Origin of the sequence: Sphingomonas abietis, assembly GCF_027625475.1 — a bacterium.
GTDB classification, from domain to species: domain Bacteria; phylum Pseudomonadota; class Alphaproteobacteria; order Sphingomonadales; family Sphingomonadaceae; genus Solisphingomonas; species Solisphingomonas abietis.
Window position 1 is genome coordinate 4126112 of the sequence record NZ_CP115174.1, and the last position, 51389, is coordinate 4177500.

The 51389-nt window shown below is 63.1% G+C and carries 55 protein-coding genes, 3 tRNA genes, 2 rRNA genes and 2 pseudogenes (2 of these 62 running past the window's edge); 28 read left to right on the top strand and 34 right to left on the bottom strand.

The window, feature by feature from the left end; genetic code table 11:
- Positions 1–126, bottom strand: the 5' portion of a protein-coding gene (locus PBT88_RS19415) for a peptidylprolyl isomerase (protein ID WP_270076934.1). It extends 759 nt beyond the left edge of the window; 126 of the gene's 885 nt are visible here — the first part of the coding sequence; the start codon lies at positions 124–126; the stop codon falls past the left edge of the window.
- 66 nt (positions 127–192) lie between these two features.
- Between PBT88_RS19415 and PBT88_RS19420 the strand changes: the two genes are divergently transcribed.
- From PBT88_RS19420 to PBT88_RS19430, 3 genes are all read left to right on the top strand, one after another.
- Positions 193–283: transfer RNA gene (locus tag PBT88_RS19420), tRNA-Ser, on the top strand.
- A 166-nt stretch (positions 284–449) separates the two neighbouring features.
- Entirely contained in the window at positions 450–1781 is a 1332-nt protein-coding gene (locus tag PBT88_RS19425; RefSeq protein ID WP_270076935.1) for a tyrosine-type recombinase/integrase, read from the top strand.
- A gap of 355 nt (positions 1782–2136) precedes the next feature.
- Positions 2137–2820 carry a Fic family protein gene (locus tag PBT88_RS19430; RefSeq protein WP_270076936.1) on the top strand — a complete coding sequence of 228 codons (684 nt, stop codon included), beginning with the start codon at positions 2137–2139 and terminating at the stop codon, positions 2818–2820.
- Here the strand turns inward: PBT88_RS19430 and PBT88_RS19435 are convergent.
- The 13 genes from PBT88_RS19435 to PBT88_RS19495 form a co-directional block, all read right to left on the bottom strand.
- Entirely contained in the window at positions 2817–3014 is a 198-nt protein-coding gene (locus PBT88_RS19435; protein ID WP_270076937.1) for a helix-turn-helix transcriptional regulator, read from the bottom strand. The two genes, PBT88_RS19430 and PBT88_RS19435, sit on opposite strands and share 4 nt — an antisense overlap.
- A gap of 115 nt (positions 3015–3129) precedes the next feature.
- Positions 3130–3426 carry a helix-turn-helix domain-containing protein gene (locus tag PBT88_RS19440; RefSeq protein WP_270076938.1) on the bottom strand — a complete coding sequence of 99 codons (297 nt, stop codon included), beginning with the start codon at positions 3424–3426 and terminating at the stop codon, positions 3130–3132.
- Positions 3423–3581, bottom strand: a complete 159-nt coding sequence (locus PBT88_RS19445; protein ID WP_270076939.1) for a hypothetical protein — start codon at positions 3579–3581, stop codon at positions 3423–3425. Before PBT88_RS19445 ends, PBT88_RS19440 begins: the two co-directional genes overlap by 4 nt.
- The gene (locus PBT88_RS19450) at positions 3578–3874 is read right to left on the bottom strand and encodes a MarR family transcriptional regulator (protein ID WP_270076940.1); all 297 of its coding nucleotides are present in this window, start codon (positions 3872–3874) and stop codon (positions 3578–3580) included. Before PBT88_RS19450 ends, PBT88_RS19445 begins: the two co-directional genes overlap by 4 nt.
- A gap of 23 nt (positions 3875–3897) precedes the next feature.
- Positions 3898–4104, bottom strand: a complete 207-nt coding sequence (locus tag PBT88_RS19455; RefSeq protein ID WP_270076941.1) for a hypothetical protein — start codon at positions 4102–4104, stop codon at positions 3898–3900.
- Positions 4105–4333: 229 nt separating this feature from the next.
- Positions 4334–4714: a hypothetical protein gene (locus PBT88_RS19460; RefSeq protein ID WP_270076942.1), complete on the bottom strand. Its 381-nt coding sequence runs from the start codon at positions 4712–4714 to the stop codon at positions 4334–4336.
- The gene (locus PBT88_RS19465) at positions 4711–5274 is read right to left on the bottom strand and encodes a hypothetical protein (protein ID WP_270076943.1); all 564 of its coding nucleotides are present in this window, start codon (positions 5272–5274) and stop codon (positions 4711–4713) included. Before PBT88_RS19465 ends, PBT88_RS19460 begins: the two co-directional genes overlap by 4 nt.
- Before the next feature lie 5 nt (positions 5275–5279).
- Complete coding sequence (locus tag PBT88_RS19470) at positions 5280–5687, bottom strand: hypothetical protein (protein ID WP_270076944.1); 408 nt, start codon at positions 5685–5687, stop codon at positions 5280–5282.
- Positions 5687–6193 carry a hypothetical protein gene (locus PBT88_RS19475; protein WP_270076945.1) on the bottom strand — a complete coding sequence of 169 codons (507 nt, stop codon included), beginning with the start codon at positions 6191–6193 and terminating at the stop codon, positions 5687–5689. The genes PBT88_RS19470 and PBT88_RS19475 overlap by 1 nt, the downstream gene beginning before the upstream one ends.
- A complete protein-coding gene (locus PBT88_RS19480; RefSeq protein WP_270076946.1) occupies positions 6190–6792 on the bottom strand; it encodes a hypothetical protein in 603 nt (200 codons plus the stop codon). The genes PBT88_RS19475 and PBT88_RS19480 overlap by 4 nt, the downstream gene beginning before the upstream one ends.
- The gene (locus tag PBT88_RS19485; protein WP_270076947.1) at positions 6789–7046 is read right to left on the bottom strand and encodes a hypothetical protein; all 258 of its coding nucleotides are present in this window, start codon (positions 7044–7046) and stop codon (positions 6789–6791) included. The genes PBT88_RS19480 and PBT88_RS19485 overlap by 4 nt, the downstream gene beginning before the upstream one ends.
- The gene (locus tag PBT88_RS19490; protein ID WP_270076948.1) at positions 7043–7237 is read right to left on the bottom strand and encodes a hypothetical protein; all 195 of its coding nucleotides are present in this window, start codon (positions 7235–7237) and stop codon (positions 7043–7045) included. The genes PBT88_RS19485 and PBT88_RS19490 overlap by 4 nt, the downstream gene beginning before the upstream one ends.
- A gap of 180 nt (positions 7238–7417) precedes the next feature.
- Entirely contained in the window at positions 7418–8194 is a 777-nt protein-coding gene (locus PBT88_RS19495) for a helix-turn-helix domain-containing protein (RefSeq protein WP_270076949.1), read from the bottom strand.
- 44 nt (positions 8195–8238) lie between these two features.
- Between PBT88_RS19495 and PBT88_RS19500 the strand changes: the two genes are divergently transcribed.
- From PBT88_RS19500 to PBT88_RS19530, 6 genes and pseudogenes are all read left to right on the top strand, one after another.
- On the top strand, positions 8239–8556 hold the full coding sequence (locus PBT88_RS19500; protein ID WP_270076950.1) for a hypothetical protein: 318 nt from the start codon (positions 8239–8241) through the stop codon (positions 8554–8556).
- A 31-nt stretch (positions 8557–8587) separates the two neighbouring features.
- Positions 8588–9892, top strand: coding sequence for a DEAD/DEAH box helicase (locus PBT88_RS19505; protein ID WP_270076951.1), 1305 nt, complete (start codon positions 8588–8590; stop codon positions 9890–9892).
- 84 nt (positions 9893–9976) lie between these two features.
- Positions 9977–10813 (top strand): annotated as a pseudogene (locus PBT88_RS21300) (primase-helicase zinc-binding domain-containing protein); the annotation flags it as partial.
- 208 nt (positions 10814–11021) lie between these two features.
- Positions 11022–11417: a hypothetical protein gene (locus tag PBT88_RS19520; protein WP_270076954.1), complete on the top strand. Its 396-nt coding sequence runs from the start codon at positions 11022–11024 to the stop codon at positions 11415–11417.
- 291 nt (positions 11418–11708) lie between these two features.
- Entirely contained in the window at positions 11709–12416 is a 708-nt protein-coding gene (locus tag PBT88_RS19525) for a hypothetical protein (RefSeq protein WP_270076955.1), read from the top strand.
- A gap of 93 nt (positions 12417–12509) precedes the next feature.
- Positions 12510–12584, top strand: a tRNA-Thr gene (locus PBT88_RS19530).
- A gap of 39 nt (positions 12585–12623) precedes the next feature.
- Here PBT88_RS19530 and PBT88_RS19535 read toward each other — a convergent pair.
- On the bottom strand, positions 12624–13043 hold the full coding sequence (locus tag PBT88_RS19535) for a PilZ domain-containing protein (protein WP_270076956.1): 420 nt from the start codon (positions 13041–13043) through the stop codon (positions 12624–12626).
- Positions 13044–13638: 595 nt separating this feature from the next.
- Between PBT88_RS19535 and PBT88_RS19540 the strand changes: the two genes are divergently transcribed.
- From PBT88_RS19540 to PBT88_RS19570, 7 genes are all read left to right on the top strand, one after another.
- Entirely contained in the window at positions 13639–15270 is a 1632-nt protein-coding gene (locus PBT88_RS19540) for a hypothetical protein (RefSeq protein WP_270076957.1), read from the top strand.
- A complete protein-coding gene (locus PBT88_RS19545) occupies positions 15270–16019 on the top strand; it encodes a hypothetical protein (protein WP_270076958.1) in 750 nt (249 codons plus the stop codon). Before PBT88_RS19540 ends, PBT88_RS19545 begins: the two co-directional genes overlap by 1 nt.
- Before the next feature lie 95 nt (positions 16020–16114).
- A complete protein-coding gene (locus tag PBT88_RS19550; RefSeq protein ID WP_270076959.1) occupies positions 16115–16324 on the top strand; it encodes a hypothetical protein in 210 nt (69 codons plus the stop codon).
- 107 nt (positions 16325–16431) lie between these two features.
- The gene (locus PBT88_RS19555) at positions 16432–16989 is read left to right on the top strand and encodes a hypothetical protein (protein WP_270076960.1); all 558 of its coding nucleotides are present in this window, start codon (positions 16432–16434) and stop codon (positions 16987–16989) included.
- Positions 16986–17390, top strand: coding sequence for a hypothetical protein (locus tag PBT88_RS19560; RefSeq protein WP_270076961.1), 405 nt, complete (start codon positions 16986–16988; stop codon positions 17388–17390). Before PBT88_RS19555 ends, PBT88_RS19560 begins: the two co-directional genes overlap by 4 nt.
- A gap of 138 nt (positions 17391–17528) precedes the next feature.
- Positions 17529–18047, top strand: coding sequence for a lysozyme family protein (locus tag PBT88_RS19565; protein ID WP_270076962.1), 519 nt, complete (start codon positions 17529–17531; stop codon positions 18045–18047).
- 205 nt (positions 18048–18252) lie between these two features.
- A complete protein-coding gene (locus tag PBT88_RS19570; protein ID WP_270076963.1) occupies positions 18253–18693 on the top strand; it encodes a hypothetical protein in 441 nt (146 codons plus the stop codon).
- A 143-nt stretch (positions 18694–18836) separates the two neighbouring features.
- On the opposite strand, the gene PBT88_RS19575 is transcribed toward PBT88_RS19570, so the two are convergent.
- On the bottom strand, positions 18837–19052 hold the full coding sequence (locus PBT88_RS19575) for a hypothetical protein (protein ID WP_270076964.1): 216 nt from the start codon (positions 19050–19052) through the stop codon (positions 18837–18839).
- Between the two features lie 1137 nt (positions 19053–20189).
- Positions 20190–20663, bottom strand: coding sequence for an HIRAN domain-containing protein (locus PBT88_RS19580; protein WP_270076965.1), 474 nt, complete (start codon positions 20661–20663; stop codon positions 20190–20192).
- Positions 20664–20753: 90 nt separating this feature from the next.
- Here PBT88_RS19580 and PBT88_RS19585 point away from each other — a divergent pair, with 90 nt between their 5' ends.
- A complete protein-coding gene (locus PBT88_RS19585) occupies positions 20754–21056 on the top strand; it encodes a hypothetical protein (protein WP_270076966.1) in 303 nt (100 codons plus the stop codon).
- A 302-nt stretch (positions 21057–21358) separates the two neighbouring features.
- On the opposite strand, the gene PBT88_RS19590 is transcribed toward PBT88_RS19585, so the two are convergent.
- From PBT88_RS19590 to PBT88_RS19615, 6 genes are all read right to left on the bottom strand, one after another.
- Positions 21359–22573, bottom strand: a complete 1215-nt coding sequence (locus tag PBT88_RS19590; RefSeq protein WP_270075978.1) for an IS701 family transposase — start codon at positions 22571–22573, stop codon at positions 21359–21361.
- A gap of 248 nt (positions 22574–22821) precedes the next feature.
- Positions 22822–23358 carry a type II toxin-antitoxin system PemK/MazF family toxin gene (locus PBT88_RS19595; protein WP_270076967.1) on the bottom strand — a complete coding sequence of 179 codons (537 nt, stop codon included), beginning with the start codon at positions 23356–23358 and terminating at the stop codon, positions 22822–22824.
- A gap of 43 nt (positions 23359–23401) precedes the next feature.
- Positions 23402–25747: an SbmA/BacA-like family transporter gene (locus PBT88_RS19600; RefSeq protein ID WP_270076968.1), complete on the bottom strand. Its 2346-nt coding sequence runs from the start codon at positions 25745–25747 to the stop codon at positions 23402–23404.
- Positions 25748–25751: 4 nt separating this feature from the next.
- Positions 25752–28049, bottom strand: a complete 2298-nt coding sequence (locus PBT88_RS19605; RefSeq protein ID WP_270076969.1) for a TonB-dependent siderophore receptor — start codon at positions 28047–28049, stop codon at positions 25752–25754.
- Positions 28050–28767: 718 nt separating this feature from the next.
- On the bottom strand, positions 28768–29934 hold the full coding sequence (locus tag PBT88_RS19610; RefSeq protein ID WP_270076970.1) for a sensor histidine kinase: 1167 nt from the start codon (positions 29932–29934) through the stop codon (positions 28768–28770).
- Positions 29894–31111, bottom strand: a complete 1218-nt coding sequence (locus PBT88_RS19615) for a sigma-54-dependent transcriptional regulator (RefSeq protein WP_270076971.1) — start codon at positions 31109–31111, stop codon at positions 29894–29896. The genes PBT88_RS19610 and PBT88_RS19615 overlap by 41 nt, the downstream gene beginning before the upstream one ends.
- 108 nt (positions 31112–31219) lie before the next feature.
- Between PBT88_RS19615 and PBT88_RS19620 the strand changes: the two genes are divergently transcribed.
- The 4 genes from PBT88_RS19620 to PBT88_RS19635 are packed head-to-tail and all read left to right on the top strand — an operon-like array spanning position 31220 to position 36917.
- Entirely contained in the window at positions 31220–32524 is a 1305-nt protein-coding gene (locus tag PBT88_RS19620) for an efflux RND transporter periplasmic adaptor subunit (protein WP_270076972.1), read from the top strand.
- 11 nt (positions 32525–32535) lie between these two features.
- On the top strand, positions 32536–33216 hold the full coding sequence (locus PBT88_RS19625) for an ABC transporter ATP-binding protein (protein ID WP_270076973.1): 681 nt from the start codon (positions 32536–32538) through the stop codon (positions 33214–33216).
- A 13-nt stretch (positions 33217–33229) separates the two neighbouring features.
- Positions 33230–35647 carry an ABC transporter permease gene (locus PBT88_RS19630; RefSeq protein ID WP_270076974.1) on the top strand — a complete coding sequence of 806 codons (2418 nt, stop codon included), beginning with the start codon at positions 33230–33232 and terminating at the stop codon, positions 35645–35647.
- Positions 35640–36917, top strand: coding sequence for a TolC family protein (locus tag PBT88_RS19635; protein ID WP_270076975.1), 1278 nt, complete (start codon positions 35640–35642; stop codon positions 36915–36917). Before PBT88_RS19630 ends, PBT88_RS19635 begins: the two co-directional genes overlap by 8 nt.
- A gap of 200 nt (positions 36918–37117) precedes the next feature.
- Here PBT88_RS19635 and PBT88_RS19640 read toward each other — a convergent pair whose 3' ends face one another.
- From PBT88_RS19640 to PBT88_RS19655, 4 genes are all read right to left on the bottom strand, one after another.
- The gene (locus PBT88_RS19640; protein WP_270076976.1) at positions 37118–39382 is read right to left on the bottom strand and encodes a hypothetical protein; all 2265 of its coding nucleotides are present in this window, start codon (positions 39380–39382) and stop codon (positions 37118–37120) included.
- Positions 39379–40098 (bottom strand): hypothetical protein, encoded by a 720-nt coding sequence (locus tag PBT88_RS19645; RefSeq protein WP_270079327.1) that lies wholly within the window; start codon positions 40096–40098, stop codon positions 39379–39381. Before PBT88_RS19645 ends, PBT88_RS19640 begins: the two co-directional genes overlap by 4 nt.
- Positions 40099–40472: 374 nt before the next feature.
- The gene (locus PBT88_RS19650; protein ID WP_270076977.1) at positions 40473–40619 is read right to left on the bottom strand and encodes a hypothetical protein; all 147 of its coding nucleotides are present in this window, start codon (positions 40617–40619) and stop codon (positions 40473–40475) included.
- The gene (locus PBT88_RS19655) at positions 40591–41202 is read right to left on the bottom strand and encodes an NAD(P)H-binding protein (RefSeq protein ID WP_270076978.1); all 612 of its coding nucleotides are present in this window, start codon (positions 41200–41202) and stop codon (positions 40591–40593) included. Before PBT88_RS19655 ends, PBT88_RS19650 begins: the two co-directional genes overlap by 29 nt.
- 70 nt (positions 41203–41272) lie before the next feature.
- Between PBT88_RS19655 and PBT88_RS19660 the strand changes: the two genes are divergently transcribed.
- Positions 41273–41677 carry a helix-turn-helix domain-containing protein gene (locus PBT88_RS19660; protein WP_270076979.1) on the top strand — a complete coding sequence of 135 codons (405 nt, stop codon included), beginning with the start codon at positions 41273–41275 and terminating at the stop codon, positions 41675–41677.
- 164 nt (positions 41678–41841) lie between these two features.
- Here PBT88_RS19660 and PBT88_RS19665 read toward each other — a convergent pair.
- A pseudogene (locus PBT88_RS19665) lies at positions 41842–42108 on the bottom strand (integrase); the annotation flags it as partial.
- An 11-nt stretch (positions 42109–42119) separates the two neighbouring features.
- Here PBT88_RS19665 and PBT88_RS19670 point away from each other — a divergent pair.
- Entirely contained in the window at positions 42120–42278 is a 159-nt protein-coding gene (locus PBT88_RS19670) for a hypothetical protein (protein WP_270076980.1), read from the top strand.
- Here the strand turns inward: PBT88_RS19670 and PBT88_RS19675 are convergent.
- The gene (locus tag PBT88_RS19675) at positions 42261–42782 is read right to left on the bottom strand and encodes a TetR/AcrR family transcriptional regulator (protein ID WP_270076981.1); all 522 of its coding nucleotides are present in this window, start codon (positions 42780–42782) and stop codon (positions 42261–42263) included. The two genes, PBT88_RS19670 and PBT88_RS19675, sit on opposite strands and share 18 nt — an antisense overlap.
- A gap of 82 nt (positions 42783–42864) precedes the next feature.
- Between PBT88_RS19675 and PBT88_RS19680 the strand changes: the two genes are divergently transcribed.
- Entirely contained in the window at positions 42865–43338 is a 474-nt protein-coding gene (locus PBT88_RS19680) for a monooxygenase family protein (RefSeq protein ID WP_270076982.1), read from the top strand.
- Positions 43339–43665: 327 nt separating this feature from the next.
- Here the strand turns inward: PBT88_RS19680 and PBT88_RS19685 are convergent, their stop codons facing one another.
- The gene (locus PBT88_RS19685) at positions 43666–44880 is read right to left on the bottom strand and encodes an IS701 family transposase (RefSeq protein ID WP_270075978.1); all 1215 of its coding nucleotides are present in this window, start codon (positions 44878–44880) and stop codon (positions 43666–43668) included.
- Between the two features lie 425 nt (positions 44881–45305).
- Positions 45306–48509, bottom strand: a complete 3204-nt coding sequence (locus PBT88_RS19690; RefSeq protein ID WP_270076983.1) for a DUF3857 domain-containing protein — start codon at positions 48507–48509, stop codon at positions 45306–45308.
- A 990-nt stretch (positions 48510–49499) separates the two neighbouring features.
- Between PBT88_RS19690 and PBT88_RS19695 the strand changes: the two genes are divergently transcribed.
- The 4 genes from PBT88_RS19695 (at position 49500) to PBT88_RS19710 (ending at position 50666) form a co-directional block, all read left to right on the top strand.
- Positions 49500–49943 (top strand): AbrB/MazE/SpoVT family DNA-binding domain-containing protein, encoded by a 444-nt coding sequence (locus PBT88_RS19695; protein WP_270076984.1) that lies wholly within the window; start codon positions 49500–49502, stop codon positions 49941–49943.
- Positions 49943–50275 carry an endoribonuclease MazF gene (mazF, locus tag PBT88_RS19700; protein WP_270076985.1) on the top strand — a complete coding sequence of 111 codons (333 nt, stop codon included), beginning with the start codon at positions 49943–49945 and terminating at the stop codon, positions 50273–50275. Before PBT88_RS19695 ends, mazF begins: the two co-directional genes overlap by 1 nt.
- A 98-nt stretch (positions 50276–50373) precedes the next feature.
- A complete protein-coding gene (locus tag PBT88_RS19705; protein ID WP_270079328.1) occupies positions 50374–50460 on the top strand; it encodes a hypothetical protein in 87 nt (28 codons plus the stop codon).
- Positions 50457–50666: a recombinase family protein gene (locus PBT88_RS19710; RefSeq protein ID WP_270076986.1), complete on the top strand. Its 210-nt coding sequence runs from the start codon at positions 50457–50459 to the stop codon at positions 50664–50666. Before PBT88_RS19705 ends, PBT88_RS19710 begins: the two co-directional genes overlap by 4 nt.
- Positions 50667–50780: 114 nt before the next feature.
- Here PBT88_RS19710 and PBT88_RS19715 read toward each other — a convergent pair.
- The 3 genes from PBT88_RS19715 to PBT88_RS19725 form a co-directional block, all read right to left on the bottom strand.
- Positions 50781–50857, bottom strand: a tRNA-Met gene (locus tag PBT88_RS19715).
- A 65-nt stretch (positions 50858–50922) separates the two neighbouring features.
- A 5S ribosomal RNA gene (gene rrf, locus PBT88_RS19720) occupies positions 50923–51037 on the bottom strand.
- A gap of 109 nt (positions 51038–51146) precedes the next feature.
- Positions 51147–51389 (bottom strand): 23S ribosomal RNA (locus PBT88_RS19725) (it continues 2581 nt past the right edge of the window).

The window sequence follows — 51389 nt, forward strand, 5'->3', positions numbered from 1 at the left end:
GACCGCGCGCCAGGCGGCGGCGGGCGCACGCGCCACGATTTCGGCCGGCGAGGCGGGCGTCGCGGGCGGCGACGCGGCGGCCAGCAGGACGGATGCGAGCAGCGGTGTGAGCAGATATCTGTGCATAGTTGCAGCCTGCCATAGCGCATCGGCTTGCGGAAGTGGCGCGATGCCGCTAGCAGCCCCTCCCACGGAGCGGTGGCCGAGTGGTCGAAGGCGCACGCCTGGAAAGTGTGTAGGGGTCCAAAGCTCCTCGAGGGTTCGAATCCCTCCCGCTCCGCCAGAACAGCGAACTTAGCAGTTCGCACGGGTTCACAAACCCTTGATTTCCGGGCTTTCGAGGCCCCATATCGACCCCGACGAGATCGCAGGCGTTCACACCCGTCCATGGTCTCGCATGGTAGATCCCATGGCATCGATCATGGATCGCATGGTATCGGGGAATCGCGATGCTGAACGACGCGAAGATCAAGGCGGCCAAGAAGACGGGCAAGCCCTACAAGCTCGGCGACGGCGAGCAGTTATATCTGCAGGTGACCGCCGAGGGCGCGCGCCACTGGCGGATGAATTATACCTACGGGAAGAACCCCAAGGGCAAGCCGGCGCAGAAGACGCTGAGCTTCGGCTCCTACCCGTCGATCACGCTGCTGATGGCTCGGGCGAAGCGCGACGAGGCCAAGGCCCTGCTCCGGGACGGCAGGGACCCGTCGGTCGAGCGGCGCGTCGCCAACCGCGCGCAGGCGGCGGCGAACGGCAACACCTTCGAGACGGTGGCTCGGCGGTGGCACACGCTCAAGACGCCTGGATGGAACGCCGTCCACGCGGCCGATGTGATCGCCAGCCTGGAGCGGGATGTCTTTCCTGAGGTGGGCGATCTGCCCATCACCGTCCTCAAGGCGCCGAAGATGCTCGAGGTGTTGCAGAAGGTGGAGGCCCGCGGCGCGATCGAGACCGCGCACCGCATCCGCCAGCGGGTGTCGGCCGTGTTCGTCTATGGCATCGCTGCCGGCCTGTGCGACGCAGACCCCGCCGCCAGCCTCGGCAAGGCGCTCAAGGAGGTGCCGAAGGCCAAGAAGCAACCGTCGATCGTCGACGGCGCGCGCGACCAGGTCGGGAGGCTCACGGCGATCCGCCAGCTGCTGATCGACTGCGAAGCCGAGCGCTGCCGGGCGGCGACCAAGCTGGCGCTGAGGCTGCTCGCCCTCACCGCGGTCCGGCCGGGCGAACTGGCCGGCGCGCGCTGGGCGGAGTTCTCCGGCCTCGATGGCCCTGCCCCGCTCTGGACGATCCCGGCCGAGCGGATGAAGGGCGATAAGGACCGGAAGTCCGAGGAGTATGGCGAGCACCTGGTGCCGCTCTCTCGGCAGGCGGTGGACGTCCTGCGCGTCCTGCGGCCGCTCACGGGCCATCTGGCGCTATGCTTCCCCGGCGAGCGCCACGTCCACCGGACGATCAGCGATGCCACGCTCAACCAGCTGCTGCGCCGCGCGGGCTACTATCAACGCCACGTCCCGCACGGCTTCCGGGCCGCGTTCAGCACCTATATGAACGACCGGCCCAAGGGGGAGCGCCACGAGGGTGACCGGGCGGTGATCGACCTCATGCTAGCGCATGTCCCCAAGGACAAGGTCGAGGGCGCCTACAATCGCGCCGGGTACATGGACCGCCGGCGCGAGCTGGCGCAGGAGTGGGCCGATCTGCTGCTCGATGGCTTCTGGCCGCCGGAGGTGCACTCAGATCAGCCGATTCGCTGGGCGGCAACGGGATCGGGAAGGCCATGACGGGCTAAAGAGTGAACGGCTGAGAACGTTTACGACCATTAAAACGAGGCGCCTAAGGCAACGAGACGTTGCAAACTTCGTTTACCTGTACCAGAGATAATGCACCGTGCGGGTGGAGCATGCTTCACCGACCCCGCCGCGCGAAGGAGGCCGACATGCCAAACGACATTCGCACTGATGCGAGCCTTTTGGCTCGACTCCGCGCGGCTGCAACCCATCCTCTCTCGTCCGCACAGCTTCACTCTCAGAGGATTTCGTTCATTTACGGCAATCTCTCTGACGAGAGCGCGGTCACGCGCGCTCAGGTCGAAAACGAACTTGCGCGTATCGAAGGCGACTCCGTAGCGGCCTGAACATGTTCGTATTCGAGCTTGCAGGCGAGAGCGAAGCGCATCCGGCTTACCAGGCGCTCGCAATCGGCAATCTCAACCGCCAATACGACTTTCTCCGCTCTCTCGTACAAACGTCGTTACTTCTCAAACGTGATCTACTGTCACTTGAGACGATTAAAGCATTGAATTATCACGCAATTTCTTGCCTGCATGCGCATGCCGGTGAGTTGCGACCGTGCGCGGTTCATGTTGGAACATATATGCCGCCAGAACACTTCCGGGTGCCGGCGCTAATGCAGATACTGATTGAAGACGTCAATAGGCGATGGCAGGATGCTGATCCAGTCTATCTTGCCGCGTGGGTATTGTGGCGCCTTAATTGGGTGCACCCCTTTATCAACGGCAACGGCCGGACGGCCCGGGTCGTATGCTACTATATTTTGTGTCTTCGGTTCGGCGCGTGGTTGCCGGGAACCGTGATTTTACCTGAATTGATCCGGCGTGACCGTGCAGACTATGTCGCCGCCCTTCAAGCAGCCGATGCATCGCTGAAATTTGGCTCCCTAGATCTAGCTCAGCTTCATGGATTGCTTGCCAAGCTTCTCGCTGAGCAACTCGGTACAACCATGGCAGCGTCGGCAGCTCCCCCACCACCGCCGCCCCCGACGCCCGCTCTGCCGCCGCCGCCGCCGCCGCCGATACCCTAATCCGAACGATCGGCGAGCACGCAAGCCTTCCACGCTCGAACCTCCGTCTCGCTCCAGCGTGTTGCTGCCCCACCGGGCTTGCACGGCTTCGGAAACCGACCTTCGCGAACGAGGCGATAGACCATCGTCTTGCCCAGGCCGACGATCTCCTTGACCCGCGGGAGGTCAATGAGGCGATCATCCTCGTCACTCATCGCCGTCCCCTTTCCGCCAGCCTCCGCAGGCGCGTTAGCTCGTCGGCGATCGTATGGATGGGCCAGCCGATCCAGATGCAGAGCATCACTGTGCAAAGGAACATCGTGCCGTCGGTCATTGCGGCGCATCTCGGAACGAGGCTCGGAGTCGGAGCCCTTCCTCGGTCGGCGTGATAATCTTCAATCGGCGATCCGAAGGATCCTGTCGGACTGTCGCAAGTCCCAGTAATCCAAAGGTGCGGGTCGCGCGGGTCACTGCCGGCTTGGCGAGACCGAGGGCCTTTCCGATAGCGCCTGTGCTGCCCACTTTAGTGTCATCACAGATCAAGCCCAGAATGGCGATCTGGCGGAGCGTCAGGTGCGATGCCATCGTGTCGAGGTGCTGCCGGGCCAAGGCTGCGAGATCGCTCATTGTTTCGCTCCAGTTTCAAGCGCCCGCACGATGGCGCGCAGCGCCGCCTCGTTTCGCCAGCCGTGAAGCAGCTTGCCTGCGGCCCGGCGCTCGGCCTTCACTTCCAGAAGCGCCTGCTTCAGTAACTTTCCCGCTTCGCGGTCCAGAGCGTTCATCGAGCATTGTCCCGGAACGATTTGCGCAGCCGTATGCCTGCCGCGGTCGGACTCATAATTCGCAAGCGACCATCGACGGGATCTTGCCGGGAAGTCGCCAAGCCGGCCTTTTCGAGCGCCCGCGTCGCGCGCGACACGACCGGCTTCCTGACGCCCAGCATCTTCGCGATATCACCGGTACTCCCCGGCGGCGTCTCATCACAGATGATACCCAACATGGCGATCTGGCGAAGCGTTAGGCTTGCCGCCTCGGTGGACGCGTGCCGTCGGGCCATGGCTGCGAGATCGTTCATTGCATTATCTCCGGGCGCTTGCTTCACCGTCTCATATCCTCTTCGTGAATAATAACCGCCAGCCGCCCCGGCATGGCGAGAATATGCCGCACCCATGCGCGCAGCAGCGCCGCCTGTTTCCGGCCGTTGACGTTGCCACGGCCTTCGCGCTCGTCCGCCTGGGCGGCCATGTCGGCAGCGATTCTGTCGCGCATCTGCTCGCTAGCCAGAAGCTCGGCCTGCCGCGTCATGCCGCCACCCTCTGCCCAAGGGAGACTGGGTCGCTCCCCGGCCGATAGTCACCGCACCACTGATGCTCCGTCATCGGCGGGAATATCTGCCACCCGCCACCGCTGGGAAGCAGCGCCGGACCCGAGGGTGCGTACCGACGGCACATGCCACCCGCCTTGGCGAAGGTCTCGTTGCCGGTAACCCCAGGCAGGAAGAACCGGCAGGATGCGCAGCTTTCCGGTTCTCGGCTCATGCCGCCACCTCGCTTTCGGCTACCAGCGGCCCGTCGCGTAGCTTCTGCGTGCCGCCGTCACCCTCGGGATACGAGGCCACCGGTCGCGCGTTGCGGCGCCCATGCAAGATGTTGAATCCGTTGACGACCATGTTCGTCTGCTCGCCCACTGGGACGAACTCGATCGAATGATCTTCTTCCATAACGAAGTGCTGGAAAGGCTCGCCGGGAAACGGATGAATCGCGCCGCCTGCGAGCGATACGTGGACCGCAATCGGGATGCGTTGATCGCACTGGCCAAACGACAGGCCAACGCTCGCCCGATCGGCCTCAACAAAATCATCGTGATCGACGGTTTGGTCGAGTGACCCGGCCACGATGGGCTCGGCCGCGCTCATGCTTCCCACTCCACCAAGCCCATGGCCTTCGCCTCGGCGAACACCTTGACGGCGGCTTCGTCGGTGCCGTCATTTGCCGCGACGCCGACGATCAGCAGCGCTTTCGCGAGGATGCCGTCGCGCGTTGTGGCGGAAACTTCGAGGATCTTGCTCTCAAGGGCGCGTCCGGCCGACGATAGCCGCCCGTCACGCTCGTCGTCGTCATTCGAGTAGCTGTTGTATTCAGACCAGACGGTATCCCGCTCGGCCAGCCAATCCATGTGCGGATCCGCCTGCGGTCTTCCGGCGAGGTGGCGAACGTCCGCGAGAAGCGCATCGAACCACTCGTCGGGGCCGAGATCGCGCCCTTTCATGAGATCGATCTTTGTTGCGAACGCTGCCACGTCGGGCGTCCGCACTTCGGTGAGCAGGTAATCCTGCGCCGCGAATGTGATGTCGCACAGGCGATCTGTCTCCGCGTCGGTGTCCTGATCGCCATCGAAGACCGCTCGCTTGGCCTGATAGTCGGCGAAGGCGTCGGCCCAGGTCGACGGAGCCATCTGGGCCAAAATGTCGATCATCGTATTCACAGACGCCCCCCGAGATAGGAGCCGAGCCGGCTCAGAAAATGAAACGACCAGCCGCCGAGTGCCGCGACGACCGCGAACGTGATGACCACCGGCCAGAAGTTCGCGCCGAGCCCCGGCAGGAAGAAGGCAACGAAGGCGCCGATCGCGCTGAGCAGCAGGAACGCCTCGCAGGTCAGACGACCGCTCTCGACCTGCATCGTCGGCGGGGTCGGCTCGGTAATCGCCGCATAGGCGCGCTTCCAACGGGTTTCCGCCTGCATGGTCGCTTCGTGCTGGGTCCGCAGCCTGTCGTGCGCCTCGCCAGCCTTCACCTGGCGGCTGAACTCCGTCACCGCGGCGGCATAGTTTTCCCATGCGATATCCGCCGCCTCTTCCTGAGGCGTCATCGGGCTATCGGTGAACATCAGGATTCCCCCGTTGTGTTGGTGCGGCCGATGGCGCGAGCGGCTTCCTTGGCCGCTTTCCACTCCAGCTCAGCTTCGCGGAAATCATCGAAATTTCGGTAGATCGCGTCTTCTCGCGGACACCAGATTTCGCCGGACGGCTGCTCGATCGCGACAGCCTCGAAATTGCCGTTGTTTGGTCCCCGCATCGTCACCGGGCGCATCTCGCCTGATGCGCGCACCTGCCAAACGATGACCGGCTCGCGGATGGTGTAGGGTTCGCAGCTATCGTGGTAATTACCCGTCTCGATCGTGCTATAGCCCGGAAGCGCCGGGATGATCGCGACGACGGCGTCGGTGACTTCGTTGGCGTAATGGCTGTCGAGAACTATTTCCCTGCCATCGCGTAGCGGGGCAACATGATAATAGCCGTTGCTATTCGCGTACTTTTTGCCGGGTCCGACCCTTACAATTTCACTGACGGCAAAGTCTGCCGAGTGGTCTCTGGTGGATACGAAGCGATTCATGCCCGTTTCTCCAAAATGATGATCCCGTCGCGCCGGCATCCAGCGAGGCGCACGAAGCGCTCGGCCCACGCGTCCATCCCGGGCAGCTTGCGGATGGTGAACCACGCGCGGGCGGCGTTCTCGGTTGCCAGCGCGCAGGGGCCATTCCGCGCGATTTCGCCGGACCAGACACCGCCCTCACGGAGCCGACCGTCCTGATCAATGAACAAGATGCCGCCCATGTGCAGGAACCGCTTGATGGTCAGGGCGAGCGCGCGAAGGTCACCTGACCGGGCTTCTCTTACGAAACCGTCCGTTTCGACCGCCGCCATGAGGTCTATCAGGAGGCCGTTGTCCTTGGCGTGCTGGACGAGAGTGGCGCTGTGCCGAAAGCGCTCGTTGAAGTCGCGATCCCAAGCGCCGATGATCAAGCTACGTCCCTGACGGTCATACTGGACAACGGCGCTCGTGCCGGCTCCGGCCATCAGCCTGCGCAGCAGGACGACGTACCGGTGGCGGTCGCCTCGCAGCGCATCGAGCCATGCGATCTGCTGCTCGATCGTCGCGATCTCGATCCCGATCTCGCCGAGCGTCGCGATGTCTTTGACGGGCGCGGTCATGCTGGCCTCTTTTGATAGAGGGCGTGATCGGCGCCTACGAAAGCTCGGTTCGCGCGCTTAGCCTCGTCTGCCGCGATGTTCGCCAAGCCCAAGATGTGCCGTATCTTGCTGCCGGACGCGTCCTTGGCATATTCTTCACCGGCAATGTCGCCGATGATGTCGAGGATGACTATCAGATTGGTGATAGCACCATCCAGCAACTCCGCGTTGGCGCCATAGGCCTCGGGCGGATCAAAAGCGTCGGCGGACGTCACGACTGCACCACCTTCGGCGTGCGGCCGACGATGATCATCAGATGGAGGCCGAACCAGTCGATGCTGAACTGCCAGCCGTCGCCGTCGATCTCGTCGCGGACGCTGGAAATGCCCGCAGGCCCCCACTGATACCAGGGCTCAACGGCGGCGATGAACCGCCGGAATATCGAAGTCTCTGTACTGGCCGGCATGGGCCTTCTCCTGCTTGAGACAAGCAAGATCACCCGGCGAACCACGTATGGCCGCTAGTATCAGACGTCGCTTACGCGCGCCGGATTTTCCTGCTCAACGGGTGCTTGGCGCTGGGCCGCTGCGTCCGATGAGCGAAATTAGACGCGGCAGATATGCCGTGTCAAGAACATATGCGGCTTCTATGCCGCAATTTCCGGCGGTCGTAAAAAGTCGGAATAGCGAACCACTCGGAACACCCGCTTAAGTCTAGAAATGGGAACCAAGAACGTGGCATTCGGTTGAAGCTGTGTAAGGGTAAGCGCGTCCTCTGTGCGCCAAAGAAGCCGGGCGAGCATGTAGACGACGCCTCCGGAATCCGTGCTGACGCCGATAACAACCTCGTCGCGGTTTTGAATTTTCGCGCCACTTTCCATCATAACGGGCGACCCTGCCGCAAACAGCGGGCTTAATGCGTTATCCGGGGCATAAAATCCGCTTAGTTCGCGGTCTTTGAGTAATGGAGGGTGAAAGAAAACGTCGATCGGGGCATCACCAAGTGTGAAAAGGCCGACGGAAAAAGACTTCCCGCTTTGGTCAAGGAATAACTCATGCCCGGCGGGGAGGGCCTCATGCACAATAACTGCGGGAAGCGGCCCTTCCGGCTCTATCTTGTGAAATTTCGATAGGCTATCGAATACTGCCTCAGGCAAATTGGCTCCGACAGGAGCGGCGTTTTTATATCCCTCCCAATCGTTCTTCGAGGTGTCCCCCGCAAGATATAGCGGGTCCGCCTGGAGAACGTTTGCCAGCTTTGCGAGCCTAGATAAGGAGGGCATGGCCCGGCGAGTACGAATGTAGCGTATCGCATCTGGACGCCCTGTCGCCATTAGTGACGCCTTGCGTTCTGAAAAACCGAGCGCGGCGAGGCGTTCCGCTATGCGCTCTATAATACGATCGATTTGGCTGTCGTTGCTCATGCGGCGTTTATGCCGCAATCGAGTTAACAAATCGTGCGGCTTTTATGCCGTTGCTTGATGCGGCCTTTATGCCTTATAAGTGCGGCATGCGATACGAAGACGCCTTGGTGCTAATTGGCCGCACCTACTCCGCAACCGTGGTCCGCCACGGGGGTCGGTCACTCTCCCGCGTGGCGACCATCTTGGTCAATCAAGGATGCTTTTTCCACCGCCTCGAAAGTGGCAAGACCTGTACGGCGCGCAACCTCGAACGTGTGGCTGCGCATTTTCGCGTACCGGCGAATTGGCCCAACGGGGTGATTCCGGATGTGGCCGTCGCCGCCTTGGCCCAGATCGGACGTCCAGCACTTCTGGCGGCCTGAACCATGGCCCGCATTCGCTCAGTCCAACCGCGTGCTGTTCGTGGTCGACGCAATCTCGCTGATCGATCAGACGGTGGAAGCCTTCTACGCGCAGGGCGTGTCCGACATCGGCGTGATTCAGGCGGACCATCCGATGACGGACTGGTCGAAACCGGTGCAGATTGCATCGGTTCAGACCCTGCGCAGCCGCGACAAGCTTCCGCCGGCCGAACTGGTGATTGTCGACGAGGCGCACTGTCAGGACGAGTGGCTGATCTCGGTCATGGCCGAGCATGATTGGGAGGATGTCCCCTTCATCGGCCTGAGCGCCACGCCGTGGTCCAAGGGGCTGGGCAACGTCTACGACGAGTTGATTACCCCGATCACCATGCAGGAGTTGATCGATCTAGGGCTCCTGTCGACCTTCCGTGTGTTTGCGGCGTCACATCCAGATTTGACCGGCGTGAAGTCCGTGGCGGGCGAGTTTCACCAGGGACAGCTATCGGACACCATGTCGGACGGCCAACTCGTCGCCGACGTCGTGGAAACCTACCTCCGGTTGGGCGATGCCCGTCCGGCATTTGCGTTCTGCGTCGATCGCGCCCATGCCAAAAAGCTTCAACAGCGGTTCGAGGTGGCTGGTGTAGGCTGCGGGTATATCGACGCCTACACACCGGTTCGCGAACGCAAGGCAATCAAGGCCTCACTCGATACCGGCGCCATCAGCGTCGTCTGCAATGTCGGATGCCTGACGAAGGGCGTCGATTGGGCAATCGGATGCGTGATCCTCGCGCGTCCGACCCGCTCCGAAATGCTCTACGTGCAAATGGTCGGGCGCGGCCTGCGGGTGAATGACGGCATCCCCGACTGCATCATCCTCGATCATGCCGACAACACGCTGCGCATGGGGTTCGTCACCGACATCCGAAAAGACGCGATGTGCACGGCCAAAAAGGGCGAGCGCAGCAAGTCGGAACGGGCTACTCCGCTCCCGAAAGAGTGCTCGAAGTGCCAGTATCTCAAACCGGCCAAGGTTGCCCTCTGCCCGGCGTGCGGCTTCAAGCCAGAGCGTCAGTCCGACGTGCAGGAGCAGGACGGCGAGCTGGTCGAGGTCAAGCGCGGCAAGGCTAAACCGAAAGCCTCCATGCACGACAAGCAGGCATGGCTGTCCGGCCTGAACTGGATCGCGCGAGAGCGTGGTTACCAGTCGGGCTGGGTGTCGAACGCCTTCCGCAAAAAATTCGAGACATGGCCTCCAAACCAACTTGATCGGTCGATGGTCAGGGAGCCGCTGCCTGAGGTCAGGAACTATGTCCGCGCGCAGATGATCCGCTACGCCAAGGGGCAGCGGGCATGACGAAGCTCTGTGACCTCGCCCGCAACAAGTGGCGTTCGCTGTTGCCCCATCTCGGCGTCAAGGCCGAATACCTGTCCAACAAGCATGGACCCTGCCCGATTTGCGGCGGCAAGGATCGCTTCCGGTTCGACGACAAGGACGGCGCTGGTACCTATTTCTGCAACGCATGCGGTGCCGGTGACGGCGTGAAACTGGCGATGGAGGTCACCGGCCGCACCTTCGCCGACGTCGCGCGCGAGATTCGTGAAACGTGCGGAGACATGCCGGCATCTGCACCGAAAAAGTCGATATCGGCGGACGAGGCGTTGAAACGGATGCGTCGGTTGTGGGATGGCGCTGTCGAGATCCGTCCTGGCGACGATGCGGCTCGCTACCTCGCCTCGCGTGGGGTCGCAGGCCCATTCTGCGGGGATCTCCGCCTGCATCCGGATTGCCCTGTGCAGGGCCCACCCGGCCCGATCGCGCTTGCCCGCGATGCTGGCACTGATCCGTGCGCCGAATGGCGACGTGACGTCGATCCACCGGACCTATCTCGAAAACGGCGCCAAGGCCGCCATGACTAATCCCCGCCGCGTGATGGCAGGCAGCATCGCCAAAGGGTCGGCGATCCGGATGATGCCGCATGATGGCGTGTTGGGCATTGCCGAGGGCATCGAGACTGCGTTCCGGGCAAGTCAGCGGTTCGGCATTCCGTGCTGGTCGGCCATGTTCGCAGATTACCTCGAGCAGTTCGAGTGGCCCGCTGGGCTGCGCGAACTGCACATCTTCGGCGACAACGATCTGAAGTTCCGGGGGCAGGCGGCGGCGTACCGGCTCGGCTATCGTGCCATGACCGCCAGGGCGCCGGTTCCGGCGTTCATCCATATCCCGGATGATCCCGGCACCGATTGGGCTGACGGCGTACCCGTCGCGCGCGCCGCGTGAGCGATTGGCGCCCCAACGTCGGCCGACGGGAAGACCCGCGCGATCCCGCGATCGTGGTCGACCTGCGCTTGCGATGCGGCTGGGAGGTTCATCATGTCAGTGCCGGCGACTTCAATTGGAAGGACCGCGGCACGGCTGGGGATATCGTGTTCGCGCGCAAAACCCACGGGCCATCCCAGTGCCCTGTTGTCGATTGGAGAGTGAAATGGCCGATCCCCGCAACGCTCGCGACATCACCGACGGCTTTGCCGACGACATCCTTGCCGGGCTGACATTCGAGCAGCTGAACGCCGTCGCGGTGCTACTGTCCCGCGCATCCGAGCGGTCATACCGGCGCGGGTTTCAGCGGGGCGAAAGCATTTCGCGCCGCCGGCCGGAAGACGTCCGCTTCGATCTGGAGCGGTGGCGGTACGGCCACTCCACGGACGACGCGCCCTTGGCGGACTCTCCGGTTATAGAAACCAGCTCGGAGCGATTGATAATCGAGAACAAGGGGCTCCGCCGCCTCGGGATCGACATTCCGTTCTGCGACGTGATCGTGCCGAGCGAGCGGCGCGATCCGACCTACGACCCGCGCGGCAAGCGGAAGGCGATCGATTGATGCGCGGTTCGCTGTCGGCCCTCCCGCTCACCATTCCGAGCTGCGCGGTAGCGACACCTCCGCAGGCCTACGGCGCTCAGATTCGTGTGAAGACGACCAGGGCAACTACGGTCAGCACCAAAACCCCTAGCGCGAAGGCCACAATGGCAATCACCAAACTCGGCTCGTCGTTCAGCTCTTCGGTTGTCACCGGCACCTCCCCCATTTTGTGGGCGGTCGATTACACGGGCGTGCGGGAACGCGAAACCGGGAATGTTACGGATGCGGGGAGCGAGTAGCGTGGGGAACGAGATGACCAAGCAATTGACCAAGAGCGAACGCCTCGTGGCCTCTACCCGCGGCGTCGCAGCCCGCCGCGGCAAAGGTGATCGCGCATACGGCAAGGTCGCTGATCGCGACATCGCAGCGCCCCCTGCCGAACAACGTGGAATGTTCAGCGAAAAGCCAATCGCTGTTCGCACCGAGAAGGGCCAGGTCGTCGGTCGCGCGTTCCGGCGACAGCCCTATTTCGTGACGCTGGCCAAGCTGCCTGCGGATCGCACTCAGCCGAAGGGGCGTCGTCTGATCAGCGCCGAGCAATTCAAGGCGATGCGGTTCTATCGGGCTGCATGGGAAGGGTCGCAGTCTTCGCAAATGCGATGCGCCCTCGATGTGTCAGTGCGAGGCATCGGTATGAGCCGTAACGATCGCGAGACGATTCCGCCGGGCTACTGGGAGGCACAGCGGCTCAAAGATTGTGAAAAGCCTTTTGGCGCGGCGCTGCGAGAGACGATGCGCGCGATCATCCTGCTCGACCAGAGCTTCGCCCAAGTGGCGATGATGCGGTGGGGAAGCCGCGACCGGCAGCGCATAATCACCGGCACCGGCAAGCAGAAGCCGCGCATCGTGAACGAGGTGGTGCCGATTTCAAAAAACCACAGCGAGATGGTGAAGCAGGAGTTTCTGGAAGGTCTCGATCATCTGGTGCGCGCGGCAGGCCGGCACTTCGCTATCGAATGATCTCGCTTGCATCCGGCGGCGACGTGTGACAAATAGCGAACGTCAGTCATTGCGCCCGCAGCCGGAAACGGCGAGCGGGCGTTGCTGTGTCTAGCCCTTGTAGCTCAGCGGTAGAGCACCCGCCTTGTAAGCGGGCGGTCCTCGGTTCGATCCCGAGCGTGGGCTCCATCATCAGGTGGCTGGCTATCCGGGTCGCGCGGAACCTTGCTATTTCAGCCGGGGTCGCTTGAATACCATCTCGCTATTGTCCCAAATACGACGCCGGTCTTCCTCGCGCAGATGAAGCAAGAATGTTTCTCGCCCGCCTGTCGGCGACTGGCCGGTGGACGTGCGGCATGCCGTCGGATCGATTTCCGTTTCGAACTGGATGCCATAGCCTTTCGGCGCACACCGTTTCACAATGGCCCGCACGTGATCCACGCCGCGGAAGCTGATGACGATGAAATCCCCGATGTTCAGCGCTTCTGAGGTTTCGAGCAAGGCGCCGGTCGGCGAGATGTTTCGTATCCTTCCGGACGACGACCTGCTTCGACTTTCCACCGTAGCGCCAAGGAAAATAGCTTCGCGAAGCGCTCGGCGCTTTGCGCTCGCCGTGCCACTCGCGGGGTCCTTGTAATCTTCATCCATGCGCCGATTCCTGCAACGCTTGAAAGATACCGCCGCACAGTTAACGCGCAGTTGACGAAGTCGCGGGTATTGCTGTTCAGGTGCGCTGGTTGGGCCGGCTCAAGCTCGCGGTCCCCACAGCTGAGCGAACCGGCCCTCGACGAAATCGCCATTCTTTCATAACGATGTCAACGGGGCGAGCCGGCGCCGCTTATATCGGGACGCGAACGCCGGCTCTGGCCTTATCTCGGGGTGTGAGATTCGGTTGATCGAGCCGTAGCGGCTTCCCTTGCAAGCATCAACGCGTCAAGCCGGCAGCGCATTTAGGGCACGCTGCCGGCTCTGGCCATTCCCGCGGACCAATGCGAAATGGTTACGTCTGGCCTACCGCCTTTCCGGCGCGCAGTCCCATCTAAATTGGAGGCGAGATGCACGCGAGAAGTCGAGAGACGCATAGAGGAGGTGGAGCACATCTGCGCCGAGGCTCGCGCGCTGGTGCGCGGACGTGGTTGAGCGGCTCCGTGGTGGCGCAGGTCAGAGACAGCGCATCCGACGCCTCAAGGCCGAGCCGCTATGTCGCCGATGCAAGGCAAAGTGGCTGATCACGGCCGCCACCGTGCCCGACCAACCGCTAACCGACGACGCCGGCAACACGATGATCGATGTCACCGGCGACAACATCCGCCACCCGCTGATCGACCAGATAAAAACGCAAGCCTCGGCAGGCTCTGTGGCGGGATCAGTCGTCCGCCTCGTACCCTCCGAGGAGCCCGAATATGTCGTCGAGGATGACGCTCGCAATATCCTGCTTCGGGTCACCGGCGATGATATCGAGCATCCCGTCATCGACCAGGTGAAGGCCGTCGCCGCGCGGATCAAATCCCTTCCATCGTCGGCGCCTCAAGTGGTTTTCGAGGACGATATTGGCAATATTCTCGGGAGCCTCAGCGAGAACGATTTTGTGCATCCATATGCCGCCCGCACCACCCGGGCGGCACTGGCCGGCGTTCGCGCCATGAGTGGCGGTGTTCGCGACCCGAAGTGGGACCCCATCCAGGCGCTTTCAGAAATTTTTCATATCGTACTGTATGGCCAGTCCAATTCGGTTGGTTGGGGCGCGGCTCAGGTCATCCGGACCTTGCCACTAGCCTATGGGTTGCGGTTTTCGACTGGCGTGCGCGCGCAGGACGGAGCCGGTACAGCAGCGGTCAATCATCCGGCTTTGACCCCTCTCCTCGAAACTCAGTTCGGCGGCATTTACGGGTATGGTGAGACCCAGGCCACTGCACTGGTGATGATGATCGCGCAGCTCCTGTGGGAGGAGGATGGGATTGACATCACAGGCGGAGCGCTCGGCAAAATCCTTGTCTCGGCACCCGGCGAGCAAGGCGTGTCCCTGATCAACCGCTCATCGGGGACCAAGTATTTTCAGCAGCTCGAAGACGACATCACCTATGGTCGGTCTCTTTCCGACGCAGCAGCGTTATCCTATTCAGCGGGAGCGCTGATTGAGATCGGTGGCGAGAGCGAATATGACGCGAACACGTCACGCGCAACGTATGCAGGGCAACTTCGGCAGCTTCGTTCGGATGTCCAGTCATGGGGGCAGGGCGTCGCCGGCACGGCGAGCCCGCTACCTCTGTTCCTCGCGCAGGTGTCGACGCATCTGACCTATAATCGGGCTACGCCGACTTCGGCGCTCGCGCAGATCGATGTTGCCGCCGACGACAACATCTGCCTCGCTTGCCCGACCTACTTCTTGCCGTTTTGGCCCGATAATCTCCATTATCCACCAGCCGGCCGCGACTGGATGGGCGCGTATCTCGGCCTCGCGATCAAGCGTTGGCTCTGGGACGGCGTTAAGCCCTTGCCGCTTTTGCCGCAGCATATCAGCGTCATTGGCAAGACGATCATCCTCAAGTTCAATTTGGCGAAACAACGCAAACTGGTGTTCGACACCACCACTCTCGCCGCTCAGACCAACATGGGCTTCCAGGTGGTCGATAGCGCGGGTAACGCGCTGACGATCGCGGCGGCACCCCGCATTGTGGGCGCTGATCGCATTGCCATTCAGATGAGCGCCGTACCGGCAGCCGGCTTCCAGGTCCGATACGCTTGGGTAGGTGTCGGCAGCGTGGCTGGCGGCAATCTGCGCGATAATCGGGGAGACGACATTGTCTTCGACCGCAACGGGTCTGCGAACCGCATGGACAATTGGGTACCGATTTTTCAGCAAGGAGCTTCATGATGGGTAAGATTTCGATCCGGGCGCCGGGCGTCCTATCCAATCCGCGCTATGGAAAAAATCTGCCGCTCGCCGATCCTGCGAGTGCAGCTTATGCGATGTATTTCCACGGATCGGGATACGGATCTGACCCGCTCGCCGACTTGAGCGGCAACGGGCGGAATCTCGTCATGACGGGCGCTAACGCTCCCGCCGCCAAGGCGACAATCCTCAACAGCGCAAACTATCTCACCACGCCGTTTACTGTCGCTCAGGCGGCAACCCGAACGGGCGCGGTCACACTGGTGTGTCTCGCGCAAGTGCCGGCGAACACCAACGGGTGCCTCATGAGCGCCGGGCCAGGGCGGCAAAATCAGCACGATATCGAGCTTCTGGCGCCAGATGCTTTCCCAACCCGGACCTTCCAATGGACCGGCAGCAGCAATGTTGGACCGGCATCGGTCAACAGCAAAGATGCTACGCGCGGCGTCACCTACGAGTGTTCGGCAGGCATCTTCGCGCCTGCGTATGTCCAGGCGCTTCGTAAAAAGCCGGGCGTAGCGACGGAGACGACTGGCTCACAATCTATAAGCCCGGCCGTGACCATCGGCTCTACCGACCGCGCGCTTCGGATTGGCGGCGATTATGGTACGACCACCGGCGACGTCAGCATGGCGATCAGCGCCGTCTATGACGCTGCACTGACCATTGCCCAGATCGAGGCGGTGTTCGCCGACCTGCTCAATCTTCGGACGGCTTACGGCCTAGCTTGAGCTGGGCCCTCGAAAGGGGCGGGATTCGCGTGCCACAGATCGCGTGCTGCTTATCGATACGCATTCTGCCACGCTTCGACGTCTTGTTTCTCCACATGGATTTGGACGTCGACGAACCGCAATATAGCAGATTTCAAAGCGAATACATCCGCGGCATTCGCTATTTCAGTGCGGATATCCTGCATAAGCCGGAGGCGATCCTCCTGCGTATTTGGGGCGTCGGTCACAGAAATATCCCTACTATCGCCGGCCATTCGTTCATCCTTCGCAAGCTCGGAACTGTTCGCGAACTGGCCAATTTCTAGCACGCACCGTTAATCTTTCCACACTTTTGTAAAGTGTGTTTGTCCGCGGACGGCGCGGCTCCTCAAAGAAGGACATCCCCCATGACGACCCGAAAGGGGCGCCGCTCGTGAGCGTCGCCAACAGCATGGCCGCGTGCGCGCTCGCATCCGGCCCGCCCGCGCTGTCGCCGCCCAGCTTCGAGGGGCACGACTGGCTCTATATCCTCAACCTCTTCGTCTTCCTCGCCGGTACGGGCGTCTGCGCCATGCTGTTCCTCAAGCTGGCGACCGACAGCGTTCGGTGCCTCCTCGCCCCGGAGAACAGCCCCGATCACGACGGATGGTCGTCGCCTATCCAGCTCTACCGGCGGATCGGCATGCTGTGGTCATTCGCCTTCGCTCTGCGATGCTTTGCCGAGATGCAGAGTCTGTGGCGATGGGGACCGCTGGACGCGCACGGCGATGGTCGCGGCATGGCGCTCAAACGGATGCTCGATCCAATCAGCGCCGACATCGGCTTCCTCGGCCTGGCGCTGCTATTCCTGAGCTTGCCAGGGATCACATACCAGCTCCGCAAGGAGCCGCACCCGATCAACATGTGGATCAGCTTGCCGCTGCTCAAACGACCTGGGGGACTGGTCCTATGCTATTTGGGTTGCGCCATCGCCGTGGTCGTTTTCCGGTGAAGCTCGCGGCTGTCGGGCTCACGATCGGAGCCAGCGCGGCGGTCGCCTCGGATCGCATCACGCCTGTCCAGCCGATGACGGGCAGCGCACTCGGCTACGAGTTCGACTGGGGCCCGATGATCGCCGGCCTGCTGGCCTGCCTCGCGGTGCGGTTCTACGTCAGCAAAACAGAGCCGGAGCACCGCTGGACGGTCGACGCGCCTGTTACGCTGCTCACCCTGTTCTTCACCTTCGCGTTCATTCAGTCCTTGCGGCCGATTCCGCTTGTTGCGCTCGGCTACGGCACCGGCCTTGGCGCATTCGGTGTCGGCATCATCCGGGTGGCGCTCGCCTTCGTGCAGCGCAACCTCGGCCCGCTCGGCGACGATAGCGACGACGTACCGAAGCCGCCCAGCGCCTAAGAAAAAGGGCCCCGCGGCTTAGGGAACGCGGGGCTCAGTTTACGGACGCACCGCACGGCACCCTCGAAGATGGGCCGCGCGACGGATGGGTCGCCTTGCGTCTCGATCGCCACCGTACACGTTATTCAGGAGATTTCCATGACCCCACTCGCATGGGGGCGAAAAGTCTCGCCCGCATTCCGTGACCGCGTGCGCGCCATTGCCGACGGCCTCGGCTGCTCGGCCTCCGATCTCATGGCCTGCATGGCATGGGAGACTGGCCGCACCTTCTCCCCGTCCGTTCGCAATGGCGCGGGTTCAGGGGCTGTCGGCCTCATCCAGTTCATGCCGCAAACGGCGGGGCAATTGCATACGACCACGGCCAAGCTCGCAGCGCTGACGGCCGAGCAGCAGCTGGACTACGTCGACCTCTATTTCCGTCCCTACCGGGGGCGACTGCACAACCTCGGCGACCTCTATTGCGCGATCCTCTGGCCGGCCGGCGTCGGCAAGCCGGACAGTACGGTGCTGTTCGGCAAGGGCGGGGCCAACCCCAAGCTCTATCTCCAGAACGCCGGGCTGGATCTCGACCACGATGGTGACATCACGCGCGGCGAAGTGACCGCGAAGGTTCAAGCGTTGCTGGCTCAAGGCCTTCTGGCAGCGAACGCGGCATGACCGCCCTTTGGCTTGCTGAATAGCACCACCAGCCCAAGGCGCGCCGCCTCCTGCGCAATGTCGGTCTGCCGACGATCCATATACCTCCCGATAGCAGCCAGGGCCAATCCATCCATGACGAGGCCTCTGAGCAAGACTCGCTCGTCATCGCTCCACGGGCGCCCTGGCATCTTTACCACTGATCACCCCCAGAAAGGATAAAACCATGTCCATTGCCTCGACCCTCAAGAAGGCCCTCGGCTTCATCGCCGGGATCCTGATTCCCGGCGCATCCGCATCAACGACCGATCTCACGCATGCGATCCAGCAGGAAATCGCCGATGCGTTCGGCACGGCCGCCACGGAACTCGCCCAGAAGCTGGCGCTCGACACGACCGGCATGACCGGATCGCAGAAGGTCTTCGCGATCGTCGACGCGCTGGTCGCGACGGCCGTGGCGCAGGGCATCAAGGCGGACGTCGCCATCATCGAGGCGGTCGCGCTCGATGTCGCCCAGGCCGCTTATCGTGCCACGCTCAAGAACCTCGAAAGCGGGCTCGTCGCGCTCGCCGCATCGATCACCAGCGCCGGCGGTCTCAAGGTCGTCACCACGCTCGTCGTCGACGGGATCGAGGCACTTGCCGCGCCGGAGTTGGCGGTCGCGTAATGTGCTGGCTCGGCCGCCTTGTTGGCACCGAGCCTCCCAAGACTATCCAGATGGAACGCCCTGCGAGATTTTCGAAATTGAAGGCGCGATGCCTGATAAGCATAAGTTATGCCGGACGGCATAACCCGTCCGGCATCGATAGTTCACTGCGTTCCGGTGCCGCCATAGATCTTTTCGCAAGTCGCGAAACAAGCCTCCAAGCGCGCTTCATCGGGGTTCGAGCCGGCTGGGCCGGAGAGGATCTTGCATGCGAGATTACATTGAGCCAGCGTCTCAGCAGATGCCGGAGCAACCGCAGCAACATTAAGGCCACCGACAACTGTGACAAACGTCGCCGCCGCCTTTACGAAAGACTTCATCGTCATACGATTACCCCGTGTCCACCCCCCGGGGAACGTTAATTCCGACCTAATAGTGCTCCCAGTCTAAAGGTTAGTCAACCTCGCAAACAGTGCGCTTCTCCAAGATTCACACGATTCCTCCAGACCCGATCGCGCCGGTTCAATCAGGCTTTCCAGCCTTCAAATGGATGGTTTAGCGTCGACTGCGCAAGCCAAGGGCCGCCTTTAGTGTTCTTGACCACATGGCATCGACACCGACGACAATATGAAAACCACACGCCATCGTGGGCGGTCGCTTCAGACCAATCGCCGACGTGGCCGAAGATTTTGCAGGATAGCGGCATGGCAAACCTCAACGCGCTGCTTATCAACAATCTCTCTTATAGCACGCCGCGGAAATCCGCTGCATCGCGGCAACGAAACGTTGGATTGCAGCGATGAAGCGAGTGGGTTAACGCTTGTTGCAATCGGAGCGGCAGGGTCCGACGTGGAGAGAGAGAAAGATGCTTGTCACGGGAAATCCGATCGCTGGATTGCTAAACGCTGCGGGGATCACATTGGCCATTTATGCGATATTGGGATCGCTAGTCTATTTTGCGGCATGATGGCAGTATGGCAGCCAAGTGACGGGCGTTAGACAACGCTCGGGACAAGCAATCTGCATCGGTGGCTGTTATGGATTGAACCGGAAGGTCCCGCCCGCCGGTGCTTCAGGGAAGCAGACGGGACCTATACGCGAACCGCCCATACGCTGGCGGCCCGCGCACTATGCCAACGGTCGCCTTGCTCGGTGATGAATGCGAAAGACCCCGCTTGCCGAACGTTGCGTATAAAACAACAAGCGGGGCCAGCGCAGTTTAGGGCAGAGCCACCCTATCAACGCAATCAAGATCGATTGGTTGCCGTAGCCCACTCCCAACCGCAGCAGGCAGTTAGGTAGTTCCGTCGCTGTCTTTCCACCCAATTTTAAGTCGAGCCGTGACTATCTGTGCGTTCTGAAGAACATACATGGTCTTGCCGGTTTTCAGGTGAACCAACGTACCGGTTTCCCTCGTTTCGACATCGGTTACATCATCCGCTGCTATCTGGATTCGCGTGCCATCGGACAAAGTAAGGCGGATCATCGTACTGACTTGGTGGCCTTGGATTTCAGATTCAATCGTCTGGCGGGATATAGTCAGGATAAAAGTCATCGACATCCGCCACCCCGTCCGGCCACCAATGCCGTGAGGCCTCGACCGTCGGCTGCTTCTCGGAGGCCGGCGGGAGCGTCGGCTCGCGACCAAGGCCGATACGCAACCAGGCGCCCCAAGGCGTGCGCTGCTGAAAGATCGCATAGACGTCCCGTGCTGCCGCCCACGCCTGCCGGATCAGAATCGACCGGTCGGCGCTGATATAGCCGATCTGGACGCCGGTCTTCGCATAGACCGCGATGGCGTTCGCATCAGCCGTGTTCTCAGGCTCCGCGCGCCGGGCGACGACGTCGCCCGGCTCGGTGAACATGATTTCCATCTCGCGATTGCCGGTCGGCTCGCCCTTGCGCTTCGGATTGGCGAAACGAGCACCGACGCAGGCGACCGTCAATTCCTCGACCGCCGGCGCAGACGATGCCGCCGCCCGCGCCCTCATCGCTCGACTAAGCAAGCCGTTGACTCTGGTGCTGGCCGAGACACATTCCACGCCACGTCCGAAGGGGTTCGGGCTGAGACAGGGGGTTCAATGACCAAGGCTATTTCATTCGCGCTTTGCGGCGCGTTTCTACTTGCATCCGCCGCACAGACACAGACTTCTTCGCCCGTCGCATCACCCGATCCGCTGGCGGCGCCTAATCCTGCACCAACCGGTTCCGCCAAGATCATCATGTACCGCGGCTCGGCGCTCATGGGCTACGCGCTCGGGTGCCCGATCCGTTTCAAAGGCGCCGAGGTGGTCGAGCTAGGCCGCGGCAAGTTCGCTGAGTGGGCGGTGCCGGCCGGGCATTATATCCTGACCAACAAGACCGCGAGCGTGGATATCCGTTGATCCAGGCGAAACGGCCTATGTCCGCTGTCAGATCAAGACTGGCATGATGACCGGACGGGCCGACCTTCAGATCGTCGATGAGGCGAGTTTCATGGAGCATCGCAAGGATCTGGTGCAGAAGGATGTGGAGATCGCGCCGGTTTCTTAGCATTACAGTTGCATTCTAGTTTTGAGATGAGCTCGTCTGGCAGCGGCTTGGTGCGCGCGTCGCCAGCATGACCAGGCGATGATGTACGCGGGCCGTATGCGGCGCTGAGCGAGCTTGTTGGCGATCCGCCGAACTTCCTGGATCGACCAGCGGATCAGATCCTGACGGTCCGCGTCCTCGATCTTTTTGGGGGCGTCACGGCATTGGCGCGGTATCGGATCACCGCCATCATGGCGAAGGCGAGCATGACCAGAGAGACGTGGCGATGCCAGCCATGCCACGAACGGCTTTCGTTATGATCGAGGCCGAGTTCGTTTTTGGTGGTCTCGAAGCTATCTTCAATCGCCCAACGACGGCCTTCGACAGCGACGAGTGTCTGGATGTTGGTGCCGGCCGGGCACCAGGTCGTGAAGTAGGCCAGGTCACCGTCGCTGATGTTACGGCGGATCAGCAGGCCCCGGGTCCACACGCCTGATTTCGTCTCGTCATATTCATCGGCATCGAGATCGGCGAGCTCGCAATATGCCCAGTCATGAAGACGGGCGCCCTTTGTGCCCTCACCAGCGGACAGGCGTTTCCATGCGTCTGCATCGAGGTCTTGTGCGATCTCCTCCGCCTTGCCTGCGACCGGGGGCTTGTCGCCCCAAGAGCCAAAATAGTGATCCGACTTCACGCCGAGAACGTAGCCCTTGCAGGCTCGACGCAGGGCCTGCTCGACGTCACCGACCCCATATACGGCGTCCGCCGCGACCCATGAAAATGGGACCTTGGCCGCCAAAGCCCGCTGTATCATCTGAACAGCCAAAGCCGGCTTGGTGGCGAAGGCTAACGCTTCAGGGACATGGGTTGCGGCAAGTCGTGCGGGATCACCCGTCCAGCTCTTTGGAAGATACAAAGCGCGATCGATAAACGCGTGCCCGCGAGCCGATACATAGGCCACGAATACACCGATCTGGCAGTTCGTGATCTTGCCAGCCGATCCGGTATATTGACGCGCAACGCCACAGGAAGCCTTGCCTTGCTTGAGGAAACCGGTCTCGTCGATGACCAGGACTGCCTCGTCGGTCGCAAGGCTCTCAACAACATAGTCTCGTACGATGTCGCGAAGCTCGTCTGCCTCCCATCGCCCGCGGCCCAAAATAGCCTGTTGCCGCCAAGGCCCCGGATCCCCTGCAGCCTCGGCGCGCATCCAACCCGTCTTGCGGCGCTCGTCACTCAGCAAGCCGTCCAGAAACAGGTTCGCAGACGCCGCAACGCGCTCCTGCGTGAACAACCCGCGCATACGGCTCTTCACGTCCCGCAGCGAGGACGCCCACAACTCCAGTGTCGCTTCTATCGATGCACCCGTCATCCACGGCCTCCTTACCATGGAGACCTATTGATTCAGAGTTCCGCTTGATATGCAACTGTAATGTTAGGGTAAACATGGGAAGGGCCGCTCCTAGCGGGGCGGTCCATAGAGGCCAAAAAGGCAAAGGCCCCGGACGGCTTCCCGACCGAGGCCTTCAAACCCCTAGCTTGCAACGCCGGGAGCCTTGCCAGGATCGCTCCTGGACTTAAGCCTGATGCCCCCGGGCGGGAGCAGAGCAGGAACCCGGTCTAGATATAGCATAAACGCTAATTTTCAATGACGATTCCAAGCGCGGCAGCGGCGCAGCGGCGCAATTCGTCAACGATATTCGAGCCAAGCTCGATCTGACTATAGCTGCGCGATCCTGTGACATGGTGCTTCGTGTAAGGGAGATTGAGACGGTGATATCCTACTGTTGCAAGCATATCAGCCTTTGCCCAGCGCGGGCCGTCACCCCAAGGTGCGGGAATTTCTAGATTTATCTTCATGTGCCAATGCATCATCTCGGGTGGCACAGATTCCGAAAGCAGAATAACTGTAGCAAGGTCATTGCGGCGTTTCAGCTTAGGCGAAATAATAACCGCCAATCGCCTTTTTACCATCTCCGGTTCACGAAAGCCCGTGGTGTAGTCGCAAATTACGATAGTTCCCGGCTTCGGGTGATAAGGAAGGCCCATGATGCGTTGATGGCCGACGAGTCTCTCTCTTGCAAGACGTCCCACGTAAACCCCACCCTCTCGGGCGGGCACCGTCCCGCCGTCGAGGCGCCGCCCGCCTTCCATCGCTGATGCATCGCGCATCATCCAGCAGCCATATGGAGGGCGCTTTCAAGCGCCCTCCTTCAGATCACCAGACCGTCGCCCCCATCTCCTCCAGCCATGAGCTGGAGCTCTCGTCGACCAGCGTGTCCATCAGCGTGAAGCCGTCGCCATCGGTGCTGATATCCTCGTTCAAGGACCTCGCGCCGAACTTGCTTGCGTATTCGCCGATGACGGCATTGCCGAACTTCTTCGCCCGTCGCTCTATCTCTGCGATCGGAATGCCGCCGGACATCACGGCCATGTAAAGGTTGCTCGCCGCGTCGTCTCTGTCGGCCGGCGACAGATAGCCTGGCAGTGCTCGCTTTATACGCGTCAGCACATCGGTACTTTCACGACTTCCCCTGCATCTCGTGGTCTTGTCCCAACGGTGCGCGCGGTTGGCAGGGAGCTTCAATACCCCCCGCCACCGCTCGATCGCGCTCGGACTCACGCCCTGCTCCCTGGCGACACGGGCGTCAGAATACCCAAATGAATAAAGCAGCATGCGAGCAGCGCGGGCTTCAGGCGAGAGATGCGCGCGATCGGGGTTGTTCGATGGCAATCCTCGCCGGCGGCGCCAACTGAACGCGCTGCGCTCGGCGACCCCGACAAACTCGGCTAGCTTCTTGTCACTCAGCCCGAGCGCATATCCTTGCTGATATTGTGCCTCGTGCGCGGTCAGGATCGCGCCTGAAACGCACCCTCTGCGCCCGTAGCTCTTGCGAGGGGTTGGCTGAAAGTCGGATGCGAGGTCGGGCATTTTCTCGCGCGGTGGCGGCACGTTGGCAGGAAGCCCTCTGCGCTGCCTCCATTCTCTGATCGAAGTAAGGCCTCGTCCACCCGGCGAAAGGATGTCCCGCCAGTTCCTGTACTCGTGCAAGCGCCCTGTGAGGCTCGAAAGCCCGAGCCGCACGAGCAGATCGCCGAGGACCGCGTCGGGCGTCCGTGCCGGATCCTGTGGATAGGTCAGCAACCCTGCCAGCGTCGCGGTCGGCATGAAACTGCGTTGCGGCAGGAATGTCACCGAAGCGCCGTCCGGCAACCGGATCGAACCCGTCCCGTGCGGCCAGAGCCCGGCCACAGCGCGCAGCAACGTGCTCTTGCCGCTTCCCGACGGGCCTTTGACGAGAATGCGCGATCCCTTCGCGATCCTGAATTCCGGGACGGTCAGCATCGGCTCGCCGTTGGGATATTGGATGGTGAGATCGTGCAGCTCGAAAGCGCGCTCGCCGGCGGGCTCTAGCGCAAGATCCCCGCCGATCCGGACATCCATCGCCTCGTCAAAATACCGCAGACGCGAAGCGGACGACCGCAGGATCGCGAGCGACTGGTAATGCACGACGAGAACGCCCGCGCCTTGGAAAATGACCGCCATGGCCATCGAGACGATGGCGATGTCGCCGATCCGCATCGTCCGGTTGAGCACGAACGGCACGCAGATGAGCGACGCGATCACGGAGAGGACGGCGTTGGGGGTCCGCGTGGCGAAGATGACGCGCAGATTGGCGACGGTATAGTCGCGCCAGTTCCTGCGAATGAGCGAAAAGGTCTCGGTCAGGCGACGATATTCCAGGCCGGCCCCACGCTCGAACGCGATGGCTTCCCGATTTTCACGGATGCTCGCCATTTCCTGGCGAAACTGCGCCTCGAGCCGTTGCCGCACGACCTCGGTACGCGTCAGCTTGCGGCCGATGAAATGCGTGAACACCGTCCACAGAATGGAGAAGATCAGGACGCCATACAGCAGATATCCATATAGGATATATTCCGTGCCGAAGAAATTGACCTCCAACGGTGGCGATAGACGCCATAGTTGCGCGGAATACAGGACGAGTGGCGTGATGAAATAGAATATCCCCGGCCCCTGCTCGATGATCGAGGTGACGAAGATATTGACGTCATCCTGGATACGTTGCTCGGGGTGATCCAGCTTGTCCTGAGTGCCCAGATGATAGTAGCGATCGTCGCTCATCCATTTTTCAACAAACCGGTCGTTGAGAATGGTGCGCGCACGAATCTTGAGGATGTAGCGAAGCAGTTCCGAGACGAGCGCGGCGGCGACCAAGATGGTCGCCGCGATCACGAGCTGTCCCACGGCCGTCATCGCAGCGCTCCGGTTGAACACCGCAAGCGCGTTCATCAGGTCGGCGCTGGCGAGCGACGACAGGAGTCCGAGATAGCCGTTGCCAATGATGAGCACTGCGAACACGGCGATCAACGTGCCATCACGCCAAGGATGCGCCCGCAGATACAGACCGATCAGCTTCGCCCCATATCGGACATCGCGCCACACGTCATCGACTTGTATCTCCGGTGGGCGCTCGGAGAGAACCACCGCCGCCTCTTCGGGACTGGACAGAGGATCTCGCTCGACAGCGACGTCTTGAACCATGTCGTCAGAAATCCCCGGTCAATGTCACGCGGAAAGAACGCGGTACGTCATAGATGATCTGGTTGATCGTATTGGAAGGTTGATAATTGCGGCGGTCGAAAATATTGTTGACTACCGCATTTATAGTCAATTTCTTGACATGCACCGCGAAACTGCCGTTCACCGAAACGTAAGCCCGGTCGATCTTGTAATTCGGGGGATTGGCAATATTGGTGTCGTTGGCGAAGAAGCCGCTGTTATAATTTCCGCCGAAACCTAAATCGATGCTCTTGCCGTTGCCCAGCGGAAAGGACTTGATCGACCAGAGATTGAAGGTCGCTTTGGGGGCGCCCAGAACCGGGGTGTCCACCCCCCTCGCATTCTTCTGCTTCGACGTGGACAGCGCCAGGCCACTGAGGAGTTTCCATGTCGGGCTCAACGATCCCGAGACGGAGATCTCACCGCCATGTCCCTTTGCACCCGGGCCGGCGATGTAGAAATTGGGGTTGGCGGGGTCGATCTGGGCGGAATTGCTCGTCGTGAAACGATAGAAGGAGCCATTGACGGTCACCTTGTCGTCGAACAGCCCCGCCTTGAAACCGGCCTCATATTGCGTCCGATCGATGGGCGGCAACGGCTTGTTGTCCTGGGTCGGTATGCTCAGGCTGTTCGGCAGAAAAGACTTCGCGAAGCTGCCGTAGAGCGACAGCGCATGCGACACGTCGAAGACGATGCCTGCGTTCGGCAGAACGATGTCGGCGTTCACCCTGCCCGACAACGCGCCTGAGGGAAGATATGTATGCGAATCATATTTCGTTCTGCGCAAGCCGAACAGGGCATGGAATCTGCCTGCAGTGAGCTGGTCCTGAAAAATGATGCCGGATTGCTCCCCTTTGCTCCTGTAATTCGGCCCCGCGCCGGGCAGCGGCAGCACGGGGGTCGCTCCGAATCCGAAGCCCGCGCTGAATCTGTAAATTAACGTATTCGTATTATAGTCAAATGCGACGATTGCCTGATGGACGATAGGCCCGGTAGAAATTTTCGCGTATATGTCGGCATAGCCGGCGTAGACATTGTCTCGAGAAATCTGCGAATAGGTGCTTATCGCAGGCCCCAATCCGAAATAATTTATGCCCACGCCGGTCGCGTTTTGAACGTCGCGGTCAGCGCGCTGATATTGCCCCCTCGATCGAAACTTAAGATCAAGATTTTCGGACGAAATAATGTCCTGGTCAAGATCATACGAGCCTTTTAAGGATTTTACCGTCGAATGGGAATTCTCGTCAACGACGTTGCCATAATCGACGAACGTCTTCGTGGTCGGGATGTAGGCGCTGAACGGCCCGAACGGTGTCGTTTTCGTGTAATATTGAACGGCGAGATCCAAGCGCGTATGCTTGGCGCGCAGGCCGAACATCGGGTTGATGGCCTTCTGATCGGGGCTTCGTCCGGTTCCCTGCGGTAATGTATCTGCATGCTCCGACAGGCCCGCGACCCGCCAGAACAGCCCGGCTTTCTGCGAGATGGCGCCGCCGATGTCGAACGAACCGAGAAACTCATCGCCGCTTCCGGTTCCCAGTGCGACGGTGGCATGCTTGCGCCCGGTTGCGCGCTTGGGAACGAAATTGATCGTTCCGCCCTGGATATCGCTGCCGACCAGAATGGAGGCAGGCCCCTTGAGCACTTCGATCGCTTCGACATCGGTCAGCGGCCCGTCTTGCGAGGAGACGCTGTTCCGCAAACCGTTGCTGAAACTCCTGCTGCCGCTCAGATCCTGCCCGATTGTCGCCTGCGAAGTAGTGCCGCGCGTCGTGTAGATGACGCCTGGGAGGTTGCGGAAGGCTTCCGCGGTCGAAATGGCGTTCTGGCTCTCCAGCACTTCGCGCGTCACGGTATCGACGGTCGACGATGTTTGTCGCAGAGGCGTCTCCGTCCTGGTTGCCATGCTGCTCACCGATTCGACGAAATCGGTTCGGCGCCCTACCACCACGATACTGTCGCCGGTGGACACGCGCACGATCCTGAAAGCGCCCGTCCCGTCGGAGTTGACGCTCCAGTCCGTCCCTCGCAAGACAATTTTCAGCGCCTCGCGCAGCGTATGGACGCCCTGAACGCCAGGCACCGGCTCGGATTTCCCCGAAGCCTCGACCTTGACCGTCGCGCGCGCCTGGTCCGCAAGTTCGGCGACCACATCGGAAATATTGCCGCGGGACACCTTGAAGTTAAACTGTTCCTCTTGACCATTGGGCGATTTTGCACAGGCAATTTGCGGATAAACTGCACACAAAGCTGTCACGATCGAAATATATGATGCTGATTTCATTGAGAAAGCCCGCCGCCAGCAACTCCGAATTATCGGAGTTATGTTCAATATGAGCGAAGTTATCTATAATATTTTCTTATTCTGGCGAGCGGGTTTGCCCGTATTCGCGTTATGAAATCATGCCGGAATTTTCTCGATTGTCTTGTCTGTTCGCGAGCCATTGATTGCTTGAAACCGCATCGATAATATTATGGTCAGAACCCATTGATGAGAGTGCACGATCGGATTCAGGCTCCGTGAGCCGACTGGATTTGAGTGACCTGTTTGGCTGACGGACGAGCAGATGGAGCGCGGCGGCGGAGCTAAGTCCTGCCGCGGCCCGTGGATTGATTAGCGGCGGATCACGGGGCCGCCTGCGTTGAAATGGGGAGAAAGGCAGCGGGCGGCGTTACGTGACGCGACCGAGCAGCATCGGCGATGACCACTCGGAAGTCGCCCGATCGCTTTGTCCAAACCTCCGCCTGCCGGGCCAGAAAATACAGCCGCAAATTAGCGCCCGGCGGTTCGCGACCAGACCACATGTTCTCATATTGATGCGAACGCCTAGTACTGAGAAGAGCTTCCGTCCGAGGTTCTTGGAGATGCCCGCACCTTGCCTTTACGATGCAATCATTGTGTGCCGAAAAATGAACATCTCGACTTTGATCAGATTTTATCTGCATTCATCCATCGAATTGCGAAAGTTTTTCAACATTGTTATAAAGACATACTCACCAATTTACTGCCCCCGTATTTCCATCTGGAAAGTCGCCGGCGCCGATTGAGAAAGTGTGAGTTCGCCGCCATGTGCCAGCGCGATCTGCCGCGCCAGGCTGAGGCCGACACCGGTGCCGCCAGGCTTGGTGGTATGGAACGGGCGGAAGATGCGGATCGCGTCCTCCGGCGCCACGCCCGCGCCGGTGTCACGGACCTCGATCAGCAGCCGCCCGGCGTCCTGCATGACGCAGAGCGCTACGCGGGGCTTGCCCGCGCCGGCAAGCGCCGCCTCGGCTCCGTTCTGGAGGAGCGCCCAGGCGGCCTGGATAATCTGGTCGCCATCGATCATCGCCACCATATCCTGCCGGATATCGATCTCCAGCACGACCGCCCCCGCCCAGCGGCCCGCGAACAGCCGCGCGAGATCGTCGGCGATGGTCTTGAGGGCGACGGGCTTGCGGATCGGTTCGGGCAGCCGTGCCATGCTGCGATAGGCCTCGCTGAAGCGAAGCAGCCCCTCCGCGCGACGGCCGAGCGTCCCCAATATCTCGGGCAGCAGATCGTCGCGCCGCACCGGCGCCGCGATCGCCGCGAGGCCGCTCTCGGCCAGCGACACGATCGGGGCGAGGCCGTTCAGCATCTCGTGGCCCAGCACCTGGATCATCTCGGCGGTCGCGCGTGCTTCGGCGGTGCGCTCCTCGGCATCGACATCAATGAGGGCGGCGACCATGTGGTCGCCCATCTCGATCCGGTCGATGCGGAACCGCCTGCCCTGCTGGAGGAGATGATGCACGCCCGCCTCGATCAGCGCCGCCGGCGGCGGCAGGATCAAATCGTCGGTCGCGAACAACGATCGCGCCGACCGGTTGCGCGCGCTCACCTGCCCGCCCCTGATCTCGACAAGCGGCACGGGCACCTGATCGAGCACCAGACGATAGGGCGGCTCTTGGTCGGGGTCGCGATGCTCAATGATGGCGTCGCTTCGCGTATCGTGGCGAAGGGCCTGCCAGACCCCCAGCGCGATAATCCATGTGGAGACCAACGCCGCGCCGAGCGCCGTACCCCACAGCCCGAACCGACACGCCGCAAGCGCCACAGCACCCAGCCCCAGCAGGCCCAGGCCGGACAGGATCGGCCAGATCGCGGCTCTACAGGCCATGACGCTCCATGCGGCGATACAGCGCGCCACGGCTGAGCCCCAGCGCCGCGGCGGCCTGGGTGACATTATGATGGTTGTCCCGCAGCGCGGCGGCGATCACCGCTTTTTCGTTGCCCGCCAGATCATAGGCCATCTCGCTAGGCCCGACGGGGGCGACGGCCGGCGCGGGCGCAAGCGCCGCGGCATCGATCACGCTATCGGTCGCCAGCAGGACGGCCCGCTCCATCGCGAGCGCGAGCCCCCTCGCCTCGTCCGCCCAGACGTCATCGAGGATCAGCCGCTCGGCCGCTACCGTCAGACCGGGTGCCGCAAGGCGGTGCCGCTCGGCGGCGATACGCAGGAAATGGCGTGCCAGCAGCAGGGCGTCCGCCCCGCGCGCGGCCAGCGGCGGCACCGCGATCTCGACCGTGGCGACGAGGCTGCGCAGCGCGGCCCCAAGCCCCTGCACCCCATCCCCGATCGCGATGGCGCGCGCGCCGGACGGCCAGGCCGCGACGAGCCGCGCCTGCGCGAGATCGTCCAGCCGATCGATATGACGGAGGATGACGGTGCCGGTCGCATCGTCCAGCCGGCCCCATTGGGCGGCATCGCGCAGGTCGATCACGGTCGGTGGCCGTGCGGCGTCGGCGGAGGCGGCATGGAGCGCCCGCGCGACGAGCATGCGTCCCGCCCCCGAAGGGCCGGTGATCGAGACGCCAGCGGCGGTCGGACCCAAGCGGCGGACCAGATCGCGGACCCGGGCGATCGCCGGGCTATCGCCGAGCAGCAGTGCGGGCGCTGCCGCCTCTCCGACGGGAACCGCCGCCGGTGTGCCGATCGGCCGACCGCGCGCGATCGCCGCTTCGACCTTGGCGACGAGTTCGCCGTTGCGCCACGGCTTCATCACGAAATCCCGCGCGCCCGCCTGCATCGCCGCGACCGCGATGCGGATGCCGCTGTGCGCGGTGATCACCACGACGCAGGCGGCCGGATCGTCCGCCATGATCCGATCGAGGCAGGCCAGCCCTTCGCCGCCCGCGGTCTGGCCGGGCGTGAAATTGAGATCGAGCAGCAGCGCGTCGTAACGGCTCTGCGCCAGCCGCGAGAACGCCTCCTCCGGCGTGGCCGCGACATCCAGCCGATGCCCCGCGACCTCGAACGCGATCCGCATCGCACGGCCGACCTCGGCATTATCGTCGACCAGCAGAATCGCAGCGCCGCTTGACATGGCTCCCGGCCGTCCATTTGCGGACAGTCTGTCCGTTCGTGGACGGTCGGGGGAAGGCGGATCGATGGAAAATCGTTCTGACATAGCGGTTTAGGCATTTCCGGCGGCATGGGCGACATTAGCATCATGATGACCGACCCCGCCGCTCAGGCAAGTGTTACCTCCGGCGCCGCGATGGATCGTCGCGTCGCGCATCTGCGCAGGCCCTGGTGGCGGCAACCGCAATGGTTTGGACCGCCGCTGGCGCTGCTCGGCGCGGCGCTGGCCTGGCATGTCCTGCCGGCAAGCGGATCGACCGACATCGCCGCAGCCGACATCGAGACCGGGGCGGTCGAACGGACGATCTTCGCCGACGATCTGCCCGTGCGCGCGACGGTGGCGCCGCGCCTCTCCACCTTCGTCAACGCGGTTTCCGGCGGGCAGGTCGAGCGGTTGCTCGTGCAGGACGGCAGCGCCGTCACCGCCGGCGAGGCGCTGGCGACGCTCGCCAATCCGTCGCTGAAGCTCGACGTGATGACCCGCGAGGCGCAGATCGCCAGCCAGCTCGGATCGCTGAGCGGCGACGAACTCGCGCTCGAACGCAGCAAGCTCGATCGCGCGGGACAGACCTCGTCGGCCAATTACGATCTGCTGAAGGCCGAGCGCGACCTGTCGATCCGCCAGCAGCTCCACGATCAGGGCTTCGTCTCGGACGAGGGCGTGAAGAGTTATCGCGAGGAGACCGACTATCAGCGTCAGCGCCTCGCCCAACTGCGCTCGGGCCAGACCGAAGAGGATCGCACCGGCCGCCTGCAAGCCGATCGGCTGGCGGAGACGCGCGCAAGACTGGACGGCAACCTCTCGGCGGTGCGCGCCGGGCTGGACGCGCTGGTGATCCGCGCGCCGGTTGCCGGACGCCTGACCAATTTCACGATCCAGCCGGGGCAGATGCTGAAGGCCGGCGATCCGGCGGGCCAGATCGACAGCGAAGGCTCGTGGAAACTCGTCGCCGACGTCGACGAATATTATCTCGGCCGGGTCGCCGTCGGCCAGAAGGCGACCGCCGAAGGTGGCGCCCGGCTGACGGTGAGCCGCGTGCTGCCGAGCGTCACCGATGGCCGCTTCCGGATCGAGCTGGCCTTCGACGGCACCGCCCCGGCCGGGCTCAACCGCGGCCAGACGCTCGACACGCGGGTGACGCTCGGCGCGGCGTCGCAGAGTATGGTCGCGCCGGTCGGCGGCTGGCTCGATGCCGGCAACGGCGCTTCCGCCTTCGTGCTCGACGGCGACGGCCGCCACGCCCGCCGCCGCGCGATCCGCATCGGGCGGCGCAATCCCGAACAGGTCGAGATCCTCTCCGGGCTCGCGCCCGGCGATCGCATCGTCACCTCCAACACCGCGTCCGTGAAGGGCGACATCCTCAACATCCGCTGAAAGGGGCAGCCATGATCCGTCTCGAGAATATCCAGCGCCGCTATCGCTCCGACGAGGTGGAGACCACCGCGCTGCACGACATCGACCTGATCGTCGAAGCCGGCGAGTTCGTCGCGGTGATGGGGCCGTCCGGCTGCGGCAAGTCGACCCTGCTCAACACGCTGGGCACCGTCGATCGCCCGACCGGCGGCCGCTATCTGTTCGGCGATCGCGATCTGGCGCGGCTCGACGAGGCGGCGCTCGCGCGCTTCCGCGCCGACACGCTCGGCTTCGTCTTCCAGAGCTTCAACCTGATCGACGAACTGACCATCGAGGAGAATGTCGCGCTCGGCCTCGCCTATCGCCGCGATGGGAGCGGCCAGCGGCGGGAGCGGGTCGCCGCGGCGATGGACCGCGTCGGCATCGCCCACCGTGCCCGCCATTATCCGCACCAGCTGTCCGGCGGGCAGCAGCAGCGCGCCGCGATCGCCCGCGCCATCGTCGGCGATCCGAAGCTGATCCTCGCCGACGAGCCGACCGGCAATCTCGATACCGAGAATGGCGCGCAGGTGATGAACATTCTCGCCGGGCTGAACGAGGGCGGCGCGACGATCGTGATGGTGACGCACTCGCCCAGCCACGCCGACATGGCCAAGCGCCGGATCGACATGCTCGACGGCCGCATCGTCGCCTCCGCCGCCCGCGCGATCTGAGGGGACATAGGCCATGAACCGCTTCGCCTTGCTGTCGCTCTATCGCTCGCTCACCCGCCACAGACTCTACAGTGTGCTTAATATCGGCGGCCTCGCCGTGGGGATCGCGGTGTTCCTCGTGCTCGGCCTCTATGTGCGCTTCGAGACCAGCTTCGAACGCTGGCTGCCGAACCATCAGCAAATCTATCTGGTGCAGACCGACTGGATAGGCATCGACAGCCCGTTCGTCGGCACCTGGCCTAACACGATGGGCGGCCTGATCGAGCAGATGAAGGGGGATTATCCCGGCCTCGTCGGCACCCGCATCGAGGGCGGCGAAGGCGGCGGCAGTGTCACGCATGGCGGCATCGCCACGCTGGAGGACATCGCGCAGGTCGACGCGGACTTTTTCAAGATATTCGATCTGCCGATGGTCAGCGGCGACAAGGCCAGGGCCTTGGCTGATCCGTCCGCGGCGGTGCTGAGCCAATCGATCGCGCATAAATATTTCGGCGATGTCGATCCGATCGGACAGACGCTCACGATCACCATCGACAAGCCGATGACCTATCGCGTGACCGGCGTGTTCAAGGATCTGCCCAAGAATACGGATCTGCGCTTCGGCATTTTGACGCGCATCCCCGTAGTCAACCCGGAGGACTGGTGGTTCCATTGGGGAAGCACCTCCGTCACCACCTTCCTCAGATTTCCGACCCCCGCCGCCGCAAAGGCGTTCGAGCAGAAGCTGCCCGGCTTCGTCGATCACCACGGGTTCAAGGATTTGGGCGCGCACGCCTCCCGGAAAATTGCCCTCCCGCTCCTGCCGTTCACGCAGGAGCATCTGAAGCCGGCGGGCCAGGCGAGCGCCAGCCTTGAACTGACGGTGGTGACGCTCGGCCTGGTCGGCCTGCTGACGCTGCTGATCGCGATCGTGAACTACGTCAATCTGACGACGGCGCGCGCCGGACTGCGCGCGCGCGAGGTGGCCATGCGCAAGGTTCTGGGCGCGGATCGTGGCACCCTGCTGCGGCAGTTCATGGGCGAGGCGGTGCTCACCGCCGCCCTGGCGACGCTGGTCGGGCTGATCATCGCCGAGCTCAGCCTGCCGTTCGTCAACGCCGCCGGCGGCCTGTCGCTGTCGATCCCCTATGCGCAGGCGCTGCCGGCACTGGTGGGCCTCGCGCTGGTCATAGGCGCGCTGGCAGGCATCTATCCGGCGCTGCTGCTGGCCCGCTTCCCGGCCGCGCAGGTGCTGGCATCGGCGCGGGCCCCCGGCGGTGGTCGCGCCGGCACGCGGACGCGCGAGATGCTGGTCGTCCTGCAATTCAGCCTGGCGATCGCGTTCATCGTCGGCACGCTGGTGGTGGTCGCGCAGATGCGCCACGTCCGGTCCACCGATCTCGGCTTCAGGCGCGAGGGCCTGCTCGTCGTCTCCTCGCTCAACTATGGCGATCTGGACACCGGCCGGCAGACCGCGCTGATCGATGCCTTCCGGCAGCTGCCGGGCGTGATCGCCGTCGCGACGGCCGACTCGTCCGCCGGTGGTTTCGGCAACAACAACATGAACAATGTCGACATCGACGGGAAGCCGAAGCCCGGCCCGTCGCTGCGGAAGATCGTGATCGGCAGCGATTTCTTCCGCGTCTATCGTCCGCGCCTGCTCGCCGGCCGGCTGTTCGACGATGCGCATCGCATGGACGATGCGAACACACCCAAGACATCGGAACCGCGCAACATCGTCATCAATCGCACGGCCGCACTCAAGCTCGGCTTCCCGTCGCCGCAGCAGGCCGTCGGCAAGACCGTGTGGAGCTCGGGGACGCGCACCATCATCGGCGTCGTCGACGACCTCCGCTTCTTCTCGCCGCGACTGCCGAGCGATCCGACCTATTACGTCGCCTATCGCGGGCTCGCGCCCTATCCGGTGGCGACGCTGCGGTTCAGCGGCGACCCGCGATCGATACTGGCGGCCGTTCGCGCGGTGTGGCTCCGGATGGCGCCACAGGCACCCCTCATCGCCAATACCGGCGAGCATGAACTCGCGAAATTCTACGAGGATGACGACCACGCCGCCCACCTGTTCGCGATCGGCGCCGGCCTCGCCGTCCTGATCGGCTGCGTCGGCCTGTGGGGCCTCGCCTCGTTCAACACGCAGCGGCGGGTCAAGGAGATCGGCATCCGCAAGACGCTCGGCGCTTCCTCCGCCGATATCGTCCGGCTGCTCGTCGGCCAGTTCCTGCGGCCCGTGCTGATCGCCAATCTCATCGCCTGGCCGCTCGCCTTCTTCGCGATGCGGACCTGGCTCGCCGGCTTCGACGATCGCATCGCGCTGTCGCCGCTGTTCTTCATCGGGGCGAGCGTGCTGGCGATCGGCATCGCGGTGCTGACCGTCCTCGGCCAGTCGCTGCGCGCCAGCCGGGCGACGCCGGCCTGGGCGATGCGGCATGAATAGGCTCGCGCTGCTCGCCGCCGGCATGGCCTGCATCGCCGCCCCGGTGTCCGCTGAGACGCTGCGCGATGCGGTCGCCGCCGCCTACGATACCAACCCGCAACTGGCAGAGGCGCGGGCACGGCAGGAGGCGCTAGCGGAAACGCCCGAACAGGCCCGCGCGCAAGGCCGGCTGACCGCCGAGGCGGACGGCAGCGGCGGCTATGACCGCAGCGACTATGGCAAGGGCGGCGTCGGCAGCGTCAGCGCGACGCTGCCGATCTGGACCGGCGGCCGCGTGCCCGCCGCCGTGCGCGCGGCCAAGGGTGACGTCGCGGCCGGAGCCGCCGGCCTGCGCGATACCGAGGCAGGGGTGCTCGAAACCGTGGTCGGCGCCTATGCCGATCTGCTCTACGCCCAGCAGGCCGTCGACGTCGCCCGTGCCGATATCGATCTGCTCGGCCGCCAGGTCGCCGAGGCGCGCTCGCGCTACGCTCTCGGGCAGGCGACGCGCACCGACGTCGCCCAGCTCGAGGCGCAGCACGCCGCCGCCATCGCCACCCTCGCCGACGCGCAGGGATCGGCGGCCGGCGTTGCGGCGACCTATCGGGCGGCGGTCGGCCATGATCCCGGCGCGCTGGAGAGCCAGTCCCCCCGCCCGGCGCTCCCCGCCGACCTCGGCACCGCGCGTCGCTGGGCGATCGATGCCAACCCGCTCGTCCGCCAGCAGCGGCTGACCGCACAGGCCGACGCGGCGCGGATCGCGCAGCAGCGCGCCGAGGGCAACCCCAGCCTCGCGCTGGGCGGCACCTATGGCTATGCGGGGAGCGGCCGGCTGGGTGGCTATAATGACGGCGCCGTCGCCGGGGTTACGCTGAAGGTGCCGCTGCTCACCGGCGGCCTCGTCGCGTCGCGCGTCCGCCAGGCCGAGGCGACCTACCGCGCGGACCGTTTCGCGACCGATGCCGCCGAGCGCGAGGCGACGCGATCGGTCGAGACCGCCTGGGCGAACCTGATCGCCGCCGGTGCCCGCGCCGATGCCGGCACGCAGGCGGTCGACGCCGCGACACTCGCGCTCAAGGGGGTGCGGGCGGAATATGCCTTCTCGCTGAGGACGACGACCGAAATCCTGATCGCCGATGAATCGCTCCGCTCCGCGCAGTTGGCGCTGGCGAGAAGCCACAGCGATCTGCTGATCGCCCAGGCCGCCCTGCTGCGCGCCGCGGGGCGGCTGGATCGCGACAGCTATGAGATAACCGACGCACCGACGCTAAACCAGCGCATCGCCTCCTAGATTAGACGCAGCGGCGTCGCCGCCCTCGAACTGACAAGTATCTTCGATTCTCGCCCGGAAGCGGCCGGTCGGCAATGACCTTCCCCATGCGCTTGTCGAACATGGCTCACAGCAGGCATGAACGGACGGAAGCTTTTAGGATCGTCGATCCATGCCGTGAACGGCTAGAAATGGGCGCCGCTTGTCAAAGTACGCAACATTCAACTGTCGTAATAAAATGGCGAGCGCTTGGCCCAGACCGAGCCCGTATAGCGGGAATGGAGGAGCATGAACGCTCTCCGGCCGAGATGCTCGTGATTGCCGCCCCAGCGCGCGACGCGGATCAGGCGGTAGAGCGTTTCGGCCGCTCTCGGATCATTGGGGTGCGCGGTCACGAACGCCAGCGCGTCCTCCCATAGGGATCGTGCGCCGCGCGCATCGGGGCCGATCGTCGCGTCGGTGAAAAAATGGCTTCGTTCGCGAAGCGCCGCTGCGGTCAGCGGCGCGGCAAATCCCGGCATGTGCAGCGCGAAGGTGCCCGGGCCGCATTTGCCCGCGCAGGGCAGATCGGCCTCGTCCGGCCCGGCGTCGCTGTCGCGGCCATCCCAGAAGCCCTGCGGCATGTAGGCACCGGCGGGCGGAAAGGACGGCGCCGGCGCTTTCCCGCCGACGGGCACGCGCAGCCAATCCACCCAATAGCCCGCGAAGGACGGCTCGCTTCCCTCGGGGCGCGCATAGTCGGCAAGGTCGGTGCGAAGGCTCGGGATCTTCGCCATCACGACAATCTCCGCGAAGCGCTTGGCCGGCCCCGGCGGCGTCGCGACGATCGCCAGCCAGTCGCGACGCACCTGCGGCAACAGCCCGGTCAGCGCGCGCGCGGTCTGGTCGATCGCGGCATCGTCCTGCAAGAGGACGGCGCGGGCATAGTTGGTCAGCGACAGGTCGAGCCGCTGTTCGCGCGGCAGGCTCGGGTCGCGCGCGAGGGTCAATCGCTGGGCGAGCGGGAGCCGATCGATGATCGCGCGCGCGTCGCCGCCGAAGCCGACATAGCCATGGCCTTGCCGGCCCAGCATCCCATCGCCGGCGGGCCAGTCGCCATCGACGCAGCCGCGGCCGGCGCCGGTGCAATAGGGGCGTCGCAGCGCATGTGCCGCGAAATCGGCCAGGCTCGACGCCGATTGCGCGCGGACTGCGAGGAAGATGTTGCGATCGGACGGGGTCAGGTCGCGGCGCGCGAGGATCGTGTCGACCTCGGCGCGTAGCTCGGCGGGAGGTCGGCGCGCGATGGTCAGCCGCAGCCGATGATAGCGCGCCGTCAGCCAGCCCGGATCGCTCGCGGGAAGCCGCGCGGCATCGTCGACGAGCGCGCCGGCGTCTGCGTCGGCGGGCATCGCCAGGGACAATGCTGCGAGCAGCCAGGCGGTCTTGTGGCTCGCCTGCCAGCGTGCGCGGGCGTGGGCGAGCCCGGCGGCACGATCCTTGGGATCGAGCGTCGCGATCCAGTCCGCCGCGTCGGGCATCTGGGGCGCGGTCGCGGACAGGCTCTGATAATCCTTGAACTTCACCGCGACATCGCCGGGCACGCCCGGGGCGTTGAGCGCGCGATCGAGCCGGGCGAGCAGCGCGGCGGGCTGCTCGTGATAATCGAGCACCTGTTTCATCCGCTCGACCTCGCCCTTGCCATAGGTGCCGGCGGGCGCGCTCTCGAGCTTGGCGATCGCCTCGTGCGCGCGGGCGAAATTGTCCGCGCCGGGACGATCGAGCGCGCGGCGCTGGATGACGCGGGCCTGCAAATAGAGCGCCAGCGGCTGCCATGGCGAGCCGCGATCGCGTCCGATCGCCACGAAATCGCGCTCGGCTTCATCGAGGCGCGCGTCGTAGAGCGCCAGCGCAGCCTCCTGATAGCCATGGTCGGCGCGCAGCCACGCGGGGGCATTGGCCGCCAGCACGGGCAGCGTCACGCCGGACTTGCTGCATGCGTCGAACACCGCGTCCTGTGCCGCCAGCCAGGCGCGCACGTCGGGCGACTTCGCTTCATAACGGGCGATGCGCGCCTGGAGCGTGGCAGTCGCCGTGACGAAGGCGTCGGGGAAGCAGGTCGGGATGGCGGTGTAGTTCGGCCCTTCCCGGTCGGTCGCGACGTAATAGAGGTCGGTCGAGGCGCCCGGCACCGCGCGGCGCGCCGCCAGCCAAGCCGATTCATCGTTCTGCGATCGGCCGCAGCAGGGCGTCGCCAGCGACGCGGTCGAAGCGGCATCGACGCGCAGACCGTTGAGCAACCGCCAGTCGAGATAGAGGATCGCGGCGGGCGCATGGCCCTTCATGATCCCCAATCGTCCCGCAGCAAGCGCCGCCTGATCGACCGGCGCCGTCGCCGCGGCGGTGACATAGTCGGGCAGTGGCGGCGGGCCACCCGAGCCCGCTGCGCGTCCCGTCAACGTGACGAGGACGACCGCCGCTATCGCACGCCCGGACAAGCGACTCATCGCCATCGCTCCACTTGCTGTCGGATCGTCTGGAAGTCCGACCGCGTCCAGCTCCGCGGGTCGAACAGATAGACCCTACGCCCCGCCGGCGCGCGCGCAATGGGCTCGTCTGCGGACAGTGCGAGCGCGTGCCGGCAGCGCGGATCGAGAAAGTCTCCGCCCGCTTCGATCCGGGTACGAAGCGAAGGATCGCCTCGCCCCATGCGGAACAGCATCGGCACGATCTCGTCGGCGGTGGCATGATCCAGCCACCCCTCCTGGCACCAGGATGCAAGGGCGGTCATCGACAGCGACAGGGGCTTCGGCAGCCCGGCGCGGACGTCGTGCAGCACGTCGACGAGAATGTTACGCTGCGACCGGCGCACTTCGAAATCGATTTGAACCTCGGGCACGGGAAGGACGAGGGCATAGTGCAACACCGCCGCTGCCACCCGCCGTCGCAAATCCGGCGTCCAATCGGGTGGGTCGCGCTCGTCGATCTGGATATGCACCACGGCGATTCGAGGCGCCGCATTGGTCAGCAGCGGAAATCGCCGCCCGCGGGCGACAAATCCGTCACCTGCGATTTCGACGAATCCCGTTTGGACGGCGATGGGCACGTCTTGGGGCAGGAAGCGCAGGTCTTCGGGACGCTCCCAAGCCCAGACGACCAGCTGCGGCGGGGCAGCCGGCCGCACACGCCGACAGCCCACGGAAAATAGACAGCAGAACAGCATGAGCAAACAGCGTGCGTCGGTTCGCCAGCGATCTCGTTTCAAAGGCGCTCCGTTCGTTGGCAAGCGAGGTCCGATCCCCTGCCATGCCTCGATGCAAAGCCGCTGTCAGCACGTGGCGACGGTCGTCGCCATTGAGGAAGCCGCTCGGCACGCAAGCTTGGATAGGTGCGGGAGTTTGGTCTCCCGATGAACATAGGGCGGTTTTCGGGATTGGCTGCTGATAGTCCGGATGGCGTAGATGGGGGTCTTGCCGATGGTCAGCTTTGTCCTCAGCATACTCGAATTGACAATATCGTCGTCGGAGCATGGTTGATGCGGGTCGGTCATTCGGGTGAGGCTCAGTTGCCCTTGATCATCCCGATCGTTCGGGGATGTCACGCCAGCCGTCCGTGCGCCCGGAACCAGGCGACTTCGTCGTGCAGGGTCTCGTCCGTTGGCCTGAACCGCAGGCCCAATTCGGTTTCGCTCTTGGCGGCGCTGAAGCGGGATCGCTCATTCTCGGTCGTCAGGGCGCGCGCCATAGCCCAACTGAAAAGGACAGGCTTGCCGGTCATGCATCCATCCTGGCAACACCATGGCAGCCCAGAAATCGGAATGCTGCTCAAGGAAGGCCAGGACTTCCCGGTCGGAAAGAATCTTGCTCCGATAGTAATCGTCGGCATCGCGCTCATCGCGCAGCATGCTCTCGTCCACGATCTGGCCACGCTTTCCGCGAAGCACCGCGATGGAACTCGCATGCACGAAACGCCGCACGCCCATGGCCTGGGCGTGCTGCAAAAGCGCCCGCGTCCCTAGCACATTGGCGCTATGCAGTTTGGCCCAATGGCTGCCGCCGGTGTAGGAGTCGCGAAAATAGGCGGCTGTATGGAAGACCACATCGACCCCGACCAAGGCGGGTGCGAAGGCTTCAACGGCCAGCATGTCGCCGGTTACGATCTCGACCGGCAGATCGGCAAACTGCTGCTGGGCCTTGTCGGGTGAGCGAGCGAGGGCGCGCACGCGAAACCCCTGTGTCAGCAGTTCGCGCACGAGATTGTTGCCGAGCAGCCCCGTCGCGCCGGTCACGAAGGCGACAGGCTTTCGGGTTGGAAAAACATCATCCATATCAAGGCTCCACGAATGGGAGCCATGGCCTATAAGGGTGAACCAAGGTTCATGGTCAAGGCCATTGCATATGCTGATCGGAGAGTTTTCCAGGCGCACCGCGTTGAGCGCCGCCACCATACGCTTCTACGTCCGGAAGGGGCTGATTGCCCCGGAGACGGGGCGGTTGGGCGGCAGCAATCCTTATGCCCGTTTCACGGAGCGCGACGTGCAGATCGCCGCCATGATCCGCTTTGGACAATCGCTGGGTATGTCGCTCAAGGATATCGCCAGTGTGAACGACGAGATGCAGGCCGAAGGCTTGTCACGGGAGCGCGCGGTCGAGCTCATGGATGAGCAACTCGAGATCATGAAACGCAAAACCCAGGATCTGGCCACTATGACGGACTATCTGCAGGCCAAGCGGGACTGGATCGCAGACGGCCAAACGGGTGACGAGCCGCGTCTGGCTGCTCGTTTGTTATGCTCGCTTTGACGGGCGCACAGCCGGAGCCCCGGCCCAGTGAGCTCCCATAGCTCGCGCGACGAGCCGAGCGTTTTGGATCCACCGAAATAGGGAACGGATCTTAGGCTCGGGAACGACGGCAGAGGGCGCGGACCTGTCCGGCTCCTCGTCGAAATCGGAAGCCGGGTCCGCCAGATTTCTGTTCCCTCCGCAAGTGTCAGTGCGTCCTCCACATCCACACCGAGATAATGAACCATGTTCTCGATCTGGAGGTGTCCAAGCAGGATCTGCGTGGCGCCGAGATCGTCGGTCGTCTTGTGGATTATTGAAGCCTTGGTTCGGCGCAGTGAGCATGTGCCATACTGATCCCGCCGGAGCCCGATGCCGACCACCCATTTATCGACGAGCCGAGCATATGGCCGGGCGCTGAGATGATCGGTGTGATCGATGCCCCGGCTCGGTCGCGACCGACATGGGCGGAAGCGGCGCGCCGCGAACCGTCGAGCAGGGCGCCGCCATCGCCATACGGCTCGCGACGCTCGATGAGGCGGTCGGCTACCAGTTCCCGTGGACGCTGATCAGGATCTTCCAGCCGTTGGGCGGCAAAGGCCGATCAGGCAAGGCGAGCTGAAAGCCCGGAGACGATCAGTTCGAGCGCGGCCCGTTCGACCGGAGTCGGCCCCGGCGGCAGACCGCCGTCCAGTGCAAGCGTCGCCATGCCATGTACACCGGACCAGCAAGCGAGCGCCGCCGCCTCCAGGCTCTTCGGGCTCAGCCCCTCCACCCGACGCACCATGACGGCATAGGCATTGTCATCGACGGGCGGCGGACCTCCGTCATGGCATGAGAACATAAGCCTGAACAGAGCCGGCCGCGCGCGCGCAAATGCGAGATACGCTTCACCCTGCGCGACCAGCGCCTCGCGATCGTCCGAGCAGTCGTCGGCCTCCAGCAGCTTTGCACGGAGTTCTCCGAATCCATGGGCAGCGACCGCTGCGAGGAGGGCCGCCTTGTCCTCGAAGTGACGATAGGGCGCCATGGCAGACACCCCGGCGTGACGGGCGACCGCGCGCAGGCTCACATCCTCCCCACGTTCGAGCGCGCCGAGCGCCGCCTCAAGCAGTCGTTCCGACAATGGCGGCGATGGCACCTGAACCATGTTTACAGTGTAAACCTATTTTGCTACGTTTACACCGTAAATAACAAGGAGTCGGACAATGCAAGCTTCGAGCAAGCGCCAGTCGGTCGATCTCTCAAATTATCCCGACCTCGTCATGATCATGCTCGGGTTGCGCCTGAAGAGTTGGCGAGGCTTCTCCGCCCTGAGACAGATCGGGCCAGGATTGAACGCGGTGATGCGGTCCTATCCTGAAGGTCTGCTTCTCCACGAGGGATTAAGGTTCAGTCTGACGCACATCGGTTTTCGCCAATATTGGCGGGATTTAGAAGCGCTCGAGCGCTTCACCCGCAGCGAACCGCACGCCGAATGGTGGCGAAAGATGCGCGAGCTGTCCGCGCACGCCGGCTTCTGGCACGAGACCTATCACGCGCGTGGTGGGGTCGAGGCGGTCTATGTGGGCATGCCGGAACCGGTCGGCCTGCTCCGCTTCGCACCGGAGCGGCCGCCGGTCGGGTCGCTCATGTCTGCGCGCTCGCGCATCCAAGGCGGCGCATCGGCCGCCGCCGTTTGACCGCGAGCGCAGGCCCGAGGTTGACTGAGCCAGCGAAAGACGCCGCGCTTCGTCAACGGCTCGAAGAGCTTTTCAGACTCTTCAGAATCAACCACCGCGTTATCGGCCAGTATTGGTCCTTGAGCTCAACCATATCGGAAGTTCGTACCGCCTCAGCAACCGTTCGCGCCTAGCATTACAGTTGCATTCTAGTTTTGAGATGAGCTCGTCTGGCAGCGGCTTGGTGCGCGCGTCGCCAGCATGACCAGGCGATGATGTACGCGGGCCGTATGCGGCGCTGAGCGAGCTTGTTGGCGATCCGCCGAACTTCCTGGATCGACCAGCGGATCAGATCCTGACGGTCCGCGTCCTCGATCTTTTTGGGGGCGTCACGGCATTGGCGCGGTATCGGATCACCGCCATCATGGCGAAGGCGAGCATGACCAGAGAGACGTGGCGATGCCAGCCATGCCACGAACGGCTTTCGTTATGATCGAGGCCGAGTTCGTTTTTGGTGGTCTCGAAGCTATCTTCAATCGCCCAACGACGGCCTTCGACAGCGACGAGTGTCTGGATGTTGGTGCCGGCCGGGCACCAGGTCGTGAAGTAGGCCAGGTCACCGTCGCTGATGTTACGGCGGATCAGCAGGCCCCGGGTCCACACGCCTGATTTCGTCTCGTCATATTCATCGGCATCGAGATCGGCGAGCTCGCAATATGCCCAGTCATGAAGACGGGCGCCCTTTGTGCCCTCACCAGCGGACAGGCGTTTCCATGCGTCTGCATCGAGGTCTTGTGCGATCTCCTCCGCCTTGCCTGCGACCGGGGGCTTGTCGCCCCAAGAGCCAAAATAGTGATCCGACTTCACGCCGAGAACGTAGCCCTTGCAGGCTCGACGCAGGGCCTGCTCGACGTCACCGACCCCATATACGGCGTCCGCCGCGACCCATGAAAATGGGACCTTGGCCGCCAAAGCCCGCTGTATCATCTGAACAGCCAAAGCCGGCTTGGTGGCGAAGGCTAACGCTTCAGGGACATGGGTTGCGGCAAGTCGTGCGGGATCACCCGTCCAGCTCTTTGGAAGATACAAAGCGCGATCGATAAACGCGTGCCCGCGAGCCGATACATAGGCCACGAATACACCGATCTGGCAGTTCGTGATCTTGCCAGCCGATCCGGTATATTGACGCGCAACGCCACAGGAAGCCTTGCCTTGCTTGAGGAAACCGGTCTCGTCGATGACCAGGACTGCCTCGTCGGTCGCAAGGCTCTCAACAACATAGTCTCGTACGATGTCGCGAAGCTCGTCTGCCTCCCATCGCCCGCGGCCCAAAATAGCCTGTTGCCGCCAAGGCCCCGGATCCCCTGCAGCCTCGGCGCGCATCCAACCCGTCTTGCGGCGCTCGTCACTCAGCAAGCCGTCCAGAAACAGGTTCGCAGACGCCGCAACGCGCTCCTGCGTGAACAACCCGCGCATACGGCTCTTCACGTCCCGCAGCGAGGACGCCCACAACTCCAGTGTCGCTTCTATCGATGCACCCGTCATCCACGGCCTCCTTACCATGGAGACCTATTGATTCAGAGTTCCGCTTGATATGCAACTGTAATGCTAGCGCGGATCGACATTCAGCGGATCGGGTGGCGATCTACACCCGAAGCAATCGTCATCCTGAACTTGTTTCGGGATCCCAGCGAAACTTGGCGCTGAGCGCCCGGAAGAGGCGGGATGCTGAAACAAGTTCAGCATGACGGTTTGAAACAAGATGATCACCCGATATCCAATTAATCCGAATGTCGATTGGCTCTAGATGAGCGAGACTGCCATCTGCATTTTGCTCAGCCTCGACAGAAGTCCCCCAACTTGATGTCCTGCGATCTCATTCGACTTATGACCGATCGGGCGCTTTTGGGAGCGGCGCGAGCGGCAATAACTGGGCAAAAATCTGTCCTACTCAAAAGCGACGGTTGGCTATCTGGAAGAGACAACCGTCAAAACTCACTCCACCCCTGCGTCGTACCCGCATAGCGAACGGCACGGCCGTATTTCTGAAATTCCGCCTGTACGTCGGGCATGGCGCGTGCCTTGGCCATGGCTTGGTGCATTGCGGTTTCCAGCGGGGTATGCGCCTCATGCCCCTCGAAATTGATGAAGAGGCCCAGCGCCATCGGCCGCGTGTCGCTGCCCCGCAATCGCGTCACCAGCATGTCAGCAACCGCTTTGGGATCGTTGCGACACGCGGCGGCAGCGGCAGAGGCGCTCCAATTGTCGTCGGGCTTCGCGGCCAGCTTGGCCTCGGGAGCCTTGGCATCGTCGTTCCGACCCAGCGCCCGCAGCGCGCAATCCTCGTTCGCCCACACCCACATCTTGCCGTAGGCCGACATCCGATCGAGGTGATGCGCGTCGAGATCGGACAGATTATCGAGCCCGGCCTGATAATGGCCGGCAGCGATCAGCATCTCGTCCCGATTGATCGCCATCGAAACCAGTTCCGGATAGCGATCGATGCCGAGCGCGAGCACGCCATCCAGAGCAGCGATCGCTTCGTCGATCCGCCCGGCGGCGCGGAGATTGCTGGCATATTCATTGATCAGCCAGAAGGCGTCGAGGCCCGTCACCTCGATCTGCGTCTTGTCCTTGGCGAGCGCTGCGCCGGCCTGCAACGCGTCCGCGAACCGGCCCAGCGCGCGAAGCGCCTGCATCTGATGGCTCACCATCTGGTAATCCCTCGGCGCTGCCTTCGCCGCGGCGGCGGTGCGATCCGCCTCCGCCTCCAGACTCTTGCGGAAGCCGTCGCCGGCGAACCGGTCGATCTCCGGCCAGAGCGGCTGGTGGCGCCGGTCGATCGCGAGCGCTACCAGAGTGGCGACCGGCGGATTTTGGGCCAAATCCGTTTTCGCATCCGCCAGCTCGCCACGCAGGCTATGCCCCACGATCGCGCAGCCGAGCATGTCATCGCCGAAATCCGTGCGCGGCTGCTGCTGCCAGCCGGCCCTCGCCAACGCTATGCAGATATCCTCGCGCGCCGTCTCGCGCTTGTCGGCCGCGAGCTTGGATGCTTTCTGGAGCGCGATCCGCGCCCATTGCTGGTCGAGCGCCGCGATCACCTTGGGCTGCGACTGCGCCACGCTGCGTATCGCCGCCGCGACGCTATCGCCCGTGCCGAGATCGAGCTCGTAGGCGATCCAGACGCGCAGGATGTCGGGATTGCTCTGATATTGCGCCGCGGACGATTGCAACGCCGGCAAAGCCGCTTGCGGCCGCTGCAGATCGGCGAGGATCACTCCCTTCAGCCCGTCGATCAGACCCGCCACCGGCGACGGATGCGCCACCTTGTCCGAGACCGCGGAAAGCAGGGACAGTGCTTCCAGCTTCGAAGGCTGATCGGTCTTCTGCATGAGATTGCCGATCTTCGCCATGTCTGGCCTGATCTTGTCCCAGGTCGCGGCATCGATGCCCTCTGGAACGGGCGCGGCACGCGGAGACTTGTCGAGATAGAATTCGATCCCGGTCCCGTCCTTGATCCGATCCGATAGCGCGTAGACCGCTTCGGCATCCTTGGCCGGCACCTCGTCCTGCGGCCCGATGTCGATCCGGTAGACCATGTGCAGGCCATCAGCGAGCTTGGTGGAACGGCGCGAGAAGGCGACCGGCCCCGCTTCGGTATCGACGTCATCCATCGGATCGAGCATCCGGCCCTTGACGTGCAGATCGATCGTTTGCTCATTCGCCAGATCATTGCTGATGCCGAGTGGCTCGACGCGTGGATTGGCCTGCCGATCGGGCAGGACACCCTGCAACAGATACGCCCGCGTGATCAGCGTCCCGAGGACGTTTGCTTTCGTGAACGCATCCCGCGACATCGTGTAATTTTCGATCATCGTCGTCGCGTTGACATCGCGATCGTCGCTCAGTTGGAGAGGTTTGCTCTCGACGAGCCCGGGGAAACGCCGGCGATAGAATTCGAGATTGTTGTCCGCGATCTTGGCAGCCGAGCTGTCGGCCCAACTGGCGCGACTATTGTCGGCGCGCGCGCCTGTGGTGCGCGTCTCGACGTGGAGGATCAGCGGCGTATCGGCCGTCTCGTCGACGGTGAACTGCTCGAGCACGACCACCCGGCCGGCATGATCCGTGTAGCTGTCCATATGTTCTAGGCTGGTCTGCCCCGCCCGGATCGGCAGCGCATAGCCGAAGTCCGCCGGAACGATCGCCGCGCCGCGCCCGCCTCGCTGGGCGCCGGTCGCGTCGATCCAGGTCACCTTGCCGTCGATCACCGCGCGCACCACGACATGATCGAATTCGAGCGGCGACGGCAGGCGATCGGGCAGCCGCTCCCCAGCCTTGGTGGCGACCAGCGCCGGTACTGCGTCGATGCCCAGCCGACGCAGCGCCACGGCCAGCAGCAGGCTCTTGTCCTTACAGTCGCCATATCCCCGGGCGAGGACTGTCTTCGGCCGGCGCGGCACGTAGGAGCCCTCGCCCATTTCCTCCCCGACGTAGCGGATATTGTCCTGCACATAGCGGGTGGCTTCGGTCAGCCGGTCGCCAGGAGCAGGGAAGGCCTTGGCGATGGCATCGAGACGCGCCGCGAAATCATCGGGTAGGCTGTCGTCGCCCTGATAAAGCCCGGTCGCCCACCGGGCCAGCTCTGCCCAGTCCTTCATCGTCGATATGTCGATCTGGCCCCATTCGAACGCCGTATAGGGAACGTCATCTTCCGCCCGCATCGCGGGCGGATCCGTCGCGGTCCACTCCCATTCCGCGCCATCGGCGGTGTTGCGCGTGGCGAAAGCGATGTCGCTGTTTATCGCCTTGATGCGGGGAGACATTCCCGCAGGCCAGACGAAGCGCAGCGCCCGCATCGCCAGCGGATCGGTATAACGTTGCGAAAGATGATAGAAGGCTTGGCCCGTCCACAAGCTGGTGCGCGTGTGCGTCGTGACGGCATAATCGACGATATCGCCCACCCGCACGTCGGGCAGGTTGGCGATGGCCTTGAGCGTGCCACTGACGATGCCGTCGTCTAGCTCCCCCTCATGCTCGACCACGCGGAACTGTGCGGCGCCGGTCAGATCGATGATCTTCCCGTTCCGGATCAGATGGACGAAGTTCACGCCCACGCTTTCGAAGGCGGGATCATAGATCATCGAAATCTGGCCTGATGCTTCGAGGCCGCTGCGATTCGCCACCTCCATCGACAGGCGAAACCAGTTGTCGTGACCGTCGGCCCGCGTTCGGTATTGCTCATCGGTCAGCAGGTAGGCGACGCCGCTCTGCGCCCGATCGAGGCGCGCCTTGGTGGCCTCCGGAATGGTGCGGTCGTGGATCCAGGATGGCGCTGGCTCGATTGCGATACCTTGTGCGGGTCTGGATAGCTCCGTGTCCGCCGCTTTCGCCGCTATTCCGCCATCGGCCGAATGTCCGGGAACCGCAAGAAAGGCTGAGCACAAGATGAGAAATGCCGGCACATTAGGCCGTTTCAATGATTTCCGCACGCTACTGGCTGCCCCCAACCCTGCCCCTTGGGGCGAACCCTAAAGCGCCATCAGTTCCTAAACAAGTTCGTCCGACTGAATTCCCGATGTCAGGATCGATCCGTGGGAACAGCGGAGACTTTTTGGCATCGGCATGTTTGAAAACAAGTTTTAAGCGCTAGAGTTCATCCGTAAACGCTAGGAGTTGCCAGCAGAAAAGCATGGATCTGTCGCGCCACCATGTCCGTCGACGGACGGTGTTTCATCCGAACCCGACCGACGGCGATTGCGAACCGCGTCGAAACTCGGCAATGGCCGTTTTTGAACGCGAAGCCAACCGACAGCAAATGCCAGCGGGGCCGTAAAAATATTCCCGATACAAATATACCTTGGACGATTTCTTGGAATTTCCGCAGACGAAACCGAGATTTCGCACCCTTTTCGGCACCCGTTCCGCTCCATTCGGCGTCCCCATTGCTGATTGACCACTCTTTCCTGCCCACAGGAGTGCCCAACGCGCTGCCTCGATTGGCGCGAAGCCGTGGTCGGATATGGCTCGTCAATCCCTATTTCTACGAGGACGCCAACGACGCCGCTAAAGCCAGCGAAGGCGCTCGTCATAGAAAGGGATGAGACGCCCCTCCCCAGCGGCTTGTCGCCACGAACGACAGCCCGCCAGCGTCGATCGGCAGGGCCAGGATCGACGCCGCCTTGGCGCGTATCGCTCGTCTGATCGGCCGGCAGATCGTCCGCGAAACTTTCGCCAGACGCCATGTCGTCAACGACAACGCTTCATCAGGCGAGGGCACGATGAAGAATAGGCCGCCCCAGAGCGCTAACGCAATGATACAATTGTTGACACGGGCAGGTGCTCATGATCGTATCTACCCCGTAGATACAGGAGCATCCGACATGCGCGTGCAGGTCAAGAAATGGGGCAACAGCGCCTCCGTGCGGATACCGTCCTCGGTGATGGCAGCTGCCTCGCTTCATATCGATCAGGCGGTGGATGTCCGCGAGGAAGATGGCCGGGTCGTGATCGAGCCGGTGCGCGCGCCGGTTTATCGTCTCGACGATCTGCTTGCCGGCATGTCGCCCGAGACCTTCCCCGATGACGTCGACTTCGGCGCTCCGGTAGGCAAGGAAATCTGGTGATGGCGGCCTGGGTGCCGGACAGCGGGGATATCGTCTGGCTGCACTTCGATCCGCGGGCAGGGCATGAGCAGGCCGGACACCGTCCGGCGCTGGTACTTTCCCCTGCCCGCTATAACGGCGCGCGTGGCATGATGCTGTGTTGTCCGATGACATCGCGGATCAAGGGCTATGCATTCGAGGTCGTTGTAAGTCATGATCCGCCGAGCGCGGTCTTGGCCGATCAGATCAAGAGCCTCGACTGGCGAGCCCGAAAGGCGAGCCACAGGGGTAACGTACCGGCAGCGGTGCTTGCCGACGTTCGCGCGAAGATCAAACCGTTGCTGCAGATTTAGGATGCTCAAACAGCCGTAGGAGATGACCGGTGCCCCGCGTGGCCTTATGCGCCCGTTATTCCTCGGACCAGCACAGCGAGTCGTCGATCGACGACCAGATGCGGATTTGCCGAGAGCAGGCGGCACGAGAGGGCTGGCAAGTGGCGGGCACCTACAAGGACGCGGCGATCTCCGGCCGAGCGTGACGCTGCGGCCCGGCATCCAAGCGCTTCTGCAAGATTCGCACGCCGGCAAATTCGAAGTCGTGCTGGCGGAGGCATTGGACCGCGTCTTGCGCGATCAAGCCAACGTCGCAACGCTCTACGAGCATCTCCAGTTGCGGGGGTTCGGGTCATCATCCTCGCTGAAGGCGGAATCAGTGAACTCCATGTCGGCCTCAAGGGCACGATGAACGCGCTGTTCCTGAAGGATGTGCGAAGAAGACGCACCGCGGCCTGCGCGGCCACGACTTGGGGTCCGGACGCACGAAACCCCCGGCTGTGGTGAGCCGGGGGTTATGCGTTTTTGGTTGCGGGGACAGGATTTGAACCTGTGACCTTCAGGTTATGAGCCTGACGAGCTACCGGGCTGCTCCACCCCGCGCCAAATGGTCCTGCATTGGTTGCAGGGTATGTGAATGGGTTTTTGTGAGTTACGCGGATGGGGAAGCCTGGCGGCGCCCTACTCTTCCATCGCTTGAGCGATAGTACCATTGGCGCAGTCCGGTTTCACGGCCGAGTTCGGGATGGGATCGGGTGGGTCACAGACGCTATGGCCACCAAGCTACCTGATCCGCGTAACCTATTGGGTAGAAATCGATGTTGGTTTTGTAACGGTTACGATGCTGATGATATCCTGTTCCGTTCAACCTTGAGGTTGGCGGTGTGGAACTCTCAAGCGCGAATAGAGCAATTAGTACCGGTTAGCTCCATGGGTTACCCCACTTCCACATCCGATCTATCAACGTGATGGTCTTTCACGGCTCTATGAAATCTTATCTCGAGGGAGGCTTCCCGCTTAGATGCTTTCAGCGGTTATCCCGTCCGTACATAGCTACCCTGCTGCGCGGCTGGCGCCACGACAGGTCCACCAGAGGTACGTTCAACCCGGTCCTCTCGTACTAGGGTCAACTCCT

Excerpts from the sequence above, each read along its gene's own strand:
- PBT88_RS19445 (WP_270076939.1), bottom strand. The coding sequence starts at position 3,581 with ATGAACGCTCTGGACCGCGAAGCGGGAAAGTTACTGAAGCAGGCGCTT.
- PBT88_RS19605 (WP_270076969.1), bottom strand. The coding sequence starts at position 28,049 with ATGAAATCAGCATCATATATTTCGATCGTGACAGCTTTGTGTGCAGTT.
- PBT88_RS19460 (WP_270076942.1), bottom strand. The coding sequence starts at position 4,714 with ATGAGCGCGGCCGAGCCCATCGTGGCCGGGTCACTCGACCAAACCGTC.
- PBT88_RS19635 (WP_270076975.1), top strand. The coding sequence starts at position 35,640 with ATGAATAGGCTCGCGCTGCTCGCCGCCGGCATGGCCTGCATCGCCGCC.
- PBT88_RS19650 (WP_270076977.1), bottom strand. The coding sequence starts at position 40,619 with ATGGCGCGCGCCCTGACGACCGAGAATGAGCGATCCCGCTTCAGCGCC.
- PBT88_RS19645 (WP_270079327.1), bottom strand. The coding sequence starts at position 40,098 with ATGCTGTTCTGCTGTCTATTTTCCGTGGGCTGTCGGCGTGTGCGGCCG.
- PBT88_RS19705 (WP_270079328.1), top strand. The coding sequence starts at position 50,374 with ATGCGGATTTGCCGAGAGCAGGCGGCACGAGAGGGCTGGCAAGTGGCG.
- PBT88_RS19580 (WP_270076965.1), bottom strand. The coding sequence starts at position 20,663 with ATGAGGGCGCGGGCGGCGGCATCGTCTGCGCCGGCGGTCGAGGAATTG.
- PBT88_RS19590 (WP_270075978.1), bottom strand. The coding sequence starts at position 22,573 with ATGGTAAGGAGGCCGTGGATGACGGGTGCATCGATAGAAGCGACACTG.
- PBT88_RS19525 (WP_270076955.1), top strand. The coding sequence starts at position 11,709 with ATGACCAAGCAATTGACCAAGAGCGAACGCCTCGTGGCCTCTACCCGC.
- PBT88_RS19600 (WP_270076968.1), bottom strand. The coding sequence starts at position 25,747 with ATGGTTCAAGACGTCGCTGTCGAGCGAGATCCTCTGTCCAGTCCCGAA.
- PBT88_RS19550 (WP_270076959.1), top strand. The coding sequence starts at position 16,115 with ATGGATTTGGACGTCGACGAACCGCAATATAGCAGATTTCAAAGCGAA.
- PBT88_RS19670 (WP_270076980.1), top strand. The coding sequence starts at position 42,120 with ATGGGCGGAAGCGGCGCGCCGCGAACCGTCGAGCAGGGCGCCGCCATC.
- PBT88_RS19660 (WP_270076979.1), top strand. The coding sequence starts at position 41,273 with ATGCTGATCGGAGAGTTTTCCAGGCGCACCGCGTTGAGCGCCGCCACC.
- PBT88_RS19680 (WP_270076982.1), top strand. The coding sequence starts at position 42,865 with ATGCAAGCTTCGAGCAAGCGCCAGTCGGTCGATCTCTCAAATTATCCC.
- PBT88_RS19565 (WP_270076962.1), top strand. The coding sequence starts at position 17,529 with ATGACCCCACTCGCATGGGGGCGAAAAGTCTCGCCCGCATTCCGTGAC.
- PBT88_RS19535 (WP_270076956.1), bottom strand. The coding sequence starts at position 13,043 with ATGGATGAAGATTACAAGGACCCCGCGAGTGGCACGGCGAGCGCAAAG.
- PBT88_RS19570 (WP_270076963.1), top strand. The coding sequence starts at position 18,253 with ATGTCCATTGCCTCGACCCTCAAGAAGGCCCTCGGCTTCATCGCCGGG.
- PBT88_RS19440 (WP_270076938.1), bottom strand. The coding sequence starts at position 3,426 with ATGAGCGATCTCGCAGCCTTGGCCCGGCAGCACCTCGACACGATGGCA.
- PBT88_RS19435 (WP_270076937.1), bottom strand. The coding sequence starts at position 3,014 with ATGAGTGACGAGGATGATCGCCTCATTGACCTCCCGCGGGTCAAGGAG.
- PBT88_RS19690 (WP_270076983.1), bottom strand. The coding sequence starts at position 48,509 with ATGGAGGTGGCGAATCGCAGCGGCCTCGAAGCATCAGGCCAGATTTCG.
- PBT88_RS19455 (WP_270076941.1), bottom strand. The coding sequence starts at position 4,104 with ATGACGCGGCAGGCCGAGCTTCTGGCTAGCGAGCAGATGCGCGACAGA.
- PBT88_RS19520 (WP_270076954.1), top strand. The coding sequence starts at position 11,022 with ATGGCCGATCCCCGCAACGCTCGCGACATCACCGACGGCTTTGCCGAC.
- PBT88_RS19620 (WP_270076972.1), top strand. The coding sequence starts at position 31,220 with ATGGGCGACATTAGCATCATGATGACCGACCCCGCCGCTCAGGCAAGT.
- PBT88_RS19585 (WP_270076966.1), top strand. The coding sequence starts at position 20,754 with ATGACCAAGGCTATTTCATTCGCGCTTTGCGGCGCGTTTCTACTTGCA.
- PBT88_RS19655 (WP_270076978.1), bottom strand. The coding sequence starts at position 41,202 with ATGGATGATGTTTTTCCAACCCGAAAGCCTGTCGCCTTCGTGACCGGC.
- PBT88_RS19640 (WP_270076976.1), bottom strand. The coding sequence starts at position 39,382 with ATGAGTCGCTTGTCCGGGCGTGCGATAGCGGCGGTCGTCCTCGTCACG.
- PBT88_RS19490 (WP_270076948.1), bottom strand. The coding sequence starts at position 7,237 with ATGCCGGCCAGTACAGAGACTTCGATATTCCGGCGGTTCATCGCCGCC.
- PBT88_RS19575 (WP_270076964.1), bottom strand. The coding sequence starts at position 19,052 with ATGAAGTCTTTCGTAAAGGCGGCGGCGACGTTTGTCACAGTTGTCGGT.
- PBT88_RS19495 (WP_270076949.1), bottom strand. The coding sequence starts at position 8,194 with ATGAGCAACGACAGCCAAATCGATCGTATTATAGAGCGCATAGCGGAA.
- PBT88_RS19450 (WP_270076940.1), bottom strand. The coding sequence starts at position 3,874 with ATGAACGATCTCGCAGCCATGGCCCGACGGCACGCGTCCACCGAGGCG.
- PBT88_RS19470 (WP_270076944.1), bottom strand. The coding sequence starts at position 5,687 with ATGTTCACCGATAGCCCGATGACGCCTCAGGAAGAGGCGGCGGATATC.
- mazF (WP_270076985.1), top strand. The coding sequence starts at position 49,943 with ATGGCGGCCTGGGTGCCGGACAGCGGGGATATCGTCTGGCTGCACTTC.
- PBT88_RS19685 (WP_270075978.1), bottom strand. The coding sequence starts at position 44,880 with ATGGTAAGGAGGCCGTGGATGACGGGTGCATCGATAGAAGCGACACTG.
- PBT88_RS19465 (WP_270076943.1), bottom strand. The coding sequence starts at position 5,274 with ATGATCGACATTTTGGCCCAGATGGCTCCGTCGACCTGGGCCGACGCC.
- PBT88_RS19630 (WP_270076974.1), top strand. The coding sequence starts at position 33,230 with ATGAACCGCTTCGCCTTGCTGTCGCTCTATCGCTCGCTCACCCGCCAC.
- PBT88_RS19500 (WP_270076950.1), top strand. The coding sequence starts at position 8,239 with ATGCCGTTGCTTGATGCGGCCTTTATGCCTTATAAGTGCGGCATGCGA.
- PBT88_RS19595 (WP_270076967.1), bottom strand. The coding sequence starts at position 23,358 with ATGATGCGCGATGCATCAGCGATGGAAGGCGGGCGGCGCCTCGACGGC.
- PBT88_RS19475 (WP_270076945.1), bottom strand. The coding sequence starts at position 6,193 with ATGAATCGCTTCGTATCCACCAGAGACCACTCGGCAGACTTTGCCGTC.
- PBT88_RS19430 (WP_270076936.1), top strand. The coding sequence starts at position 2,137 with ATGTTCGTATTCGAGCTTGCAGGCGAGAGCGAAGCGCATCCGGCTTAC.
- PBT88_RS19545 (WP_270076958.1), top strand. The coding sequence starts at position 15,270 with ATGGGTAAGATTTCGATCCGGGCGCCGGGCGTCCTATCCAATCCGCGC.
- PBT88_RS19615 (WP_270076971.1), bottom strand. The coding sequence starts at position 31,111 with ATGTCAAGCGGCGCTGCGATTCTGCTGGTCGACGATAATGCCGAGGTC.
- PBT88_RS19480 (WP_270076946.1), bottom strand. The coding sequence starts at position 6,792 with ATGACCGCGCCCGTCAAAGACATCGCGACGCTCGGCGAGATCGGGATC.
- PBT88_RS19425 (WP_270076935.1), top strand. The coding sequence starts at position 450 with ATGCTGAACGACGCGAAGATCAAGGCGGCCAAGAAGACGGGCAAGCCC.
- PBT88_RS19625 (WP_270076973.1), top strand. The coding sequence starts at position 32,536 with ATGATCCGTCTCGAGAATATCCAGCGCCGCTATCGCTCCGACGAGGTG.